Raw genomic sequence first — 54,469 nt, forward strand, 5'->3', positions numbered from 1 at the left:
AGTGCGGCGGCCGCGGCGGCGGTGGCGCGGATTATCGCGGGCTGGAGGGGGAAGATGCGGGCCATGGGCACCATCATGCTCCGCCTCGCGCATAATGGAAACGTGTCTGAAACGTCCGGAACATCCAGCTCGTCACACTCCCGGCGCCCGCGGGGCCAGCAAGGCCGGCGCGGCCGGGGAGCGCAGAACGCCCGGGAGCGCCGCGGCGGGGAGCGGTCGAACCCCCTGCTGAGCGCCGCCGCCGTGGCCACAGCCCGGGAGGCCCTCGCGGAGATCGCGGAGGGGGAGGTGGGGGAGCACACCGGTGTCGTTGGCGTTGGCCGGAACGTGGCCACCCACCGGTTTGCGGCGGACGTGCCCGGGTACCCGGGGTGGGAGTGGAACGCCGTCGTGGCCTGTGCGACGGGCTCGGACAGCGTCACCGTCAACGAGGTCGCGCTCGTGCCGTCACCGACGGGGGACGCCCTCGAGGCGCCGGACTGGGTGCCTTACTCCGAGCGGCTGCGCCCCGGGGACCTCGGACCGGGCGACCTCATGGAGCCCGCGCCCGATGACGACCGCCTGACGGACGACTCCTTCTCCCGCGGCGCGGTGACGTTCGTGGGGCGCGAAACCAAGCACTACCTCACAACCGGGGGGCTCGACGAGGCGAAGAAGCGGTGGCGCACGGGGGACTACGGCCCGAACAGTGAGTTCGCGGAGAAGGCGGCCATGCACTGCCGCAGCTGCGCCTTCTGGGTCCCAATGGGGGAGCCGGTCGGTGACAACTTCGGCGTGTGCGTCAACGAGTTTTCCGCCGACGGACACGTTGTCGCAGCAAGCTATGGCTGCGGCGCACACTCGGACACGGTCATCGACGGGGATTCGGCACCGGACGCCGCGGGGCTGTACGACGACGAGCGGCCGGTGTTTTAACCGCGCTCCCTCACAGCGCCACCGCGGCGGCACGGCGTGCCTCGTTGACCTCCCGGTGGGTGGGCAACCCGGCCCGGTCGAGGGCGAGCCGGCCACGCGCGGTGGTGCCGTACTCGCGCCAGCCCGCGACCAGCCGAGCACCGTGAACCGGGTCGACCACCCAGGTCTCCGCCCCCATCAGCGCCGCCACCCGGAATCCCCGGGGGTGCTCAACCACCTCGGCCCCGCTGCGGGAAAGGATGGCCAGCACACCGTCCATCGCGATGGAGGGTGTGGTGGCGGGGTGGGTGGACACGCCCACGCGGGCGCTCCCGTCGGCCGCGACGGTCAGCAGGGGCGCGGCGATGGCCTGGGGGACGCGGGAGTGGGCGTCGACAAGCAGGCCCTCATGGGCCGGCAGCGAGGCGAGGGTGAACCTCTGCCACCCGAGGTCCGGTCCGAAACAGCCGGGTGCCGTGCGCTCGTCGCGGACGGGGGAGGAGTCGACGGTGATCTCGTCGGGCGCAGGGGGGAGCGGGCGCAGTGTCAACGCGACGCCCCCGCGGGTGACCTCCACGACGGCGCGCCGGGTACCGGAGACCATGGAGAGCCGCACGCGCAGGCGGTTGAGTTCCGTGGCGGGGACACCGAGGCCGCGGAGGGCGGCTGCGTAGGCGGCGGCGTCGACCACCGCGCCCTCCGCGACTGCGAAGGTGAAGACGTGCACGAAAAATACTCCTCAGGTTTTGTTTTTTGCCTCGCTCGGTGACAGTCTAAGACGGAAAAAATGCCATACGCTCGACCGTTAAAGGGGACCCACACGTGAGCACCAGCGGATCCACAGCGCTGCCCGAAAGCACAAGGCCCGCCCGGCGGCCCGGCGGCGCGCTCGACCGATACTTCCACATCACGGAGCGCCACTCCACGGTGGGAACCGAGGTGCGCGGTGGCGTGGTCACCTTCTTTGCGATGGCCTACATCGTGCTTCTGAACCCGCTCATCATCGGCACGAGCGCGGACCGCAACGGCGTGGTGCTCGGCATCCCCCAGGTCGCCGCCGCGACCGCGCTGGCCGCCGGTCTGATGTCCATTCTCTTCGGCGTGGTGGCGAAGTACCCCTTCGGCATCGCGACGGGCCTGGGGATCAACACCATGGTGGCGGTGACCCTCGTGGGGCAGCAGGGTCTGACCTGGCCGGAGGCGATGGGCCTGGTCGTCCTCGACGGCATCGTCATCTGCGTGCTGGCCCTCTCCGGGTTCCGCACGGCCGTCTTCCGCGCGATCCCCGACTCGATGAAGGCCGCGATGTCGGTGGGCATCGGCATGTTCATCGCGCTCATCGGCCTCGTCGACGCCGGATTCGTCCGCCGCATCCCCGATGCCGCCATGACCACGGTGCCCGTGCAGCTGGGCATCGACGGATCGATCGCCTCCTGGCCCACCTTCGTCTTCGTCATCGGCTTGGTCATCTGCGGGTTCGCGGTGACGCGCAACATCCCCGGGGGCCTGTTCATCGGTATCGTGCTCACCACGGTCATCTCGGTCATCGTGGAGCACGTCGTGGGCGCGGGCTCGTCCGTGAACAACCCGGCCGGCTGGTCCCTCGCGGTGCCCGGGCTGCCGGATTCCCTCGGCGGGCTCCCGGACCTCTCCATTGTCGGCGACGTCGATCTCTTCGGTGCATTCGTCCACGTCGGTGTGGTCGCCGCCTCGCTGCTCGTGTTCACCCTCGTCCTGGCCAACTTCTTCGACGCCATGGGCACCATGACGGCCCTGGGCCGCCAGGCGGGCCTCGCCGACGAGAAGGGCGAGCTGCCCAACCTCAAGCGCGCCCTCGTCGTCGAGGGCTTCGGCGCGGTGCTCGGCGGCGGCGCCTCCTCGTCCTCCAACACGGTCTTCGTCGACTCCTCCGCGGGCATCGCCGACGGCGCGCGCACCGGTCTGGCAAACGTGGTCACCGGTGTGCTCTTCCTCCTCGCGATGTTCTTCACCCCCCTCTACGAGACTGTCCCGATCGAGGCCGCCGCTCCCGTGCTCGTGGTGGTGGGCGCGCTCATGATGATGCAGGTGGGCACCATCGACTGGTCCCGCTTCCACATCGCGCTGCCGGCCTTCCTCACCATCGTGACCATGCCGTTCACCTACTCCATCGCGGACGGCATCGGCGTGGGCTTCATCGCCTTCACGCTCATGGCGCTCTTCGCCGGCAGGGCGCGGGAGATCCACTGGATCATGTGGCTCATCTCCGCCCTCTTCGTGGTCTTCTTCGCCCACGGCCCGATCATGGCGGCGCTGGGCTGATGCGCACGCTTATCGACGACCCCGCCGATGCCCGCCTCGACGACATCCGCGACCTGAAGCACTCCGACGCCAAGAAGGACCTCGTCTTTGCCGAGGGGCCCCTTGTATGCGGCAGGCTCGTGGAGTCCCGCTTCCCGGTGCGCAGCGTCATCGGTTTCGGCGGGCGGCTCGACTCCTTCCTCGACGATTTCGGCGACCAGCTGCCCGCGGACGTCCCGGTCTACGAGGTCACCCGCGCGATCCTCGGTGAGGTGGCCGGCTACGACATGCACCGGGGCCTGCTGGCTGTGGGGGAGCGCCCCCAGCCCCTGAGCGTGGACGACGTCATTGCGGGCGCCCGCACGGTGGTCGTGCTGGAGGGCGTGGGGGACCACGAGAACATCGGCTCGATCTTCCGCAACGCAGCAGGCATGGGCGTCGACGGCGTCCTCTTCGGCGCGGGCACCGCCGACCCGCTGTACCGGCGCAGCGTGCGCGTGTCCATGGGCCACGCCCTGCGCCTGCCCTTCGCCCACCTGGAGGGAACCGGGACGACGTGGCAGCGCTCCCTGCAGCAGCTGCGCGACGAGGGGTGGTGGATCGTGGCGATGACCCCGTCGGACGATGCCGTCCACATCGCCGAGGCCCTGGCGGGCCGGGAGAAGGTGGCCCTGCTCGTCGGCGCCGAGGGCCCGGGGCTTACCGAGCACGCCATGCGCGCCACCGACGTGCGGGCGAAGATCCCCATGGCTGAGGGGACGGATTCCCTCAACGTGGCAACGTCCGCCGCGATCGCCTTCTACGAGCGGATGCGTTAGGCGCGCGCCTAATGGTCCGCGTGGCGGATGCGCTCGACCAGGCGCTCGCGCAGATGCGCCGCGCCGCGCCGCAGGCTGCGCCCGACGCGCCGGGCCGCCGCGAGGGAGGCGTCGGCAAGCTGCGCGAACTCGTCGCCGCCCTCGTCGGGGACCGCCACCTCGTAGTCGTCGTAGTCCTTGTCCTTCTCCGCGAAGCGCGTGGCCACCTCGGTGACGCTCTTCACCGGCGCCTTGGCCTTCTCTATCTTCGGCTCGGGGCGGCCGTCGACGGCGTAGCCCACGACATGGATGTCCGGACCCTCAGGGGAGACGGGTACGCCGATCCAGCTCTCCTCGGCGGCGCGGGCGAGGTCCTTGGGTACGAAGGGTAGCGAGATACCGCCCACCTGCTCCGCCTTTTCACCCGCCCAGTAGGGCATCTCGAAGGGGTCGGGCAACCCGACATCCTCGAGGACGGCGTCACGGGTGGAGGCGAAGGCGCGGCGCACCGTGTCGCCCGAGTAGTGGGCGAAGCCGGCGAAGTCACTGTCCGTGCCGGCGGCGAAGATGTAGGTGTCGGCCGAGGGGAGGCAGGCGCGCAGCTGCGGGACGGCCTCGGAGAGCACGCTGACGTCCTCGACGAAGGTCTGCACCACCGCGACACCCGGGTACCCCGCGATGTAGAACTCGTCGCGGCCCGGGGTGGAGGAGCGGTTCAGGGGGAACTCACCGATCGGTGTGATGGGCCACGCCGGGTTGAGCTGGGCGAGGAGTTTGCGGCCGAAACCCCGGTCGGCGCGAGGTTCGTTGGCCAGCACCTTGGCGGGCTCCGCGGTGTTCACAAACCAGAGGGTGACTACAGCCGGGTAGTTCATCACGGGGCCTTCCTGCCAGTCCGATTGATAAGGAAAATCCTACTTGCGCGGACGCTTGGTGTTGGTGCGCACGCCGAGCAGAACATCCTCCCAGTGCGGGGTAACGGCGCGCCGGGTGCGCTTCTGGGGCTGACTTTCAGCGTCCGGGTGCTGGAGGAAGTCGCCCTCGGCGTACTCCTCGGCCTGCTCCGCGCCCGCTTCGGGGACGGCCTCCGCCCCCGGCTCGTCACCGCGCCCGCGCCCCGGGCGGGTGTTGACGGCCGTGAGGGAGCGCACGGGCTGGACGAAGTCGGGGTCGGTCAGGTCCGCGGCGACCGCGTTGCGCGCCTCGGTGGTGGCAGGCGCCCCCATGGTGCGCCTGAAGGACCACAGGGCCTCGTTCTCCGAGAGGCCGGCCTGCCAGGTGACGTGGACGACCCAGTCGTCACCGGGTTCGCGGGTGGCGTCCCAGGTGGCGTCGGAGACCGAGTGGCCACGCGCCGCGAACGCGGTGGCGAGGATCTCGAATAGGGTCAGCTTCGCGGTACCGTCCTCGCGCACGGGGTGGGACTGCTTAGCCGCGTCGGCGACCTGGATGCGCTCCAGCAGGACGGGGTGGGCGTAGGCCTCGAGGCGGCTGACGGCAACGCCCATCTCATCGGCGAGCTCTTCGGCGGTGGCGCCTGCGCGGATACGTGCCTGGATTTCCTTCGGGCGCATGGACAGCGGGGTGGAAAACAGGGGGTCGGGCTCGGGGAGGGGGCGCTCCCGGGCCATCGCCCGGAACGTGGGTGTGTCATCCCCCGGGCGGGCCGGCGGTTCCGGCTCCGCATGCTCCTCCACAACCTCGGCCTCGACGATCTCGACATCGAGCGGCTCCTGGTCGACGTGGTCGGGCGCAAAGCCGAGGTCCTCCGTCGCCCCGGTTGTTTCGGGGCCGGTGAACCCGCCGTAGGCGGAGAGGGATGTGACGGTGGACCCGCTCTGCCCGGCGGGCTCCGCCGACCCGGTGCCGCCGACGTGGACCTCTGCGCGCGCAAGCTGGTAGCGGACGCCATCCACGTCACGCAGGACGTAAAACGTGGGCGTCGATTCCTCCTCGATGAGGTGCAGCTCGCGCATCGGGTCTCCTTCGGCCATCGGGGTGCTGCGGGGCAGCGTGAACATCCCTCAGCTTAACTGACGTGCAGGCCCTATTGGGTGCGCCCGACGCCCGCGTCCAGCAGGAAGTCGATGGCTCCGGTGAGCTTCTCCACGTCCGCGGTCTCGATCGCGGGGAACATGCCGATGCGCAGCTGGTTGCGGCCCAGCTTGCGGTACGGCTCGGTGTCCAGCACCCCGTTCTCGCGCAGAGCCTTGGCCAGCGCGGCGGCGTCAACGGACTCGTCGAAGTCGATCGTGCCCACCACGAGCGAACGCGTCGCCTCGTCCTTGACATATGGGGCGGCCAGCTCGTGGGAGTCCGCCCACGAGTACAGGGCGCGCGACGAGGCGGTGGTGCGCTCGACCATGCCCGCAAGGCCACCATTGTCGTTCATCCACGACACCTGGTCCGCGAGCATGAGCAGCGTGGCGACGGCCGGGGTGTTGTACGTCTGGTTCTTCCGCGAGTTCTCCACTGCCGTCTGCAGGTCGAGGAAGGCGGGGATGAACCGGCCCGAACCGGAAACCTTCCCGATGCGCTCGAGGGCGGCCGGGCTCATCGCCGCGAGCCACAGGCCGCCGTCGGAGGCGAAGCACTTCTGCGGGGAGAAGTAGTAGATGTCGGCCTGCGACATGTCCACCGGCAACCCGCCGGCGCCGGAGGTGGCGTCGATGAGCACGAGGGAGGAGTCGTTGGGGCGGGTCACGGGCACCATCGCGCCTGTCGACGTCTCGTTGTGCGCCCAGGCGACCACATCCGCGTCGGTGCCGGACAGTGCCGCCGGGTCGGGGGCGGTGCCGGGCTCGGAGTCGACGATCTCCGGCTCCGCGAGCCAGGGCGCCGTCTTCGCGGCCTTAGCAAACTTGGAGGAGAACTCCCCGTAGGTCAGGTGGGCCGACTTGTTCTCGATGACGCCGAAGGTGGCGGCGTCCCAGAAGGCCGTGGCGCCGCCGAGGGACAGAACGATCTCGTAACCGTCGGGAAGCTGGAAAAGCTGGGAAAGGCCGTCGCGGACCTCCCCGACCACGTTCTTCACCGCCGGCTGGCGGTGCGAGGTGCCGATGATGGTCTCCGCGCCGCGGACGACGGCGTCAATCTGGGCGGGGCGGACCTTGGACGGGCCGCACCCGAAGCGGCCGTCGTCGGGGAGAAGGCTGGCGGGAATGACGGGGAACGCGCTCATGGGGATCCTTCTGTAGGAAGTTGCGAACTTTGCATAATATTATGCTCCGAGCATAACACTAGAGGGTATGTGTGGTGGGGGCGAAAGAGGGGGAACGATGTCGTGCCTATCACAACCTTTGCTACGATAACTTCCCGTAGATCCTCCTTTGACGTTTAGTGGCCGCGATGTCAGCCGTGACGTCGGTAAGTACAGCTGCGTTTGATGGGGGAGCAACCCTATTTCGTGGAAAGGTTAAAAGTGGCTTCTGAAAACAATGACAAAGCCGTGCTTCACTACCCGGGTGGTGAGTACGAGATGGATCTCATGCGCGCCACCGAAGGCAACGACGGTGTCGTGCTGGGCAATTTCCTCGGCCAGACCGGGCTGGTGACCTTCGACCCCGGTTACGTCTCCACCGGCTCCACCGAGTCGAAGATCACCTACATCGACGGTGACGAGGGCATTCTGCGTTACCGCGGTTACGACATCGCGGACCTGGCGAAGAACGCCACCTTCAACGAGGTCTCCTACCTCCTTATCCGCGGCGAGCTGCCGACGAGCGAGCAGCTGGACTCCTTCAACGAGGAGATCCGCCACCACACGCTGCTGGACGAGGACTTCAAGGCTGCCTTCAACGTCTTCCCGCGCAACGCGCACCCGATGGCCGTCCTGGCCTCCTCGGTGAACATCCTTTCCGCCTACTACCAGGACCAGCTCAACCCGCTGGACGAGGAGCAGCTGGACAAGGCCACCGTGCGCCTCATGGCCAAGGTCCCGATGCTCGCGGCCTACGCCTACCGTGCGTCCCAGGGCAAGCCCTACATGTACCCGGACAACTCGCTCAACCCGCGCGAGAACTTCCTCCGCATGATGTTCGGCTACCCCACCGAGCCCTACGAGGTCGACCCGATCCTGGTCAAGGCACTCGACAAGCTCCTCATCCTGCACGCGGACCACGAGCAGAACTGCTCCACCTCCACCGTGCGCATGATCGGCTCCGCCCAGGCGAACATGTTCGTCTCCATCGCCGGCGGCATCAACGCCCTGGCGGGCCCGCTGCACGGCGGCGCCAACCAGGCCGTCCTGGAGATGCTCGAGGACATCAAGAACAACCACGACGGCGACGCCACCGACTTCATGAACCGCGTGAAGAACAAGGAAAAGGGTGTCCGCCTCATGGGCTTCGGCCACCGCGTGTACAAGAACTACGACCCGCGCGCGGCCATCGTCAAGGAGACCGCCCACGAGGTGCTCGACCACCTCGGCGGCGACGAGCTGCTGGACCTCGCCATGCAGCTCGAGGAGATCGCCCTCAAGGACGACTACTTCATCTCCCGCAAGCTGTACCCGAACGTGGACTTCTACACCGGCCTGATCTACCGCGCCATGGGCTTCCCGACGGACTTCTTCACCGTCCTGTTCGCCATCGGCCGCCTGCCGGGCTGGATCGCCCACTACCGCGAGCAGCTCGAGATGAACACCAAGATCAACCGCCCGCGCCAGATCTACACCGGTGCGCCGCAGCGCGAATACGTGCCGCGCGACCAGCGCTAGGAGGACCGCTCCGCTGAGACGCCCGCCTCGCCGGGTGCCTTAGCTCAGCGCACACCGCCATTTCAGCGCCAATACCGCCGAGAATTGCGTTTCCCTTATAATTGGGTGAGCATTCTCGGCGGTTATTCGTTAATCAAGGAGTATTTCACCATGGAAAAGCCCACCATTGAGGTTCCGCAGGAGCCGGCCCCGGTAGACCTCGTCATCGAGGACCTCGTCTTCGGAGAGGGGGAGGAGGCCGTCGCGGGCGGATACGTCAAGGTGCACTACCTGGGCGTGGACTACGAGACGGGTGAGGAGTTCGATTCTTCCTGGGACCGCGGCGAGGCAGCCGAGTTCCCGCTGGCCGGTCTCATCGAGGGCTGGCAGGAGGGCATCCCCGGCATGAAGGTCGGCGGCCGCCGCGAGCTGACCATCCCGCCGGAAAAGGCGTACGGCCCCGCGGGTGGGGGACACCCGCTCGCCGGCCGCACCCTCATCTTCGTGATCGACCTGCTCGACGCCAACTAGTGGCACAATGAGGGGCATGCGAATTCCGGTTACCACGCTTAACGACGGCTACGATCTGCCCCTCCTGGGCCTCGGCACCTACAAGCTCGCGGGCGACGAGGTGGACACCATCGTCCGCACCGCCATCGAGCTGGGGTACCGCCACATCGACACCGCCTCCTTCTACGACAACGAGGAGCAGGTGGGCAAGGCGATCAACGCCGCGATTGCCGCGGGCGACGTCACCCGCGAGGAGCTGTTTGTCACCACCAAGCTGTGGAACGACGACCAGCACCGCGCCGCGGATGCCTACCAGGAATCGCTCAAGCGCCTGAACCTCGACTTCATGGACCTCTACCTGGTCCACTGGCCGTGGCCGCAGAAGGGCATCTACGCCCAGGCCTTCGAGCAGCTGGTGAAGCTGCAGGGGATGGGTCAGCTGCAGTCGGTGGGGGTGGCGAACTTCTACGAGGAGGTCCTCGACGACATCATCGGGAAAACCGGTGTCGTACCCGCCCTCAACCAGGTCGAGCTCCATGTCGGCTTCACCCAGCCGGAGCTGCGCAGCTACCACCGGGAGAAGGGCATCGTCACCGAGGCGTGGGCACCCCTTGCCCGCGGGGAGAACTTCGATGCACCCGAAATCGTCGCCGTCGCGGACAAGCACGGCAAGACGCCGGCCCAGGTTGTTCTCGCGTACCTCCTGCAGATGGGTTGCTCGGTGATCCCCAAGACGGCGAACCCGCAGCGGCTCGTTGAGAACATCGGGGCGGTGGAGGTCAACCTCGACACAGATGACATCGCGGCGCTCGACGGGGTCGGTGGAGGTCGCACGTCCGGTGATCCGCGGGAGTTCCCCGGGGACGTGAAGTAGGGCGTCGTCAAGCCCCAAGTTCTGAAGGGTCCGTTCACGCAGTGGGCGGGCCTTCTTTCGCGTCCAGCCATGTTTCTGGAGGGGTGGGGGTAAAAACGCGTGCGGGTGTTCCCGCTGGTGGGAGCGTTGACGGGGGTATCGCCATACCTTTCGAAAATATAGGTTCGCAAACGTAACTTAAAGCGCTGTGGATTAGGTTACATTCTTTTTGTCTAGTTGCGGATCGCACACGTGGTGGCCGTAACTGCAGCTCAAGCGACATACAAAAGAAAGGATGAGGCCGTGTCCCAAGGATCGACCCCAATCCCAACCCGCCGGGAACCCACCCCGGCTGAGTTCGTGGCGATGCAGAAGAGCCCCGAGTTCCAGGAACTGCGCAAGGCCTACCGCGGGTTCACCTTCCCCGCGTCCGTGGCCTTCTTCGTCTGGTACGTCCTGTACGTCATCGTTGCGACGTTCTTCCCGGAAGCCATGGCCACGCCGCTGCTCGGCCTGAATGTGGGTATCTGGCTGGGCATTCTCCAGTTCGTCACCACGTTCCTCATCACGTGGGTGTACGTGAATTACGCCAACAAGAACATCGAGCCGCGAGCGGCGCACATCCGCGAAGAGATGGAGGGCTAGAGCCATGACGACCGTATTCCTCGCCGAGGGGGCGGACGCCCAGGGTGTGGGCAACCCCATCCTCAACATCGCGATCTTCGCCGTCTTCATTATCGTCACGCTGTTCATCGTCACCCGGGCCGGGAAGACGACGGGGGAGTCCGCCGACTTCTACACCGGCGGCGCCTCCTTCAGTGGCACCCAGAACGGCCTCGCCATCGCCGGCGACTATCTCTCGGCGGCCTCCTTCCTGGGCATCGTCGGCTCCATCGCCCTGACGGGTTACGACGGGTTCCTCTACTCCATCGGCTTCTTCGTGGCCTGGCTGGTGGCCCTGCTCCTCGTGGCGGAGCCTCTGCGCAACGTGGGCCGCTTCACCATGGCGGACGTACTCTCGTTCCGCCTGCGCCAGAAGCCGGTCCGCGTGGCCGCCGCCTTCGGCACCCTCTTCGTCTCGCTGTTCTACCTCATCGCGCAGATGGCCGGCGCCGGCTCCCTCGTGTCCGTGCTGCTGAACCTGCACTCCTTCGCCGCGCAGTCCATCTGCGTCGTCATCGTCGGCATCGTGATGATCGCCTACGTTCTCATCGGCGGGATGAAGGGCACCACCTACGTGCAGATGATCAAAGCTGTGCTGCTCATCAGCGGCGTGGTGATCATGACGGTGCTCGTCTTCGTGACGGTCAAGGGCGGCTTCGGCACTCTCTTCGACGGCGCGGTGAACATGCACGGCGCCTCCAAGTACATCCAGAAGCAGGGGTACGACGCCGCGGACATCATGAAGCCCGGTATGAAGTACGGCAAGAACCTGACCACGCAGATCGACTTCCTGTCGCTCGGCCTGTCCCTGGTGCTCGGTACCGCGGGCTTGCCGCACGTGCTCATGCGCTTCTACACCGTGCCCACCGCCAAGGAGGCCCGTAAATCGGTGACCTGGGCCATCGTGCTCATCGGCTCCTTCTACCTGCTCACGCTCGTGCTCGGCTACGGTGCCGCGGCACTCGTCGGCCCCGACCGCATCCTCGCGGCGCCCGGTGGCGCAAACGCCGCGGCACCGCTGCTCGCTTTCGAGCTCGGCGGGTCGGTGTTCATGGCGCTGATCTCCGCGGTCGCCTTCGCCACGGTCCTCGCGGTGGTGGCGGGCCTGGCCATCACGGCCTCCGCCTCCATCGCGCACGACATCTACAACGCCGTGCTTCGCGACGGCCAGGCAACCGAGGCCGAACAGGTCCGCGTCTCCCGCATCACCGTGGTGGTCATCGGCATCGTCGCCATCGTGCTCGGCATCCTGGCCATGAAGCAGAACGTCGCCTTCCTGGTCTCCCTGGCCTTCGCCATCGCGGCGTCCGCCAACCTGCCGACCATCCTGTACTCCCTGTACTGGAAGCGCTTCAACACCACCGGTGCCGTGGCATCGATGTACACGGGCCTGGTTGCGGCCCTGGTGCTCATCTTCTTCTCCCCGGCGGTCTCCGGTGCGCCGTCCGCGATGTTCCCGAACGCCGACTGGTCCATCTTCCCGCTCAGCAGCCCGGGCATCATCTCCATCCCGCTCGCCTTCCTCGCCGGCATCGTCGGCACGATGATCGGAAAGCCGGACAACCTGGACGACCTCCAGGCAGAGATGGAGGTCCGCTCGCTCACCGGTGTCGGTGTGGAGGCGCCCGTCGACCACTAACCGGCCGTGCTGTTGAACGGCACGAGAAAAGGGGCTGCGCTTCGGCGCGGCCCCTTTTTTGGTGTCCCCGGATCGGCGCCCGGAGACTTATCGGCCCGGCAACCGGGAGGACGCCTGGCTGGACAGCTGGCCCGCCTGCTCGACCATTTCCGGGGTGACCTGGATCTGGGTGCCGGGGATGGTGATGGGGGAGGTGCCGGGCTGCTGTGTCCCCGGCTGCGGTGTCCCCGGCTGCTGCGTGCCGGTCTGCGCGGGAGCCTGGCCCGGGGTCCACTGGCCCCAGTCGGCGGCGAGCACCTCATTGATGTCGCACTCGATGCCGTCGATGCGTGCCTGGCGCTTCGACACCTGGTGGAGCTGGGCACGGGGATGAACTTTTCCGCCCGAACCCCAGTCGTGCATCCAGAAGAAGCTGCCGATGCCGTCGTCGACGCACCACTGGATCACGTTGTAGTTGCCGTACACGCCCGTCTGGTAGCCAGTGGCCGCCAGTGCCGCGCCGAAGGCGCGCAGATACGGGCGGATCTGGCCCTCGTACTGGGCGCGCGAAGGGTTGTCGTCCACGGCGACGTAGATGGGGCGTCCGGTTGGTCCGCCCGCGGCCTTGTGCAGGGCGATCGCCTGCGGGGCGTGGGTCGCCGCCCCCGCGGCGCCGGCGAGCCAGTCGGCGGTCGCGTCCTTTCCGAACTGGTAGACCGAGGCCGTGGCCAGCCCGCTGGCCTTGAAGTCCTGGGCCTCGGCGAGGCTGACGGGCTTGCCGTGCATCCAGTCCGCACCCGGGCGGCGCTGGGAGACGTAGCGCACGGCACCCAAGTGGCCGGCGGCCTTCACGGAGCGGGCGGAGGGAACGCCCGCGGAGTAGTCGAGAACGGTGCCCAAAACCGCGTTCTGGGCCGCGGCGCGTGGCGCGGTGGAGACGGCGAGGGCCCCGGCGGCGGAGGCCGCGGCGGCGGAGGCGAGGAAGCGGCGGCGGTTGAACGCGCGGCCGATGGACGGGCGGGGCATGGGTACCTCCCGGGTTGACGGGACACTGAAATCCCACGGGCAACAAAGGTCTACCTGCGTAACATACCACCGTGGTTGTGGGCCGGCAGGTGGCGTCGCAAAGCGGCATGGCCCTAATCTCTCTGGCATGACCGTTCTCACCCACACCCCGCAGGACCTCGCCGACGCCCTCGGCAAACCGGACACCCTCGCCCTCGTGCCGACGATGGGCGCGCTCCACGAGGGCCACCTTTCCCTCGTGCGCGAGGCGCGTGAACTGGGCGGGCCCGTCGTGGTGAGCATCTTTGTCAACCCGCTGCAGTTCGCGCCGGGCGAGGACCTGGAGGCGTACCCCAGGACGCTGGAGGAGGACGTCGAAAAGCTGGAGGGGGAGGGGGTCGACGCGGTCTTCGCCCCGAGCGTGGCCACAATGTACCCGGCCGGGCCCCGCACCACCGTGCAGCCCGGCGAGCTCGGGAAGGTGCTCGAGGGCGCCTCGCGGCCGACCCACTTCGCGGGCGTGCTGACGGTGGTGAGCAAGCTCTTCGCGCTCACCGGCGCGACCGACGCGTTCTTCGGGGAGAAGGACTACCAGCAGCTCGTGCTCATCCGGCAGATGGTGGAGGACCTGAATGTGCCCGTGCGCGTGCACGGCTGCCCCATCGTCCGCGAGGGCACCGGGCTAGCGCTCTCCTCGCGCAACCGCTACCTCTCGGACACCGAGCACGCCACGGCCCTCACGCTCTCGCGGGCGCTGGCGACCGGCAGCTACGAGGGGGCGCGGTCGCTTCTCGACGCCAACCCGGGCGTCGACCTCGACTACCTGACCCTGCGGACGCCCGACCTGCAGGAGGTGCCGGAAGGCTACCGGGGGCCGGCACGCCTGCTGGTGGCGGCGCGGGTGGGGACCACCCGGCTGATCGACAACGTGGCAGTGACGGTGGGCTAGCGCCGGGTCAGAAGGAGTGCCCGGGGGTGGGGAAGCTGCCCTCGTGCACCGCCTGCTTGTAGGCCGCGGCCGCCTGCCCGAGCTCGGTGCCCGCCGCCCCGAACTGGCGGACGAACTTCGGCCGGCGCGCTCCTGCGGGGAAGTCCGCCATGTCGTGCCACACCAGAACCTGGGCGTCGGTGCCCGCCCCCGCGCCAATTCCCACGGTGGGGACTGGGCAGGAGGCGGTGAGCTGGGTGGCGAGCTCGGCGGGGACCATCTCGAACACGACCATGTCCGCGCCCGCCTCGACGACCGCATCCACATCGCGCGTGAGCTGCTCGGCGCCGGCGTCGCGGCCCTGCACCTTGAACCCGCCGAGATTGTCCACCGACTGCGGCGTGAAGCCCACGTGGGCGCACACGGCCAGGCCGGCGTTCTTCAGCGCCCGGATGCGCGGGGCGATGCGGGTGCCGCCCTCCAGCTTGACCATGTGGGCCCCGGTGCGGCGGATGAGCTCCGTGGCGCTGCGGACGCACTGCTCGTCGCCGGCCTCGTAGGTGCCGAAGGGGAGGTCCATGATGACCAGAGCGTTCCCGGCCCCGCGGACGACGGCGGCGCCGAGGTAGGCCATCTCGTCCAGGGAGACCTGGTTGGTGTTTTCGTAACCGAACACGACGTTGGCGGCGGAATCGCCCACAAGCATGCACTCGATCCCGGCGTCCGCGAGGACCCGGGCGGTGGAGTAGTCGTAGGCGGTGAGCATTGCCCACTTGTCGCCGGTCGCCTTCTTCTGCTTCAGGTCGGAGACGCGGACCTTCTTGGTGGGGGCGAGGTAGGTGGTCATGGGGGAGAGTGTAGGCGGGGAGTCGGTGGGTTGGTGGCCGCACAGAGCCACATGAGCGCCCGTAAAAGAGCGCCAGTCTGGTGGATTTTGCGGGTGGCTGGGTTTTCACCGGACTGGTACTCATTTATAGGCGCTCATTTGGGTGGCGGGGTGCGGAAAACTCGGCCCGGCGCGGAAAGCCCAACAACCGCGGCCGGAAAAGGCAATGAAAAAGTGCCCCAGAGAGGAATCGAACCTCCGACACCGGCTTTAGGAGAGCCGTGCTCTATCCACTGAGCTACTAGGGCAACACGAACAGGGTACCCTACCGGGCAAGCTCCTCATACTTCGCCTTGACCTGCGCGAAGGGCGGGTTCGTGTCATGGGTGCCGTCCTCGTAGCGCACGGTGGGCACGATGCGGTTGCCGCCGTTGACGGACTCGACCCATGCCGCGGCCTCCTCGTTGCCACGCGCCTCGACGTCAACGACCTCGAACGTCATGTCCGTCTTCTTCAGCGCGGAGAGCAGAGAGCGGCAGTAGGGGCACCAGCTGGTGGCGTAGATGACCATTATTTCCTTTCGAAGCGTTGGAATTGGTAGCGCAGGCCGCTTGTCGACGTCATCAAGCCCGATTCCCCCACGAGCGCGAAGCTGTCATCAATGCGCGGGGCGAGGACGGCCCTGGAACCGAGCTCGGCGGCGAGATGGACGTCGATAAGCGTGAGCTCGATGATGTCGACCTCGTCGAGGGTGGCTTCGTAGAGTTGCGCCCCGCCGATGATCCAGGCGTCGGTCTCGAAGTCGGGCAGGTCGGGGGAGACGAACGCGCCGTCGGACCAGCGGCCCGGTTCGCGCGAGGAGATGACGTGGTTGGCGCGGCCCGGCAGCGGGCGGACGGGCAGGGACTCCCAGGTGCGGCGGCCCATGATGACGGGGTGGCCGAGGGTGACCTGCTTGAAGTGCCTCAGGTCCTCGGGAAGGTGCCAGGGCAGGCCCTCGCCGTCGCCGATGATGCCGTCGGCGGACTGTGCCCAGATCGCGCCGATCATACGGAGACCTGCGCCTTGATCGTCGGGTGCGGGTCATAGCCCTCGACGGCGATGTCGTCGAAGGTGTAGTCGAAGAGCGAGGCCGCCTTGTTCAGCACCAGCCGCGGGTAGGGACGCGGCTCGCGGGAGAGCTGTTCGCGCACCTGCTCGATGTGGTTGTTGTAGATGTGGCAGTCGCCGCCCGTCCAGATCAGCTCGCCCACGCCGAGGCCCGCCTGCTGGGCGAACATGTGGGTGAGCAGGGAGTAGGAGGCGATGTTGAACGGCACGCCGAGGAACATGTCGGCGGAGCGCTGGTAGACCTGCATCGAGAGCTTTCCCTCGGCCACGTAGAGCTGGAAGAGCAGGTGGCAGGGCATGAGCGCCATCTTGTTCAGCTCGGAGACGTTCCAGGCGGAGACGAGGTTGCGGCGCGAGTCCGGGTTGGAGCGCAGGGTGTCCAGGGTGGCCTGGATCTGGTCGATGTGCCGCCCGTCCGGGGTGGGCCAGGAGCGCCACTGCACGCCGTAGACGGGTCCGAGCTCGCCGTCCTTGTCCGCCCACTCGTTCCAGATGCGCACGCCGTTATCCTGCAGCCAGCGGACGTTGGAATCGCCGCGGAGGAACCAGAGCAGCTCGCCCACGACACCCTTGAGGTAGACGCGCTTGGTGGTCAGGAGGGGGAAGGAATCGGAGAGGTCGTAGCGCAGCTGGCGACCGAAGACGCTCAGGGTGCCGGTGCCGGTGCGGTCACCCTTGGGGGTGCCGTTGGTGAGGACGTCGCGGAGCAGGTCCTCGTAGGGGGTGGGCACAGTCATGCAGGCAGGAAGCCTTTCGTGAGATCCGTTGTTACTTGTCCGCGGCGCCGTCGAAGGTGCCGTGCTCGTCGCGGAAGGCGGCGCAGGCGGCGAGGATGTCGTCGGCGAGCTCCGGGCGGCAGATGAGCAGGTCGGGGATGTAGGTGTCCTCGTTGTTGTAGCGCAGCTCGGAGCCGTCGAGGCGCGAACAGTGCAGCCCCGCGGCGAGGGAGACACCGACGGGTGCGGCCTGGTCCCACTCGTACTGGCCGCCGGCGTGGACGTAGGCATCGTAGTCACCGAGGAGGACGTGCATCGCCTTCGCGCCCGCGGAACCCACCCCGACTGCCTCGAAGCCGAGGCTATCCGCCACGGCGTGGGCGACGGCGGGCGGACGGTTGCGCGACAGCGCCACCTTGCGCGCGTAGGGGCCGGTGACGTGGCGCACGTCGGAGGACTTGAACACCACGCCCAGGTCCGGCAGGCCCACGGCGGCGTGGGTGGGCACCCCGTTTTCCACCAGGGCGACGTGGACGGCCCAGTCCTGGCGGCCGGTGGCGAACTCCTTGGTCCCGTCGAGCGGGTCGACGATCCAGACGCGCTCCTTGCCCAGGCGTTCGGGGTTGTCGGCGGCCTCCTCGGACAGGAAACCGTCGTTGGGGCGGTGCTGGCCGAGCACCCGGGCGATCCAGTTCTGCGCGAGGTCGTCACCCGCCTCGCCCAGCTCGCGGCCGCGGAGCAGGCCTACCCCGCGGATCCCCTTGAGGATTTCCCCCGTGCCCTGCGCAATGAGGTTGGTCAGGCGGGAGTCTGAGTAGGAAGCCGTCATGGGTACGACCCTACCGTAGAGTTGCACCCATGCCCGAGCAGATCCTGGACCGTTTCCACCCCCAGGTGGCGTCGTGGTTCCGCGAGGTCTTCGCCGCGCCCACGCCGGTGCAGGAGCAGGCCTGGGCGTCCATCTCGGCGGGGGAGAACTCGCTGGTTGTCGCGCCGACCGGCTCAGGAAAGACGCTCGCGGCCTTCCTCTGGTCGCTCAACAGCCTCGTCGAGAGGGCGGGGCAACAGGCGCTGCCCATCGACGGCTCCCAGGCCTCCACCCACGGCGGCGTGCGCGTCCTCTACATCTCGCCGCTCAAGGCGCTGGGCGTCGACGTGGAGAACAACTTGCGCGCGCCCCTGAGCGGCATCGCGCGCGTCGCCCAGCGGATGGGCCGCGACATGCCCGACATCTCCGTCGGCGTGCGCTCGGGGGACACCCCGCAGGCGGAGCGCAACCGCCAGGTGCGCAAGCCGCCGGACATCCTCATCACCACGCCCGAGTCGCTCTACCTCATGCTGACGTCGAAGGCCGCGGGCGTCCTGAAGACCGTGGACACGGTCATCGTGGACGAGATCCACGCCCTCGCCGGGACGAAGCGCGGGGTACACCTCACCCTGTCCCTGGAGCGGCTTGCCATGGTCGCCGGCGCGTTCCAGCGCATCGGCCTTTCGGCCACGGTGCGGCCGCTGAGCGCGGTGGCCAACTTCCTCGGACCGCGCACAAGCATCATCAACCCGCCGGGGCAGAAGCGGTGGGAGCTCGACGTGGTGGTTCCCGTGGAGGACATGAGCGACCTGCCCGTCCCGGAGGACGCCTCCACCATCGGGGAGGCGGTGGTCGACGACGTGCTGGACACCGACGGCTTCGACGCGCCCCCGGGTGCCTCCGCCTCAATCTGGCCCCACATCGAGCGCGCCGTCTACGAGGAGGTGATGGCACACCGCTCCACCATCGTCTTCGTCAACTCGCGGCGCTCCGCCGAGCGCCTCACCAGCCAGATCAACGAGCTCTGGGCGAAGGAACACGACCCGGAGGCGTTGAGCCCCGCTACACGACGCCCGCCCGCCCAACTGATGAAGTCAGTCGACACCGCGGGCCACGCCGCCTCCATCATCGCCCGCGCCCACCACGGCAGCGTGTCCAAGGAGGAGCGCCTGCAGACGGAGACCATGCTCAAGGAGGGCTCGCTCAAGGCCGTCGTGTCCACCTCCTCCCTGGAGCTGGGCATCGACATGGGCGCGGTTGACCTGGTCATCCAGGTGGAATCGCCGCCCTCGGTGGCCTCCGGCCTGCAGCGCGTCGGGCGCGCCGGGCACACCGTCGGGGCCGTCTCCGAGGGAACCTTCTACCCCAAGCACCGCTCCGACCTGGTGCAGACGGCCGTGACCGTGCCGCGCATGCGCGCCGGGCTGATCGAGGAGCTGCACACGCCCCTGTCGCCCCTGGACGTGCTCACGCAGCAGACCATTGCCGCGGTGGCGGTGGAGGACCTCGACGTGGACGAGTGGTACGACACCGTGCGCCGTGCCTGGCCGTACCGCGACCTGGCCCGCGAGGTGTACGACGCGGTGATCGACCTCGTTGTCGGCGTGTACCCGTCGACGGACTTCGCGGAGCTGCGCCCCAGGGCCATTCTCGAGGGCACCACGCTGCGCGCCCGTCCCGGCGCCCAGCGGGTGGCCGTGACCAGCGGCGGGACGATCCCGGACCGCGGCATGTTCGGTGTCTTCCTCGTCGGCAGCGGTGCGGAGGGCGGGGTGCCGCGCCGCGTCGGGGAGCTCGACGAGGAGATGGTCTACGAATCCCGGGTGGGTGACGTGTTCACCCTCGGGGCATCGAGCTGGCGCATCGAGAACATAACGCGCGACCAGGTGCAGGTCACCCCGGCACCGGGACACACCGGCAGGCTGCCGTTCTGGACGGGCGACGGGCTGGGCAGGCCGTACGAGCTCGGCAAGGCGCTGGGGGAGTTTCGTCGGGAAGCAAAGGGCGGGGAGAACATTGACCCCTCGCTCGACGAGTTCGCACGGGGAAACCTCGTGCGCTACCTCCAGGAGCAGGAGGAGGCGACCGGCGTCCTGCCGGACGAGAAGACGCTCGTGCTGGAACGCTTCACCGATGAGCTGGGGGACTGGCGGGTGGTGTTGCACACGCCCTTCGGCAAGGGGGTCAACGCCGCGTGGGCGCTGGCCACCGGCTGGCGCGTCGCGCAGGAGACCGGGATGGACGCCCAGGCGGTGGCGGGCGACGACGGCATCGTGCTGCGCCTGCCACAGGGGGAGAAGGAGCCCGACGCCTCACTGTTCCTCTTCGACACCGATGAGATCGCGGACATCGTGACGGAGCAGGTGGGCAACTCCGCCCTGTTCGCGGCGCGTTTCCGGGAGTGCGCGGCGCGAGCGCTCCTGCTTCCGCGGCGCCACCCCGGCAAGCGCGCGCCCCTGTGGCAGCAGCGCCAGCGTGCCGAGCAGCTCCTCGACGTCGCGCGCAACTACCCGTCCTTCCCGATCATCCTGGAGACGGTGCGCGAGTGCCTCCAGGACGTCTACGACCTGCCCGCCCTGCAGTCCGTCATGCGGGACCTGAGCACCAGGCGCGTGCGCGTCGCCGAGGTGACCACGGAGCAGCCCAGCCCCTTCGCCTCCTCGCTGCTGTTCAACTACACGGGGGCGTTCATGTACGAGGGCGACACCCCGCTGGCGGAGAAACGCGCCGCGGCCCTGTCGCTCGACCCGTCGCTGCTGGCCAAGCTGCTGGGCACCGTCGAGCTGCGCGACCTGCTCGACCCACAGATCATTGCGGAGGTCGACGCCTCCCTGCGCCGCCTCGGCCGGGCCGAGACCTCCGAGCAGTTCGCGGACACCCTGCGCATGGTTGGCCCGGTGCCCGTCGACGACCTGCCCGCCTACACCCCCGTGCCGCTGGGTCCGCTGGAGTCCTCCCTGGGCCCCCGCGTGATGCGGGTGCGCATCGGCGGGCGCGAACACATCGCCCAGGCCCTCGACGCGCCGCTGCTTCGCGACGCCCTCGGGGTGCCCGTCCCTCCCGGCGTCGCCGCCCAGGTGGCCACCATCACCGACGCGATGGCCCAGCTTGTGGGCCGGTGGGTGCGCACGCGCGGGCCGTTCACCCTGCGCGACCTCGCCGACGCCTTCGGCCTCGCGGTGGGCGCGGCGTACTCTGCGCTGCAGCCGCTGGTCGACTCCGGCAAGGTTATCGAGGGCCGCTACCGCCAGGGTGTCGAGGAGCAGGAGTACGTGGCCTCCGAGGTGCTGCGGATCATCCGCTCGCGCTCGCTCGCGGCAGCCCGCGCGCAGACCCGCCCCGTCTCCCAGTCCGCCTACGGCCGCTTTCTTCCCGCGTGGCTGAACGTCGCCCCCGTCGGGGTTGTCCCGGCGCTGCGCGGCGCCGACGGGGTGTACGCCGTGCTCGAGCAGCTCGCCGGGGTGCGCCTGCCCGCCTCCGCGTGGGAGTCCTGGGTGCTGCCCTCCCGGGTGGGCGACTACCGCCCCGTCATGCTCGACGAGCTCACGGCCGCCGGGGAGGTGGCCATCGTCGGCGCCGGGAAGGCGGGCGCCCGCGACCCGTGGATCATGCTCCTTCCGCAGGACTATGCCGCCCAGCTCATGCCGCAGGTGGAGGAGCCGCTGCTCTCCCTGACGCAGTCGCAGGTGATGGAGAAGGTCCGCACCGGCGGCGGGTTCCTCTTCACCGATCTGTTTTCCGGAACCACCACCGCCGAGGAGCTGCGCGAATCCGTGTGGGACCTGGTCGAATCGGGGCTTGTCTCGCCCGACTCCTTCGCCCCCATCCGCGCCCGCCTCGCCGGGGGGAAGACCGCGCACCGCGCCAAGCGGCGCCCCTCGCGCTCCCGGGTGCGTTCCGGACGGACGTCGTTCGCCTCACTCACCCCGCCCGACATGGTGGGGCGATGGGCCGCCTCACCGCTCGCCGACACCGACGCCACCCGCCGCTCCGTCGCCCTGGGCGAGGCCTGGCTGGACCGCTACGGGGTGGTCACCCGCGGCGCCGTCACCGCCGAGGACGTGCTCGGCGGGTTCGCCCTGGCGTACAAGGTGCTCAGCGGCTTCGAGGAGTCCGGCAAGGCGATGCGCGGTTACCTCATCGAGGGCCTGGGCGCCGCGCAGTTCTCCACGCCCGCGACCATCGACCGCCTCCGCGGCCACCAGGACTCGGATGATGTTGTCGGCTGGCCATCGGGCACGCGCGAGCCCCACGTCCACGTCCTTGCCGCGACCGACCCCGCCAACCCCTACGGCGCGGCGCTGCCCTGGCCGGACCAGGGACCGACGCGCAGCGCGGGGGCCGTCGTCGTGCTTGTCGACGGCCTCCTCGCCGCCCACGTCACCCGCGGCGGAAAGACCATGACCACGTTCTTCGACCACTTCCCGGAAGGCACCGGCGACCCGCTCGGCCTGGTCGTTTCCGCCCTCACCGATGCCGTGCGCCTCGGACGGATGCGCCCGCTGAACGTGGAGAAGCTCAACGGGGAGGCGGCGTTTTCGCTGCGCGACTACGGCGCGTCGGTGACGCACAAGGGGGCGAAGATCGGCGGCTCGGCGGCGGCGCCGCCGAAGAGGCGCGGGCGCTCCGTGGCCGAGGCGCTGGGGGAGCTGCCGGGGGACCTGCCGGGGGAGTTGAGCTTCGACGATTAGGGGCGCCGCCCTCTGCCGGCGGGGAGTAGCCTGTAGCGCATGCCAGAGGGGGATTCCGTCTATCAGCTCGCCAAGCGCCTGAAGTTCATGGAGGGCCGGGCCGTCACCCGGTGCGAGCTACGGGTCCCCCGTTACGCCACCGTGGATTTCACCGGCCTGACCTGCGAGAGGGTGTGGCCCTACGGCAAGCACCTGTTCATGCGGTTCGGAAACGACATCCTGCACACCCACCTGAAAATGGAGGGGACGTGGTCGATCCACCGCGCCGGAACCCGGTGGCGCAAGCCGGCCCACACTGCCCGCGTTGTGCTGCGGCTCGCGGACCCGCCGGGTGACATCGAGCTGGTCGGCCACCAGCTCGGCCTGGTGGAGGCCTTTCCGGCGCGCGAGTACGGGGAGCGGACGGGCTACCTCGGCCCGGACATGCTCGCGGAGGAGTTCGACCACGACGAGGTGGTGCGGCGGATCCTGCGCACGCCGCGCCTCGAAATCGGGCGGGCGCTGCTGGACCAGCGCAACGCCGCGGGCATCGGCAATGAGTACCGGGCGGAGGTCGGGTTTCTCGCCGGGACGCACCCTGGGGAGCTGGTGGGCCGGGTGGACGTCGACAAGCATGTGCGCATCGCGCGGCGGCTGATGTGGGCGAACAAGGACTCGCCGGTGCGGGTGACCACGGGGGTCAAACGGGCGGGCGAGACGAGCTACGTGTTCGGTCGCAACAACAAGCCGTGCAGGCGATGCACCACGCTGATCCGCAAGGGTTTCCTCGGCGGAGCGGGGGACCTGGAGCGGGTTATCTGGTGGTGCCCCCGATGCCAGCCCGCTCCCGCAGCGATCGGCGGATGAGGAGGGCTGAACCGGTGGCGAGGCCCGCGAGCACGATGAGGTAGACCACGTTCGCGTACGCGCCGATGTAGGTGCCCACGAGGTGCCAGTTCTCGCCGAGGAAGTACCCGAGTGCGAGGAGGGCCGCGTTCCACGCGGCGGAGCCGAGGGCGGTCCACAGACCGAAGGCGAGCGGGTTCATCCGATCCAGACCCGCGGGGATCGAGATGAGCGAGCGGATGCCCGGGATGAGGCGGCCGAAGAGAACGGAGACCCGCCCGTAGCGGCGGAAGAAACCCAGCGCGGAGTCGACGTCGGAGACGCGCACGAGCCACATTCGCCCGGCAATGCGGCGCAGCCTATCGACGCCCAGCCACGCGCCGGCAAAGTACAGGGCGTACGCACCGGCAACGGAGCCGGCGACCGACCAGAGGAACACCTCGACGAGGTTCAGCGAGCCCTGGGCGACGGTGAAGCCGGCGAGCGGGAGGACGAATTCAGAGGGAATCGGTGGGAAGAGGTTCTCCAGAAGAATGGCGATGCCGACGCCGGGGGCGCCGAGCACCTCCATCAGGTGGACAACCCAGTCGATGACTGCCTGCATGCGGGGCCTTTCTCAGTGCGGGATCGCGGGCGGGTGCACCACCCGAGGTCAGCCCCACATTGTGCCCTATTCCACCTCGGTGGACCAGGTGTGCACCGGCGCGCCCGTCTCCTGGTTCTTCAGGTACTGGCGCACCACCCGGGAGAGGGCCTCCATCCGCTCCGGGGTGCCGGGGCGGGTGCCCGGGCCGGCCTCCGTGAGGGCGGCGAGCTGCCACACCGCGCCGTTCTGGCGGCGCGTGGCGCGGCCCTCGATGATGCCCATGTACTCCTCGATGCTCTCCGGGGCCACGTCGAGCATGGCGAGACCCTCGCGGGCCTGGGGCAGCAGGTGGGAGGTGATCAGGTCGGCGACCTCGATCATGCCCAGGGTGGGCCACTTCATGCGGGCGGTGAGGCCGTCGCGGGCACCCGCCTGGAAGTTCCTCTCCGCCTGCTCGAAGCTCAGGCGCGACCAGACCGGGCGGGTCTGCTCACCGAGGAACTTCACCATGCCGTAGTAGAAGGCGGCGTCGGCGATGATGTCCTTCACCGTCGGGCCGGCGGGCAGCAGGCGGTTCTCCACGCGGATGTGGGAAAGCTTGCCGTTGGGGTCGTAGATGGGCCGGTTCCAGCGCCACACGGTGCCGTTGTGCAGGTTGAGGTAGTGCAGGCCCGGGCTGTTGCCCTGCATCATGGGCTTGCCGGCCTCCACGCGGCCCTCCGGAATGAGCGGGGAGAAGTAGCGGACGTTCTCCTCGAAGAGGTCGAACACGGAGGTGATCCAGCGCTCGCCGAACCACACCCGCGGGCGCACACCCTGGTGGATGAGCTCCTTGGTGCGGGTGTCGATGGCCTGCTCGAAGACCGGGATGCGCGACTCGTGCCACAGGCGGTGGCCCATGAACAGGGGCGAGTTGGCCCCGATCGCGGCCTGCACGCCGGCGATGGCCTGCGAGGCGTTCCAGGCGTCGGCGAAGCGGTCGGGGGCGACCTGCAGGTGCAGCTGCATCGAGGTGCAGGTGGATTCGGTGGAGATGTCCTCGAAGTCATGGCTGAAGCTCTCCACGCGGCTGAGCTCCTGGTGCAGCAGCTCGCCCCGGGATTCCATGACGGAGTTGTTCAGTCCGTGGTAGCGGTACTCGTTGGTGATCCAGCGCGGGTCCTCGAGGAACTCCGTGGTCACGGTGGGCAGGGTGCCGATCATCGCGACGTGGGTGCCCACCGCCTCGGCAGCCTCCTTGACCGTCTTCAGGCGGGCGGTGAGGTTTTCCTCGAGCTCCGCCAGCCCGTTCGCCTCGATGCTGTGCGGCGGCAGGTTGAGCTCGACGTTGTAGGAGCCGATCTCGGACTGGTAGTCGTCGCTAAGCCGCTCGAGCACCTCCTGGTTGCGGCGGGCGGGCTGCATGGCGTCGTCGACGAGATTGAGCTCGAGCTCGAGGCCGATGGTGCCCTGGCTGACGAACTCCGCGTCCTGCAGGTGGCGGTCGAAGACCTCCAGCTCGTCCTCGAGGCGCTTGCGGTAGATCGAGCGCTGCCGCGGCGTGTACGTGTCGGTGGAGATTGAGTCGCCCATTGTTACTTCATGCTCCTGTACCAGGTGATCAGCGCGTCGGTGGAGGTGTCACCGGTGTCGGGGGTCTCGGCGCCGGAGACCGCGGCCGCGAGCTGGTTCGCCTGCTGCTTGCCCAGCTCCACGCCCCACTGATCGAAGGCGTTGATGTCCCAGATGACGGATTCGGTGAACACGATGTGCTCGTAGAGCGCGATGAGCGCGCCCAGGGTGTGCGGGGAGAGCTCTTTCGCGAGGATGGTGGTGGTCGGCCGGTTGCCCGGCATCACCTTGTGCGGGGCGAGCTGCGGGTCGACGCCCTCGCCCTTGATCTCCTCGACATCCTTGCCGAAGGCGAGGACCTTCGTCTGCGCGAAGAGGTTGCCCATCAGAAGGTCGTGCATCGAACCGGTGCCGTCGGCGGTGGGCAGGTCCTCGCGCGGCTCGGCGAAGCCGATGAAGTCCGCCGGCACCATCGTCGTGCCCTGGTGAAGCAGCTGGTAGAAGGCGTGCTGGCCGTTGGTTCCCGGCTCTCCCCAGAAGATCTCACCGGTGTCGTAGAAGACCCGGGTGCCGTCGCGGGTCACCGACTTGCCGTTCGACTCCATGGTGAGCTGCTGGAGGTAGGCGGGGAAGCGGGAGAGGTCCTCGGAGTAGGGAAGCACGGCGTGCGTCTGCGCACCGTGGAAGTTGCGGTACCAGATGTTGAGCAGGCCCATGAGGGCCGGGACGTTGGAACGCAGGTCGGCGGTGCGGAAGTGCTCGTCGACGGCGTGGAAACCCTCGAGGAAGCGCATGAAGTCCATCGGACCGATGACCGCCATAAGGGACAGCCCGATGGCCGAGTCGACGGAGTAGCGCCCTCCGACCCAGTCCCAGAAGGGGAACATGTTCGAGGTGTCGATGCCGAACTCCGCGACCTTCTCCGCGTTGGTGGAGACAGCCACGAAGTGCTTTGCGACGGCCCCCTCGTCGCCCCCGAACTTCTCCAGCAGCCACCGTTTCGCCGCGTGCGCGTTGGCCAGCGTCTCCTGGGTGGTGAAGGTCTTGGAGGCGACGATGAAGAGGGTCTCCTCCGCGTTGGCCCGGTCGAGGACGCTGACCATGTCCGCCGGATCGACGTTGGAGACGAACTCGGCGGTGATCCCGGCCGTGGCGTAGGAACGCAGCGCCTTCGTGGCCATGGCGGGGCCGAGGTCGGAGCCGCCGATGCCGATGTTGACCACCTTCTTGATCGTGTGGCCGGTGTGGCCGCGCCACTCGCCGGAGCGCAGGGCGGCGGCGAAATCACGCATCCGCCCCAGCACCTCGTGGACGTCCGCGGCGACATCCTGGCCGTCGACGCTTAGGTTCTCCTCGGCCGGCATGCGCAGAGCGGTGTGGAGGACGGAACGGTCCTCGGTGGTGTTGATGCGCGCCCCCGAGAACATCTCCCCGATGCGATCGGCGAGGCCGGCCTGCTCGGCCAGGGCCACGAGGGCGCCGAGCACCTCGTCGTCGACGAGGTTCTTGGACAGGTCGACGTGCAAACCGGCGGCATCGAAGGTCAGCTTCTCCGCGCGGGCGGGGTCCGAGGCAAAAAGGTTGCGCAGCGTCATCCCGCCCTTCTGCGCGTGCAGGTTGGTCAGGTCTGCCCAGGCGGGGGTGGACGTGATGGTGGTCATTGATCCTCCTAGACGGGAAGGGTGTCAGATACCTTCCACGCTAGTGCAAAGCTGGGCCCCGCACGCCCGCGCGGATGTATAGGGTGAAGGAATGAGCATCGTGAAGATCAACGCCATTTCCGTGCCCGAGGGTGGTGGGGAGGAGCTCGAGCGCCGCTTCTCCGCCCGCAAGCACGCCATCGACTCCCAGGCGGGGTTCGAGGGTTTCCAGCTGCTGCGCCCGACAAAGGGGGAGGACCGCTACTTCGTGGTCACCCGCTGGGCCGACGAGGACTCATACCGGGCCTGGTGGGCTGGCGAGGGGCGCGCCGCCCACGTGCACGGGGGCAGTGCGGGTGCGCCGCAGCGCCCGCCGGTCTCGCAGAAGGCCGAGCTGCTCGAGTTCGATGTCGTGCTCGACTCGCTCGAGAAGTAGCCCGCTCCAGCAGGCCCCGGGAGCAGGTCTCAGCCGAGCTTGCCGCGCCCCAGGCGGAGGAGGATCGTGGCCAGGGCCGGGCCCTCCTCGCCGAGCTCGTCGCGGAACTGGTTGATGATGGCCACCTCCCGCGTGTGCACCAGCTTCGTGCCGCCGGAACCGACGCGCGTCTTCCCGATCGCCTGCGAGACCTCGGAGCGGCGCTTGACCGCCTCCAGGATGACCCTGTCGAGGCGGTCGATTTCCTTGCGGTACTGCTGAATCTCCGCGTCCGACAGGGGATCGTCGGTGCCGCTGGGCATGCGGATCTCGAATTCGCTCATGACGGCCGATTATGCCACCAGGGGCGTGTCCGGACGGGATTGTAGGGTGGTAGCCATCATGAATTCAGATCTCGTTTTGGGCCTTAACCCGCAGCAAGAGGCAGCCGTGAAGCATACCGGCGGCCCACTGCTCATCGTCGCCGGAGCGGGATCCGGCAAGACCGCGGTGCTCACCCGGAGGATCGCGTACCTCATGCAGAACCGCGGCGTCGCACCCTGGCAGATACTGGCGATCACCTTCACCAACAAGGCGGCCGCGGAGATGCGCGAGCGCGTCTCCCGCCTCGTCGGCCCGGAGGCCGAGCGCATGTGGGTGGCCACCTTCCACTCCGTGTGCGTACGCATCCTGCGCCAGCAGGCCCAGCTCGTGCCCGGGCTGAACACCAACTTCACCATCTACGACAGCGACGATTCGCGCCGCCTGCTCGGCATGATCGCGAAGGACCTCAACCTCGACCTGAAGAAGTTCTCGGCCCGCACCCTCGCCAACGCCATCTCCAACCTGAAGAACGAGCTCGTCGGCCCCGAGCGCGCGCTTGACGACGCCACACGAACCCGCAATCCCTTCGAGACAACCGTGGCCCAGGTTTACGCCGAGTACCAGCGGCGCCTGCGGCAGTCGAACTCCCTCGATTTCGACGACCTCATCGGAGAGGTCGTACGCATCTTCTCTGAGCACCCGCAGGTCACCGACTACTACCGCCGTCGGTTCCGCCACGTCCTCGTGGACGAGTACCAGGACACCAACCACGCGCAGTACATGCTCGTGCGCACTCTCGTCGGGGACGGCCCGGACGCGCCCGAGCTGGCCGTGGTGGGCGACTCCGACCAGTCCATCTACGCGTTCCGGGGGGCGACGATCCGCAACATCGAGGAGTTCGAGCGGGACTACCCCGATGCCACAACGATCATGCTGGAGCAGAACTACCGCTCCACGCAGACGATCCTCAGCGCGGCCAACGCGGTCATCGCCCAGAACGAGGGCCGACGGCCGAAGAACCTCTGGACGGACCAGGGGGAGGGCGACAAGATCATCGGCTACGTCGCCGACAACGAGCACGACGAGGCCCGCTTCATCGCTTCCGAGATCGACGAGCTGGCCGACAACGGCGTCGCCTACTCGGACATTGCCGTGATGTACCGCACCAACAACGCGTCGCGCGCCCTGGAGGACATCTTCATCCGCTCGGGCATCCCGTACAAGGTGGTCGGCGGCACGCGCTTCTACGAGCGGCGCGAGATCCGCGACGTGGTGGCCTACCTGAAGGTGCTGGGGAACCCCGATGACACGGTCTCTCTTCGGCGCATCATCAACGTGCCCAAGCGAGCCATCGGAGACAAGGCGCAGGCCGTCATCGCCCTCCACGCGGACAACCTCGACGAGAGCTTCGGCGCGGCGCTCGGGGCGGCCGCCCGCGGCGAGGTCGGGATGCTCAACACCCGGGCCAAAAACGCCGTCGCGGGGTTCGTCTCCATGATGGACACGCTGCGCGGTGAGCAGGCGGAGATGCGCAACGAAGTCACCGGGATGCCGGATCTGGGTCAGCTGGTCACCCGCATCCTCGAGGTGACCGGCTACCGGGCGGAGCTGGAGGCGTCCAACGATCCGCAGGACGGAGCCCGGTTGGACAACCTCAACGAGCTGGTCTCCGTGGCCCGCGAGTTCTCCTCCGAGGCGGCACTGCAGATGGCGTACATGAGCCAGGAGGAGATCGACGACTTCCTCTCTGAGGGTGAGCCCATGCCGGGGAGCCTCGAGGCGTTCCTGGAGAAGGTCTCCCTGGTCGCCGACGCCGACCAGATTCCCGACAACGAGCAGGGTGTGGTGACGCTGATGACCCTCCACACGGCGAAGGGGCTGGAGTTCCCCTACGTGTTCGTCACCGGCTGGGAGGACGGTCAATTCCCCCACCTGCGCGCCCTGGGTGACCCGGAGGAGCTGGCGGAGGAGCGGCGCCTCGCGTACGTGGGCATCACCCGCGCGAAACGCAAGCTCTACCTCACCCGGGCCATGCTCCGCTCCTCATGGGGCAACCCGGTGACTAACCCGGCGAGCCGGTTCCTCACGGAGGTCCCGGACGAGCTCGTCGACTGGCGCCGCCTCGAACCGGAGCGGGGGTTCACCTCCTCGGCGTGGGGGGCACCCGCTCCGGTGCGGTCGCCGCGCCCGCGCAAGGCGGCCGGCAGCGGGGCGAAGGTGAACAAGAACCTGAAGCTTGCAGCGGGGGACAGGGTGAACCACGCGAAATACGGCCTCGGCACCGTCCAGTCCGTGGAGGGATCAGGGGTGCGCGAGACCGTGACGATCGATTTCGGTTCGTCGGGAACGGTCCGCCTCATGCTCATCGGCGGCGTGCCGATGGAAAAGCTCTAGGAACCGCCCCTGCGGCGCCGCGGGCTTAGAGAACGAGGCCCTGCTGGCGCAACCAGGACTGCGGGTCCGCGTGGTTGACGCCGTCCGGCTTGATCTCGAAGTGCAGGTGCGGCCCGGTGGACTGCCCTTCGCTGCCGATGGAGGCGATCTGCTGCCCGGCCGTGACGCGCTGCCCCACGGCGACGTCGTAGTGGCGCATGTGGCCGTAGACGGACACCTCGCCGCCGTCGTGCTTGATCACGACCCAGTTGCCGAAGCCCTGCGCGGGGCCAGCGTTGATCACGGTGCCGTCCATCACCGCGTAAATCGGTGTCCCGGCGTCGTTGGCGATGTCGATGCCCTCATGGACGCGGCCCCAGCGCTCCCCGAAGCTGGAGCTGACGTGGCCCGCCGCCGGCATGACCACCGTGCGGCCGTCGCTCGTGCGACCCTTCTGCATGGTGACGATTGTGCCCGGCTCGGCGGTCGGGGGGACCCCCAGCTCCTTTTCCAGGCTGCGGGGGTCGTAGACGACCTTGTAATCGCCGGCGTTGACGGTGAGCCCCGTGGTGGTGATCTGCGCCGCGGCCTTGGTCAGGGCCGCGACAATGTCCTGCTCGCTGGTGACGGGTGCGCCGCCGACGTTGACGGTCAGCGCGGAAGCGGGGACTGCGGCGGCGGCGAGGGTGACGGCCGCGGCCACCGCGGCGGTAAGCAGGGGGTGTTTCATGTGCTGGAGATACCTCTTCGTGTCGCGGACTGGGCGGGGCCCGGAGGGGGCCGTCTACTGGGAAAGAATCTATCGGGCCCGGGGTGGGCGGGCAACGCCGTGACGTGCCGTTTTCCCCTTCGCCCACCGCGAAAATCCGCGAAAGGGCAGCTCACCGCAATTGTTTCGCAAGTGAAAAAAGATAAAATTGTTACGGATGTGACGGGGGTACGGGCCACCCCCGGGAACGGCGAAGCCCCGCCGAAGGACTCGGCGGGGCTGTCGTGCGAAGAGGGGTGCGCTGCTAAAGCGTGATGCCGTGGGCTGCGAGCCACGGGATCGGATCGACCGGCGTGGTGCCGTCCGGGTGGATCTCGAAGTGCAGGTGCGGCCCGGTGGAGAAGCCCTCGCTGCCGATTCCGGCGATCTCCTGGCCGGCGGTGACCTGCTGGCCAACGGTCACGGCGATGGTGGACATGTGGCCGTAGACGGAGACGGAACCGTCCTCGTGGCGGATGCGCACCCACTTGCCGTAACCCTGGGCGGGGCCGGCGTCGATGACGGTGCCACCCTCGACGGCACGGATCGGGGTGCCGATGGCGTTGGCGATGTCCACGCCGTTGTGCATGGCGCCCCAGCGGCCGCCGAAGCCGGAGGTGAAGACGCCGTCCGCGGGCTTGACGCTCAGCGGCGCGCGGGCGGCCTCGTCGAGCTTGGCCACGACGTCCGAGTGCTGCACCGCCTTGTTCAGCTGGTCGGTGAGGTTATCCACGGGCTTGTACTCGGAGATGGTGAGGATCTGCGGCGCGGCCTCCATCGGAGCGGCGGTGCCGTTGGGGGAGTCGACGACGTCGGAGTCGGCGGCGAGACGGTAGTCCGCGCCCGGCTCGACGGTCTTGTCGCCGCTCAGAACGGCAGCGGCGGCACCGGACACGCCGGCGGTGGAGACCGCACCGGTGGCAACCGCGACGAGGGCGATACGGCCCTTCTTCGGGGACTGCTTGCGGTGCTTTCCGCCCTTGCGTGCCTGGGAAGTCGAAATGATCATCTACGCCTCTTCGGATCGGGGGGAGCGGGTTACAACTCTTCGCGGATTGTAACCTTCCTGTTATCTACGAAGGGTTACTGTAACGAATCGGTTTCACCTAGGCAAGCCGTATCGCGAAGTTAAATAGTCGTTCTTCCAGTGAAAAGCGTTACACGCCCCGCCGCCGCCGAACCCCCGGAGTGTCTTTCGTCGGCGGGGTGCGGGGTGGGTGGCAGAGTTGGGGGCGATGAGCAACAAGTCCAGCCCGCGATCCGCCCGTACAAAGACGCGTCCCGTCCGGGGCCGAGTGGCCGCTTCCGAGCAGAGGAAAAAGACGCCGCCCGCCCCCGAGACCTGGGGTGACCGCCTGCGCCACTACCTGCCGTTCGTGGCGGTGCCGCAGCTCGTGGTCGTGCTCGCGATCATCGTTGTGTGCCTGACATCGGTGCTCGTCACCGGCGCGCGCCTTTCGTACCTGCCCGGTGCGATCGGGGCGACCTGGCTTGCGGTTCACGGCGCGGCGCTGCGCTACGACGGTGTGACCCTTGGTGCGATGCCGATCCTGCCCGTCGTCGGGGTTGTGGCGCTCACGGCATCGCGCGTGCGCGCGGCGGTGCGCAGGCGTGTCAGTGTCGCGGACCTCGTTGCACTGACGGTTCTCATCGTCGCGGCCACGCTCACGCTGGCTGCGGTGTCCCTGTTCATGGTCGGCGACGCCTCGCGCGTGTATCGCATTGACCTGCCCCCCGTGCTGCCCGCGCTGCTCTACCCGGTCGTGGTCCAGCTCGCCGGCCTCGCCGTCGGGATGGGCCCGGTCCTCTGGCGCGCCCTCGCGCGCCGGTACGGCGCGCCGGCCGAGCTGGTGGACTCCGCCCTCCTGGCGTGGCGCCTCGTGGGGCGCCTTCTCGCCGCCGCGGCGGTTGTTTACCTCGTCCTCCTGGCCTTCGGCCACGCCCGCATCGGCGAGCTGCTCGGCTCGTATCCCGTGCTGACGGGGAGCGGGGGCACGGTGCTGGGACTGCTCAGCCTGGCGTACCTGCCGAACGCGGTCGTCGCCACCCTCGGGGTGCTCCTCGGTGGCAGCTTCGGCTACGCGGACGGGTCCGCCTCGCTGTTCGCCGTCGACAACGTCCCGTTCCCGCCCCTGCCCCTCTTCGGCGCGGTCCCGGGCGCCGCCGCGGCGTGGGCGCCCGCGCTCATGCTCGTGCCCGCGGCCGTCGTCCTCCACACGCTCGTGCGCACCCGCATCTCGCTTTTCGACGCCCTCACATCCGCGGCCTGGTCCGCCCTCTTCGCCTTCCTGCTCGCCCTGTTCGCCGGGGGGACCGCCGGCGCCTACGGCTACGTCGGTGTCAACCCGTTCGCGCTGGCGGCGCTGGCCTTCGTCTGGGTGGGGCTGCCGGGGACGCTGACGGTGGCCGTCGCAAAGCTGCGCGCGGGCAGGCGGGAGTCAGCGCCGGCGGGACCGGAGGAGGAACCCGGGCCCACCCACGTGGCGGCGGACACGGGTACCGACACCGGGGCAGAGGCCCAGGATGAGGTCGAGGCGGAGGTTGTGGAAGACGAGGACGAGCCGGAAGCAAGCGAGGAGACCGCCGAAACTGGCGGGGACATCCCCGAAACCGGCGAGGAGACCACCGAAGCTCCCGCGACCACGGAAGAACCCGGGGCTGAATCCGGCAGCACAAAGTGGGTGCCACCCGAGACCGGGGAGTAATCCCAGGCTAGACTCGGTTAGGTGACTGACCGCACCACCGTATCCGTTGTCGTGCTCGTGTCGGGCTCGGGCACCCTCCTGCAGTCCATCCTGGATAACCAGGGTGAAAAGTACCGGGTCGAGCTCGTCGTCGCCGACAAGGAATGCCCCGCCCTCGAACGGGCGGGCAGGGCCGGCGTCCCCGCGCGCACCGTCGCCCTCGAGGGGGACCGCGGGGCCTGGAACGAGCGCCTCCGCGATGTTGTCGACGGCGCCGGGCCCGACATCGTCGTCTCGGCCGGGTTCATGCGCATTCTCGGGCGGCAGTTCCTCGACCGCTTCGAGGGTCAGCTGATCAACACGCATCCCGCACTGCTGCCGTCCTTCCCGGGCGCGCACGCCGTGCGGGATGCGTTGGCTTACGGGGTCAAAGTCACCGGCACCACCGTCCACTACATCGACGAGGGTGTGGACACGGGCGGGATCATCGCCCAGAAGGCCGTGGAGGTGCTCGACGGGGAAACCGAGGAGCACCTCCACGAACGCATCAAACAGGAAGAGCGGGCGCTCATCGTCGATGTGCTGCGCCGCGCGACCATCACCGACGGAAAGGTCACGTTCCCATGACGGAAAACCGCATCCCGATCAAGCGCGCACTCATCAGCGTCTACGACAAGACGGGTCTCGAGGACCTGGCCCGCGCGCTCGGCGACGCCGGCGTGGAGATCGTCTCCACCGGCTCCACCGCGCAGCGCATCAAGGACGCCGGAGTCCCGGTGACCGAGGTCGCCGAGCTGACCGGATTCCCGGAGGTGCTCCAGGGCCGGGTGAAGACTCTCCACCCGCGCGTGCACGCCGGCATCCTCGCCGACCTGCGCAAGGACGAGCACGCACAGCAGCTCAGCGAACTCGAGATCGAGCCCTTCCAGCTCGTGGTGGTCAACCTCTACCCCTTCGAGGAGACCGTCGCTTCCGGCGCCGACTTCGACGAATGCGTCGAGCAGATCGACATCGGTGGCCCGTCCATGGTGCGCGCGGCGGCGAAGAACCACCCGTCGGTGGCCATCGTGACCTCGCCGGAGCAGTACGGCGACCTCGCCCGCTCCGTGCGCGAGGGCGGCTTCACCGCCGACGAGCGCCGCGTGCTCGCCGCCCGCGCGTTCTCCCACACCGCCGACTACGACTCCGCTGTGGCGGACTGGATGGAGGAGCAGCTCGAGGGCGAGGAGGCCGGCGCGCTGCGCTACGGCGAGAACCCGCACCAGGCCGCCCGCCTGGTCAACGAGGGCTGGGGCCTGGCGAACGCCACCCAGCACGGCGGCAAGGAAATGAGCTACAACAACTACCAGGATGCCGACGCGGCATGGCGCGCGGCGTGGGACCACGAGCGGCCCTGCGTGGCCATCATCAAGCACGCCAACCCCTGCGGTGTCGCCGTGGCTGACGACTCCATCGCCGAGGCGCACAAGAAGGCACACGCCTGCGACCCGGTCTCCGCCTACGGCGGCGTGATCGCGAGCAACCGCGAGGTCACCCTCGAGATGGCGCAGCAGGTCAAGCCGATCTTCACCGAGGTCATCATCGCGCCCTCCTACGAGCCCGAGGCCCTGGAGCTGCTGAAGGAGAAGAAGAACCTGCGCATTCTGGAGGTCGAGCCCGAGGAGACGGACGAGGAGATCCGCCAGATCTCCGGCGGTTTCCTCATCCAGGAGCGCGACACCTACCAGGCGGAGGGCGACCGCGCCGAGAACTGGACGCTCGCCGCCGGCGAGGCCGCCTCCGCTGAGGTGCTCGCCGAGCTCGAATTCGCGTGGCACTCCGTGCGCTGCGTCAAATCCAACGCCATCCTCATCGCCGCCGACGGTGCTTCCGTGGGCATCGGCATGGGGCAGGTCAATCGCGTCGACAGCGCCAAGCTGGCCGTCGAGCGCGCCAACACCCTTGACGAGGGCCGCAACCGCACCAACGGCGCGGTCGCCGCCTCCGATGCCTTCTTCCCCTTCGCGGACGGGTTCCAGGTGCTTGCCGACGCCGGCGTGACGGCCGTCGTGCAGCCCGGAGGGTCCATCCGTGATGACGAGGTCATCGCCGCCGCGAACGAGGCCGGCGTGACCATGTATTTCACCGGCACCCGCCACTTCGCCCACTAGACCCTTCCCAGAGACGGAGACCGAACCCATGTACGACGACCCGCGACCCTCCTCGAATTCCGGGCTGACGACAGGCCTTCTGGCCGGGATCATCATCCTCCTGCTCGCGCTGGTGGGCATCGCCGCGTACCTTCTCGGCTCCGGGGGGTTGAAGGGCGGCGGGGGATCCGATTCCCCGGCCACCGTGGTGCAGACGCTGACGTCCACGCGTTCCGACGCCCCGGCGAACAACCCCGCGCCCGCCGCCCCCGCCGCCCCGGCCGCCTCGAACTGCAACTACAGCAGCTACTCCGCGGCCAGCTCGGTCACCACCGACTCGTTCGCCGCCAACGTGTACTCGGCGTTCAAGTCCGAGTGCCTGCGGGCCAACAGCCCGGCGGTCAACGTGGTGGCCACGAGCCCGGTCACGGGACGCTCGTACTCGATGAGCTGCGGCGGGTCCACCACTGTGTACTGCCGCGGCGGGGACAACGCCGTCGTCGCGATCTGGTGAGCGTGACGTTGCGCTGCGCGTGCGCCCTCGCCGCCGCGGGGCTTGCGCTGGGCTCCTGCACCATCGACACGGGACGGGGGAGCGACGCGGGAAGCGAAGTGGTCACCTCCACGAGCGTCGTCGTGGTGGATCCCCCGGTAGCCGTGGGCGGGCCGGAGCCGGCCGCAAGCCCGCCCCCGCCCGCCCCTGCCGCGACGGGGAATTCCCTGCAGTCGGTCGTGGATTCGGTCGCCGCCGCCTACGGCGGGTCCGTCGGAATCGCGGTGGCTGGACCGGACGGGGTGAGGGCATACGGCGACGACGGTGCCTACCCGGCGTGGTCGACAATCAAGGTGCCCGTTGCCGTGGCCGCGTACCGCACCGTTCCGCAGGCGGCCGCGGCCCTCGCGGGGCCTGCGGTGACGCAGTCCGACAACGCTGCCGCCCAGGGCATGTGGGACGCCCTGCCGGCCGGCGCGGCGGATGCCGTCCTGGCCGAGGCGGGCGTGGGTGCCCAAGTGAACACCGCCGTGATCCGCCCGGAGTTCTCCACGTTCGGGCAGACGCTCCTCACGGCGAGCCAGGAGGCCACGCTGGCGGCGCAGCTCCCGTGCCTCGCCGGCGCCGGCCCAGTGCTGGAGCTCATGGGTCAGGTCGCGCCCGATCAGCGCTACGGCCTCGGGCAGTTCGACGGTGCACGCTTCAAGGGCGGATGGGGGCCCAGCCCGGCCGGGGGCTACCAGGTGCGCCAGCTCGGTCTCGTCCCGCTGCCCGCGGGTGGGAACGCCGCGCTCGCGCTCACGGTCATCCCGGCCTCGGGGGACTACGCCACCGGCCAGGCCATGGCCACCGCCCTTGCGGAGGGCATCAGGCCCCTGCTGGGTACCCTGCCGGCGTCGTCCTGCTAGCCGGACTGCGCCTTCCCACCCGACGGCGGCTTCTCAGCTGCCGGCGGCTTCTTGCTGGATGCCGCAGGCGGGGACACGGAGGAGACCAGGTCGAGGGTCCGCATGCCCCGGTTCTCCGGCAGGTCCGCGTGGAGGACATCGAGGACGGCATCGGCGATCATGACCGACGGGGCGGGGAGTGCGTCGTCGACAAGCGGGTAGGGGGCCTTGCCGGTGTTGTCGCGCATCTCGATCGCGGCGAGCGTCATGTGGAAGGGCAGCTCGATGCGGGGGTCGTCGTCGCCGACGATCTCGGCCGCCAGGCCCCGGAAGATGTCCTCGAGGGCACCGCGGGCCTCGTGGTAGTCGTGGAACTCCTCCGACAACGCCACCGGCAGCTGGTAAAGGCGACCGATGTTCCAGTTCGAGGAAAGGAGGATGCGGGTCTCGGCCGCGACGAGCGCCCACAGCTTGAGGGCGGGTGACTCGTCCGACTTGGCCAGGTCCTCCGCGAGGTCGAGGGAGGGCTGCACGGTGCCCATGAGAAGCGTGAGGAAGATCTCCGCCTTGGAGGGGAAGTGGTAGTACAAGGATGCCTGCCGGATGCCGACCGCATCGGCGATCTGGTGCGTCGATGTCGTGGCGAAGCCCTGGATGGTGAAGAGCTCGGAGGATGCGTCGAGGATCTCGTCCCGCGCCGTCTTTCCCTTGCGGCGGGGGCTGTTCTTCCGGGGTCGTCCGACCGTTCCGGTCATCGGTGTCCCTGCCTTTCTCAATTTCAACCTGCTAACCAAAAGGTACACGACGTGGTGTGTTGGGGGACGAAAACACCCGCCCCAGCGAGTGGGACGGGTGTGTCGAAAGACTCTTACGCTGCTATCGTCAACCGGGTCTTAGCGGCTGGTGAACGGCAGAAGAGCCATCTCGCGCGCGTTCTTCACGGCGGTGGCCACCTGGCGCTGCTGCTGCGGCGTCAGGCCGGTCACGCGGCGCGAGCGGATCTTGTGGCGGTCGGAGATGAAGAGACGCAGGGTCTCCAGATCCTTGTAGTCGACCTGCTCGATGCCCTTGGCCTTGAGCGGGTTCTTCTTCGGGCGGCGGGACTGCTCCATGCGCGCCTTGCGGGGGTTAGTGTTGCGCTTCATAGTTTCAGGCTCCTCCTTACCACGAAGACTTGCGGATGCCCGGAAGCTCACCGCGGTGAGCCATCTCGCGCATGCGGACACGGGACAGACCGAACTTGCGGAGGTAACCGCGCGGGCGGCCGTCGTGCGAGTCGCGGTTGCGGACGCGGGACGGGGATGCATCACGGGGCTGGCGGTTCAGTTCGAACTGCGCCTCGAGGCGATCCTCTTCGGGGGTCTCCGGGTTACGGATGATTGCCTTGAGCTCAGCGCGACGCTCCGCGTAGCGAGCGACGATCTCCTTACGCTTCTCGTTCTTGGCGATCTTAGACTTCTTAGCCATAAATTATCGCTCCTCGCGGAATTCGACGTGCTTGCGCACGATCGGGTCGTACTTCTTCAGGGAGATACGATCCGGGTTGTTGCGCTTGTTCTTGCGGGTTACGTAGGTGTAACCGGTGCCCTCGGTGCTCTTCAGCTTGATGATGGGGCGGATATCGTTGCGTGCCATTAGACCTTCTCACCTCGCGCGCGGATAGCGGCGACGACAGACTCGATGCCGTCGCGGTCGATGATCTTGAGACCCTTGGTGGAAACCGTCAGGGTGATGGTACGGCCCTCGGAGGGCAGGTAGAACCGCTTCTTCTGCACGTTGGGGTTCCAACGGCGCGAGTGGCGGCGGTGCGAGTGCGAGACCGTCTTGCCGAACGACGGCTGACGTCCCGTGACCTGGCAATGTGCCGACATGGGTTAGCTTCTTTCTCTTCTGCCGCCCACGCTAATGATTGCCGGTAAGGGTGACACCGCACTCGGTTTGCCGCCGTGGCCGGTGTGAGGTGTGGCCAGCGGTTTTCGGGCGCCGAGGGTGTCGAAAGCAATCGGTTGACGCAGGCGTATACGTGTACTTCGACAACAGCGAGAGTCAACAATACAGGTTCACCCGGCCAACGCCTAATCGCCTTTCGGCACGTGGTTGCCTGTGACCGGTGTGAATTCCCGTGCTCAGAGGGCGCTGGTGGCGGCGAGGACGGCCACCGGGGCGAGCACCGCCCCGTACGCCGCGAACCGGCCCCAGGACACCCGGACTCCGGCGCGCTCGAGCTGATCGTGCCACAGCAGGGTGGCGAGGGATGCCCACGGGGTGACCAGCGGGCCAAAATTCACCCCGACAAGCAGCGCCAGGTGGCGCGCCGCGCCCCCCGTCGCTGCGGGCTCGAGCGCGAGGTAGGCGGGGAGGTTGTTGATCGCGTTCGCCGCGACCGCCCCAGCCGCGGCCAGGGCGAGGTGACCTGACCCGGCCAGGTACCCGACGATGCCGTCGGTTATCCCTGCGGCCCCGAGGAGTGCCGCGGCCGCCGACATGGCGGCGGCGAGGCCGAGGGAGGACCAGGGGACGAGGGAAAGGCCAACGGCGCCTCGCTTCTCGACGCCCACCGCCACCGCCATGGCCGAAGCCGCCGCCGTACTGGTGGCCCAGTAGGGGGCGGGGGATACCAGGGCGACGACCGTCGCGGCCAGGATGAGCAGTGCCCTCCCGGCGATCGGTCCGGTGTCTCCGGCGGGGGAGGGCTGCCGGGTCCGGGAGGAGGGGTGGATGAGGCGGACGACGTAGGAAGCGGCGACGGCTACGACGATGCCCGCCGCGGCGGGGGCCCAGGCCCGCGAGGCGTAACCCGGGGACGAACCGAAGGCTCCGCCGCCGAGGGCGAGCAGGTTGGTCAGGTTGGACACGGGAAGGGGGAGGGAGGCGAGGTTGGAGATCCACACCACCGCCAGGGCCAGGGCCGGAACGCTCAGGCCCCTCCGACGCGCGACGGCCACGGCGAGCGGGGTGAGCATGATCGCCGTCGTGTCCAGCGAGAGAAAGATGGTGGAGACAACGCAGAGTCCGAGGAACCCCGCCCAGAGGAGCTCGGTGGATCGGGCGCGCCTTTCCAGCCAGCCGGTCATCGCCTCGAACGCGCCCGCCTCCGCGGCAAGGTTGACAGTGGCGGACATGCCCGCGGCGAAACCCAGGACGGGCGCGAGCCGACGGGCCACCTCCCCGGCTTCCGGCGCGTCAACGGCAGCCAGGGCGGCGAAGAGCGCGGCGGCGGCGAGGGGCCAGGCGAGGGCGCGGGCGGGGCGGGAGCGGGGCATGGGAACACGGTAGGCGGCCGGGGCGCGGGGTTGTGGGAGGGGCGCCGGGCGGGGCGTCGAAAAGCGGTTCCCGCAGGATTAGGTGGACAGTGCCCTGACCTGTAGAATGTGGCAGGTTGCCCGGCGGTTGCCGGGCGAAGGACCATTGTCGCACCCAACTCAGGCACGATCTGCGGCGCTTCGCGGAACCGGCCTGAAGTATCAATCCTGAGGGAGACGAAGCACTAATGAAGAATGATATCCACCCGGACTACCACCCGGTGATCATTCAGGACGGTAACACCGGACACAAGTTCCTGACCCGTTCGACCATGACCTCCGACCGCACCGAGCAGTGGGAAGACGGCAACGAGTACCCGCTCGTTGTTGTCGACGTGACCTCCGAGTCCCACCCGTTCTGGACCGGTGCCCAGCGTCTCATGGATACCGCCGGCCGCGTTGAGAAGTTCAACAAGCGTTTCGGTGCCATGGCACGCCGCAAGAAGAAGTCCGCAAACTAACAGGTCGAAGGAGGATAGAAAAACATGGCAACCCCCAAGTTCCGTAAGTCCCGCGCCAACACCCACTCCCGCCGTTCGCAGTGGAAGGCTGACAACCCGCAGCTCCAGACCGTCAAGATCAACGGCCAGGAGGTGCGTATCCCGCGCCGCCTGGTCAAGGCCGCGCAGGCGGGCCTCATCGACGTCGAGCAGTTCTAGGAACCCCGTTCCAAGAACTCTGCGTCGAACTCTACGTCGCCCGAACCGGACAACCCGCGTGGTTGCCCGGTTTTTGCGTTGTCGGGGGCGGGTGATAACGGCTGCTCACCACGCACAGGGAACGTCCAGCGATTGCTACGCTTGACCCTCCCCGTCCACCAGTGCCCCAACAGTTGAGGGGTGAACAATCTTCCCCCATGAGCAACCGCATCCCGCCGCACGACCCGAACCGTGCGCCCGCCAACCAGTTCGGGGACACCACCGCGCAATTCCCGAACCAGGGCATCAAACAGGATTACAGCCAGGGCACCGACCCGGGTTTCAATCAGGGCCTCAACCCGGGCGCGAACCTGGGTTTCAACCAGGGTCCTAGCTCGGAGAACCCCTCCGTCTACCCGGTGCAGACAGCTCCCGAGCGCCAGAGGCGCTCCGCCGTCATGCCCGCGGTGGCGGCCGCCGTGGTCACCTCCCTCATTGCTGGGGCGGGCGCCGGGTACGTCGCCGGCTCCGCGGGTAAGTCGGGAGGTCAGCAGGACGCCTACAACGCCCTGGAGAACCCGAGCGCGAACAACACGGACCCGGCCCCCGAGGGCTCCGTCGAGGCCGTCGCCGCCGCTGTGCTGCCCGCAGTGGTCTCGCTCGAGGTGGAGACCCGCACCGGAATGGCGGAGGGCTCCGGGTCGATCATCTCCTCCGACGGGTACGTGCTGACCAACCACCACGTCATCGCCGAGGCGGCCAACGGTGGAGCGAAGATCACCGCGACGCTCAACGACGGCTCACGCCACCCCGCCCGGTTCATCGCCTCCGACGTGAACACCGACGTGGGCGTGGTGAAGATCGAGAACGAATCCAACCTGCCCGTGATCAACTTCGGCGACTCCAGCGGCCTGAAGGTCGGTCAGGGCGTCGTCGCCGTGGGGTCCCCGCTCGGGTTGTCGGCCACGGTGACCAGTGGCATCATATCCGCGCTCAACCGACCCGTGCGCGCCTCGCAGGGCGGCAACGACAGCTCGCTCATGGACGGCATTCAGACCGACGCCGCCATCAACCCCGGCAACTCCGGCGGGCCCCTCGTGGACATGCACGGCAACCTGATCGGCATGAACTCGGTCATCGCCTCCCTGTCCGCCGGCGGCGCGGGCGGGCAGGGGGAGAGCGGTTCCATCGGTGTCGGCTTCGCCATCCCCTCGAACTTTGCCAAGCGGGTGGCCCAGCAGCTCATCGACACGGGCAAGGCGACTCAGCCGATGCTCGGCGTACGGGTGGACATCCGCTCCGAGGGCGACGGCGCGATCGTCGCGGCGGTCGAGCCGGGCAGTCCCGCCGAGAAGGCCGGAATCAAGGCCGGCGACGTGATCACCCGCCTGGGGGATCGGCCGATCGACTCCGCCGACGCCCTCATCGCGGCCACCCGGTCCCGCGACTTCGGCGAGACCGTTCCACTCCAGGTCCGCTCGGGCAACAGCGAGCAGTCCAAATCGGTGGATGTGACGCTCAGTTCCGAGTAAGTTCAAAACGGAATTGGCCCCGCAGATCGCCCCGGATCCTCCGGCCCGCGGCGTGCGGCCCGCCACCGGGAACGCGAAAACCACAAGGAGAACGACATGACGGATGGGCTGGACACCCTGGACCCGCTCGACCTGAGCGAGCCCGACGAGGCAATCCTCCTCGCCGCCGAGCTCGAGGACCAGCCGATCCTCCCCCGCGCGCTCGTCGTGCTGGTCTCGGACCACCTCTTCGAGGCGGAGGATGATGACACCGACCGTCTCGTCTGCGAGCTGCTCAGCGAGTACGGCTACAAGGTCGACGGCGTGGTCCGGGTGAAGTCGAAGAAGTCGGACATCCGCAAGGCCATCGAGACCGGTGTCATCGGGGGTGTGGACCTCGTGCTCACCCTCGGTGGGACGGGTGTCGGGCCGCGCGACAAGACCCCGGAGGCGACGCGGGCGGTCATCGACAAGCTGGTTCCCGGCGTGGGTCAGGCGATTCGCTCCTCCGGCCAGGCGTGCGGCGCGGTCGACGCATGCACCTCCCGCGGCATCTGCGGCGTCTCCGGATCCACGGTCGTGGTCAACCTGGCTCCCTCGCGGCAGGCTGTGCGCGACGGTGTCTCCACCTTCGCCCCGCTTGTCGCGCACCTCATTGGCGAGCTCAACCGCTACAGCCTGGCATGAACGAAGCTAAGGGGCGGGTGCCCGGGCCGCGGCCGCGCCGTCGGGCCAGGCGTGTGGCGGAGGTGGATTACGACCGCACCGCTGACGCCCCCGGCAGCGCAAACGCCCCGTCCGGGAGGTGGCGGGGCGGGGACGCGGAGCGGGCGGTGATCCTCGATGAGGGAGAGGCTGCGCCGCTGGACCCGCTCGAGTACTTGGAAAACGAAAGGCCCCCGCATTACGGGGGCGACTAGCGTTTGCGAATCCCCGGCTGTGCCGGGCGGGTGCGGACTAAATCCGGTCCGAGCCGGACGGCGGGGTGGTGCCCGCTTCTCCGGTGGTCTGAGGTGCGGAGTGGGCTCCCGTCTGAGCGGAACCCTGGCCCGCCAGCAGGTCGCGGATCTCGGTGAGGAGCTCGGTGTCGGTCGGTGCCGGCTCATCCTCGTCGATGCCGCGGCGACGCTTCTGGATCTCGTCGAGCTTGTTCATCGGGGCGACGATGAAGAAGTAGACGACGGCGGCGATCAGCAGGAAGTTGATGATTGCCGTAAGCAGGGCACCGAAGTCCAGGGCGGTGTCGTCGCGGCCCGGGATGATGGGAAGCCTGAGGCCGCCGACCTCGGACCCGCCAAAGATGTTGAGCAGCGGTTTGATGATCGCGGTGGAAAACGCCGTGACGATCGCGGTGAACGCGGAACCGATGACAACACCGACGGCGAGGTCGATGACGTTGCCGCGAAGGATGAAGTCTTTGAAGCCTTTAAGCATGAGTCTCCTGAAGGTGGCGGACCCATGACCGGGTGCCGCGGATGGTTGAAAAAATGGTCCGACGAGGGCACGTGGACCCCAGGGAACTATAACCGTTGACATGTGAACAAGTAAAGAGTCAGGTGCCCGGGCGCGGTCCCTCCAGAACCACCGTCAGCGGTGCGCTGAGCGAGGCCGCGGCGACGGCGGCGGCCTGTGAATCCCGCAGGAGGAGGAGCACCGTCGCTTCACTGACCTGCTCGGCGCCCCTGTTCCCTCCCGCGCCGGCCGCGCCCGCCACCACCACCCGTCCGCCCTCCGCGACCGTGACGGGCAGGGCCGATTCCTTCGCCACGGTGATCACCCTCACGCGCGCCCCGTGGTGGAGCATGGGGATGATGTCGGGCTCCGCCAGGACGACGGGAACCATGGTGTGGGCCTCCCCGCGCGCGTCCGGGGGAACGAGGCTGCCCGCCAGGTCCGGCCCCACCAGGCGCGTCGACGTGGCCACCTCGCCCGCTGAGGCGCCGGCCGCGAGGATCTTCCCCTCCGTATCCTCAACCGAGGTGAGGGCGTTGGAGGGCACCGCACCGGGGGGCATGCGCCGCATCTCGGTGTCGCCCGGGCCGAGCACGGCGCCCGCCGCGACATCGCGGGCGAAGACGGCGACTTCCGGGTCCCCGGTTCGCGAGACGACGGCGCTGCCGATCCCCGCCGCAAGAAGCACAAGCGCCAGTGCGCGCCGCAGGAGCGTGCTGCGCCGGTGCCCGGGCGTGCGCAGAATCTCGACGAACCTCATACCCCCTTTAGACGGTGCGGGGCGGCGTCAGGTTCCGATCACACCCGCTGAACCCCTCCGGGAGTGACAACCCAATCGACCGGGACATCGTGGTCGTCGTGCGGGACCGCGTCGAGGACATCGTCGTCGTAGACCAGCGCCGCCACCGGCACCCCCTCCAGAACCGCCAGCGCCCGGTCGTAGTATCCCGCGCCCTTGCCCAACCGCATTCCCCGCTTGTCGACGGCCAGCGCCGGCGCCAGCACCACGTCGCACGAGCGCAGCACCCGGGACGTGAACCGGGCCCCTCCGGGCTCCGCGATGCCCAGCGCCCCGGCGACGGACCCGGTCTCGGAGTGCGCGCCCCACGCCAGCACACCGCCCGGCAGGGAGATGGGGAGGAAGACGGTGCGGCAGGCTCCCGACAACGCGGGGAGGAGGCCGGGGCCTCCCGGCTCGGAGGGCAGGGGGGAGTAGGCCGCGACGTTCCCCGCTGCACCCGCCCCGCAGCCCCGCCCGCGCCCGAGCTCGTCCAGGAGGGAGAGCACGTTCCGGGTCAGCGCCGCATCGAGGTCGGCCTTGGCGCCGGGGAGGGTGCGCAGGTGGCGTCGATAAGCGATGCGTTGCTCACGCACCCGCTGCTTGGCGTTCATGTCCACCATTCTCACACAGGAGTCAAAGCACCTCCGGGGCGGGTGCGCCGGGTAAGCTCGGCAATTATGCAGAATTCCCACCAGAGCCCGCTACGGGGTGTCAAAACTGTCGTTGTTCCGGCCGCGGGAATGGGTACCAGGTTCCTCCCGGCGACGAAGACGGTGCCCAAGGAGCTGCTCCCGGTCGTGGACACCCCCGGCATCGAGCTCATCGCCGAGGAGGCGGCCCAGCTAGGGGCGCAGCAGCTGGTGATCGTCACCGCTCCTGAGAAGCAGGAGATCATGCGGCACTTCGGCACCTTCGACGAGCTGCGCGAGACACTCGCCGCGCGCGGTAAGACGGAGCAGGTGAAGAAGGTCTCGCGGGCGGCGGGGCTCATCGAGGCGGTGTCGGTGGAGCAGGAAAAACCCCTCGGCCTCGGCCACGCGGTGGGGTGCGCCGAGAGCGCGCTGGACGCCGACGAGGATGTGGTCGCGGTCATGCTTCCCGACGACCTCGTTCTGCCGGCCGGGGTGATGGAGAAAATGGTTCAGGTGCGCGAGGAGCTCGGCGGTTCCGTGCTCTGCGCGTACAACGTCGACCCGGATGAAGTGTTCAATTACGGCGTCTTCGACATCGAGGAGATCGATGACGCTTCCGACGCCGCCTTCGAGGGCTTCCAGGTCAAGCGTGTGCGCGGGATGGTGGAGAAACCGGAGCCGGAGGAGGCGCCCTCGACGCTCGTCGCGACGGGGCGCTACCTGCTCGACCGCGGCATTTTCGACGCGCTCCGGCGGATCACCCCGGGCAAGGGCGGGGAACTGCAGCTCACCGATGCCATCGAGCTCATGATTCAGGAGGGCCACCCGGTGCACGTGGTGGTGCACGAGGGCAAGCGCCACGACCTGGGCAACCCCGGCGGTTACATCCCCGCCAACGTGGACTTCGGTCTGCGCCACCCGAAGTACGGACCCGCGCTGTACCACTCGCTGACGAAGATCCTCCGCGAATTCGAGGCGGAGGCGCCCGGAAACCCGGGAAAGACCTCGGCCACGGGCTAACATCGTCCCCCAGACCGCAACGACATTCCGCGGAGATTCCGCAGAGAAAACCCGGCGATGATCCGGTGAAAGGGGTTGTGACCACCGATGCGCAGCGTTGAGGACCAATTGGCGATGGTGATCGATGCGGCGCCGACCCCGGAGCCGATCCGCGTGAGCATCGCCGACGCCCTCGGCCTGATGTGCGCCGAGGAGGTCACCGCCACCCGCTCGCTGCCCGGGTTCCCGCAGGCCGCCGTGGACGGATACGCCGTGCGCTCCGTGGACGTCGGCGGAGGGGTTCCACTGGGGTCTCGCCCACCGGAGGAGGGGCGCCCGCCGGTCGATGCGTCGTTGCCCGTGGTGGGCGAGGTGGCCGCCGGTTCCCAGAAGCCGCTGCGCCTGCAGCCGCGCCAGGCTGTGCGCGTTGCCACCGGCGCGCCGCTGCCCACGTTGGCCGACGCGGTCCTGCCCCTCGAGTGGACGGACCGCGGACGCAGGCGCGTGACCGCCCAGCGCGCCGTGCGCACCGGCGACTTCGTGCGCAAGGAGGGCGATGACATCCAGCCCGGGGATGTCGCGGTGCGCGCCGGTGCTGTGCTCGGACCCGCCCAGGTGGGTCTGCTGGCCGCCGCGGGGCGGGACAAGGTGCTGGTGTACCCGCGCCCGCGCGTCGCGGTGATGTCCTACGGCCTCGAGCTGGTGGACATCGGGCGCGACCCCGGGCTCGGGCAGGTCTTCGACGTCAACTCGTACGCGTTGGCGGGAGCCACGCGGGAAGCCGGTGCCGACGTGCAGCGTGTGGGCATCGTCAACGCCGAACCGCGCAAGCTCCGCGACATCATCTCCACCCAGGTCGCACGCAGCGAGATGGTGATCATCACCGGCGCGGTCGGCGGCAGCGGCGCAACGGCTGTGCAGGAGGTGCTGTCCGACCTCGGGGAGATCGACACCACCCGCGTGGCCATGCACCCCGGGTCCGTCCAGGGCTTCGGCCTGCTCGGCGACGAGCGCGTGCCCGCGTTCCTGCTGCCCTCCAACCCTGTGGGTGCGCTCGTCATCTTCGAGACCCTCATCCGGCCCGCCATCCGCCAGTCCCTCGGAAAGCAGGCGCCGACCCGGCGCACGGTCCAGGCGCGCTCACTCGGGCCGATTCAGTCCATCCCCGGCCGCCGCGGTTTCGTGCGCGCCCGTCTCATGCGCGACGCCGAAACGGGTGATTACCTGGTGCAGAGCCTGGGGGGTCCGGCGGGCGGGCCCGCGCACCTCCTGGCCGGCTTCGCGGACGCCAACGCGATGATTGAGGTCCCCGAGGAAGTCACCGACATCCGCCCCGGTGATGTCGTCGACGTGGTCTTCCTCCAGCAACTGTCCTGATGTTCAGCTTCTTCCGCTCCCTGTCCGCCGGGACGGGCACGGGTGAGCCGGACCCCTACCACCCGGGGTGGCCCGAGGCCACGCCGGCGGTGGCGCTTCCCGACGGCACCCACCTGCGCCTCCGACCCCTGCGGGGCGCCGACGGGAAACAGTGGAGCGAGATGCGTGTGCTCGACGAGGCGTGGCTCAAGCCCGTCGAGCCCACCGTGGCGGGGACGTGGCGCGGTGCGCACAACTCGGCCGCATGGCGGAACAACTGGGGCAACCTGCGGCGCATGGCTGCCGAGGGAACCGTCGTCCCCCTCGTGATCGAGGTTGACGGCCGCTTCGCGGGCCAGGTGACCCTGGGCAACATCCAGCATGGGGTGGTCAGCGAGTGCTGGATCGGGTACTGGGTCCACTCCGCCTACATGGGCCGGGGCGTCGCGACGGCCGCGTGCGCCCTGGGGACGGACCACGCCTTCGGCCGGATCGGGCTGCACCGGGTGACGGCGACCTTCCTGCCGGAAAACCCCGCCTCCGGCCGGGTGCTGGCGGCAAACGGGTACCGCGTGGAGGGGTACATGCGCCGCAACCTGCACATTGACGGGGACTGGCGCGACCACCACTTCGTGGCCCTGAATGCGGAGGACTTCCCGACCACCGCGGTGGAGCGGCTGGCGGCCTCGGGGCGCATCGTCGCCTAAGGTGCCAGGACCGGGACACGGGGCCGGGGCATGCGGACGGGGCATTCGGGGGTTCCCGGACACGGCGTGCCTGCCTGGTGGCACGCCTGTCGGGCGATAGCCTTGGGGTCTGATTCCACCCCCGCAGCACCGCAGACTCCGTAGAAAGGTGGCGAGCCCATGGGCAGCCTCAGCCTGATCATCGTCTTGATCATCGTCGTGTGGGTCATCGTCCTGGCGCCGATGGTGATGGGCAACAACAAGCCCATCCGCCGGTCAGGCGAGGGATATGACGAGACACGCGTGCTCCATGCCGGTGGAACGGCGCCGGTCAGCGGCCGCCGCCGGCCCAGGCTCACCCCGGCCGACGTGCACCGCTTCGGCGATGACGGCGACTACGAGGTCGTCGAGGCCGTCGACGCCTCCGCTGCCGAGGACGACTCCGTTCTCGCGGAGGATGCCGGTGGCTCCACCGCGGTCTCCCTGCGCGGCTTCTTCACCCGCCGGGATGCCCGGGCGTCGGAGAAGGGCACCAGCGATGACCACGGCTCCACGATTGACGGCGAGGTTGTCGAGCCCGAGTCCGAGGCGGGGACCGGGGCCGACGAGGCCACAACCGCCGACGGGCACGCGCCGGAGGAGGCCTCCGGGTCCACGGCCTACTCCGTGCTCACCGCGGAGCGTGACGGGGAGGGTGCTGACGCGGGTGCAGCCGACGGCGCGTCCGAGCCCTACACCCTTGACGAGACGTACGTCTCTCCCAGTGACTACGGCTACCGCGACCTCGACGAGGGGCGTGGCGTCACTGTACTCAGGGAAGAGGATTCGGTGGATGCCGTGCATGCCGTGGATGCCTCGTCAACGCCCGCGGGGGAGGGAAACGAGCCCGCCCTTTCGGGCAGCACCGCCGCCGTCGCAGATGGCGGAGCGGTGACCGCGGCCGACACCGAGCTCACGGACGAGGAGATCGAATTCGCCCGCTCCCGCAGCCACCGCGGAGGCTGGGACCCCGAGCGGGAGAAGGCATCCAAGGCGGACCGCTTTCAGCGGCGCCAGCGCACGCTGCTGGGGCTGATCGTCGCCGACGTGGTCACCTTCGTCGCGGCGTTCGTCGCCGGTGGTTGGGTCTGGGTCCTCCCGGTGGCCGCTATCGTGCTCACGGCCTGGTTCATGGCGGCCCTGCGCCGTGTCGTGCAGAAGGAACGCGCACTGCAGGCGCACCGTGTGCGCCAGCTGCGCCGGGCCCGCATGGGCGTCATCTCCCAGGAGAGTGGCGCCGCCGCGACCCGGTTCCGCCGCCGCCCGGGCGCTGTGATCGTCGAGATGGACGACGAAAGCCCCGACTTTGAGCAGCTTCCGGTCTACCGCGGCGAACCGGTGGTCGAGGAGCCGCGCCGGGGCCGCGAATTCCGTCCCGTGCCGCGGCGCGACGACTTTCGAGCCACCGCGCGTGCGAGCTAAAAATGCGCGTTGAACTGCGCGTTTCTCCTTTTTCCGGGACCGGAGTAAGGTCATCCGTGCGGAAAACGCAGAGGGGCTATAGCTCAGTTGGTAGAGCGTCGCGTTCGCAATGCGAAGGTCTGGGGTTCGATTCCCCATAGCTCCACAGGCGGCGGGTCCCGGTCATTACGACTGGGACCCGCTTTTTTGGTGTCTACGTCCGGGAGGTCCGCCCGCGCGGTCCGCGTGGGCATCGGGCCGGGGACGGATGGGACGCGGCGGCTTACCAGTGGCCGCGGGCTGCTAGCGGGCGAAGGCGAATCGAACCCAGTTGCCGAACTCGCACGCGAGGTGAACCTGGTGCCAGCCGATCAGGTAGGAGGGAGTGAAACGGGGGAACTCGACGAGGAGGCGCGCGTGTAAGCCGCCGGCTTCGTCCCGCAACTGATGGCGGACCCCGCCAATGGCCCGGCCGTGGGTGTCCCGCGCCACCCCGGCGAGTTCGAGTGGGAACGCCGCGTTCCTCGCGGAGGCGAGGCCCGAGGTGTCCGTGTAATCGACGAAGAATCGCGTGGCGAAGGGGCTGCCGCCGGTGGTCTCGATGACCTCCTGGCTCCCGTCGGGGGCTGTGTCGATGAGGAAGTGGTCCGGGTTGGCCGCCACCATGCTCAGTGCGTAGTCGTCCCGGTGGATGTCCGTGAACCAGTCAACGAAACCCGCGGAGCTACCGCCGGTGACGTGGAGGTCGCAAATGCTCTGGCGGCTGCGGCCCCGCGAGGTGACCGAACCGGCGCATGCGATCACATCCGAGGCAAAGAGATCGCGCGACAGACGGTGCCGGATCTCCACCGGGTCGAGATCGAGCTTGGCGCGGGCGAAATCGAACCGCCTCCCGTCTCCCTCCCCGGCGGGCACCGGAAGGCCGATCTTCTTCGCGGCGCGTTCGAAGCGGGCGTTCTCCCAGCCCTGGACGGTGCCGGGCGGCGTGGTGCGGCCGTTGATGACGGTGCGGATGGTTATGTCGCTCATAGATGGTGTCCTTCCTCGGTGGGTCCGGGTAGCGCGCCCACGAAGGCCGGGGCTTTCCCGGGTGTCGAAAAGCTCGAGCCCTTCGGTGCCCCAATGGGCTGCGTATCAGGGGTGTGCTGCGCCCCCACGGCGAGCAGGGCAGCGGCCGCGAGCATCACGGCGGGCACAGTGTACTTTCTCACCCCAGCGAGTGTAGGCGCGGTGTACATTGTCCCCGTGCCGGCCTCCCCCTCACCACCCGTTTCCGCCGCGGCGCTGCGCCGCGCGGTGATGGTGGTTGCGTTACTGAACCTCCTGTACTTCTTCGTGGAGTTCTCCACCGCCGCGGCCATCGGTTCGGCCTCGCTGTTCGCGGACTCCGCGGACTTCCTGGAGGACACCGCCATCAACCTGCTCGTTTTCTTCGCGGTGGCCCTGCCCGCCCCGCGGCGCCGCGCCATGGGAGGGGTGCTGGCGGTGCTCATTTTGGTCCCCGCGGTGGCGGCGCTGGCGACGGTCGTCCTCAAGGTCCTCCGGCCCGTCGCGCCCTCGCCGGAGGGCCTCACCCTGACGGCGCTGGGGGCACTGGCGGTGAATGTGGCGTGCGCCGTGATCCTGCTCCGGGTGCGCGGCACCGGCACGTCCCTGGCCACGGGAGCGTGGCTCGCCGCGCGCAACGACGCCCTCGCGGACCTGCTCATCATCGCCGCCGGCCTGGCGAGCCTCGCGTGGCCCACCGCGTGGTTCGACATCGCGGCGGGTTTGCTCATCGCCCTTGTGAACTTCTCCGCATTCCGGGAAGTGTGGGAGGAGTCCCGGGAGGAGCACGGCTCGGTGGGGGAGGCCTTTGCGGAAATGGACCGCGATTAGCGCCGGATTAGCGCCGGATTAGCGCCAGCTACGCCGTCGGCGTTGCGACGTCCTGACCGACGCGGAAGTGGAGCAGTGCCACCCGGTCCTCAGCGAGGGCACCGTAGGCGCGCTCCACGGCCCCCGCGACCGCGTCGTTGCTTTCCACCGTTTCCGCCCACGCCCCCATCGAGCTGGCCCAGGCGGCGAAGTCCGGGTTAACCAGCTGGGTGCCCTCCACGCGGCCCGGGTACTTCTTCTCCTGGAACTCGCGGATGGTGCCGTACTGCTCGTTGTCCAGGAGGATGACCAGCATGGGTGTGCCGTAACGCACCGCGGTGATCAGCTCCTGGCCGTTCATCATCAGCTCACCGTCGCCCGTGAAGGCCACCACCGTCCGCTCGGGGTGGGCGAGCTTGGCGGCCAGGGCGGCGGCGACGCTGTAGCCCATGGCTCCGAGACGGGTGGCCAGCATGGACGGGTAAGTGCGGGTGGGGAAGTAACGCTGCGGCCAGGCGCAGTGGCTGCCCGCGCCGAAGGTGCACAGCGCGTCCTCGGGCAGGGCGGACGTGAGGCATTCCATGACGTGGTAGAAATCCACTGCTCCCGCGGGAAGGGCCGGGAAGCGGTCGCCCTCCGCCGGGATCGTGGAGTAGCGCTCGTGGTTGGCCCGGGCCGTGTCGAACCACTCGCCGGTGTCGGGGGTCGGCCCGAGGTCGAGCCCGGGGAGCGCCTGGGCGAAGGCCGCCGGGTCCGCCAGAACGTGGTGGGAGACGTGTCCGGAGTGTCCCTTGAGCTCCGCGTCAGCGTTGACGACGATGTTGCGGCAGGACGTGCCCTGGCGGAGGGTGAAGTTGTCGGTCGGCTTGTCGCTCAGCTTCGCACCGATGCAGAGGACCAGGTCGGCATCCTGCAGCAGCCGCGCGGCGTATTCGCTGCGGGCGGTGCCGAGCCAGCCGGCGTTGGCGGGGGAGTCGAAGCGGATTCTGTCCGAGGCGCGCATGTCCCCGAGCACGGGGATCTGGTGGCGCTCCGCGAACTCCTGGATGGCGTCGCACGCCTCCTGCGTCCACCCCTGACCGCCCTCCACGATGACCGGCCGGCTGGATGTCTCGAGGGCGCGGGCGACGGTGTCGAGGTCGGTGGGGGAGACGGCGCCGTGCGCCTCCGCCAGGGGCAGGGCGAGGTCCCCGGTGAAGATCTTTTCCGTGACATCCTCCGGCAGGCCCACCACCACGGGGCCGCGCCGGCCGGACTCGGCGAGGTGGAAGGCGTCGGTGACAACCCGGCTCGCGCGCGAGGGGTCGTCCAGGATGAACACGCCCTTGGTGATGTCGCTGAACCACGCGGTGGCGTCAAACTCCTGGAAGGAGTCCCGGTAACGGTCCTGGGTGGGAACGAGGCCGATGAACAGCACGAGAGGGGTCTCGTCCTGCCAGGCGGTGTAGACGCCGATCTTCGCGTTGGCCGCACCGGGGCCGCGGGTGACCATCGCCACGCCCGCGCGGCCCGTGGCCTTCCCGTGGGCCTCCGCCGCGAAGGTCGCACCGCCCTCGTGGCGGCACACGACCGCGGTGATGTCGGTGTCGTACAACCCGTCCAGCACGGCGAGGAAGCTCTCGCCCGGTACGGTGTAGACGCGCGGAACACCGAGGGTTTCAAGGGTGCGGGCTATGGCTGCGCCAACGTGCATGAGGGGATGGACCTCCGGGGTAGGGGTTGTGACGTGTCACACGGAACCCAACCCAGCATGCTCCTTTGCGCATGGGTTCGCCACACCATCCGACGCACGGGCGCGGGCGGGAACCCTCAGGCGGGCCACACCCCGGACGCCCCGCGCCTCCACGTGCCCACGAGGTTCGTGTCCAGGACACCTGTGGACTCCATCAGCGCGTACATGGTTACGGGCCCGACGAAAGTGAAGCCGCGCTTCTTCAGGTCCTTCGCCAGCGCCACCGACTCCGGGGAGCTCACCGGGACCTCGTCCATCGTCAGCGGGGCGGGGGTTGACACGGGTTGGTGGGACCAGACGAGTTCGCCCAGGTGCGTGCCCTCCCCGCGCAGCGCGAGCGTGGCCCGGGCGTTGGTCAGCACCGCGCGCAGTTTGCGGGGGTTGCGGATCAGGGTGGCGTCGTCGAGCAGGTGCTCAACGCCCTCCATGCGCGCGACGGCATCCGGGTCGAAACCGTGGAAGGCGGCGCGCAGCGCGTCGCGGCGCTGCAGGATGAGCCGCCAGGACAGGCCGACCTGGAAACCCTCGAGGCAGACCCGTTCGAACATGCCCTGCTCGTCACGCACGGGCATGCCCCACTCTGTGTCGTAGTACTCGCGGAGCAGGGGATCGCGCGCCGCCCAGGGCGGGCGGGCGCGGCCGTCATCGCCCACGACGGGGCCGTTTTCATCGCACATATCTTCTTAGACTGGTGTTCCGGCTGTTTCATTCCATCTGTACTCTTACGGTCATGAACAGGCCAGCGGTTCGCGATTTCGCGCTTCTTCTACTGCGCATTGTCACCGGAGCCGTCTTCGTCGCACGCGGCTATTGCAGCTGGTTCCAGGTCGGCATGGCCCGCACCGCCGACGACCTCGCCGCGGCGGGAGTGCCGCAGCCTAAGCCGTCCGCCTACCTCTCCGGGACGGTGGAGCTCATCGGTGGCTCGCTGCTCATCATCGGCCTGTTGACCACGCTCGTGGCCACCATCCTCGCGCTCCTCGCGCTCGCCGCCGGTTACTTCGTGCACCTGAGCCAGGGGTTCTTCGTGGAA

The 54,469-nt window shown here is 68.8% G+C and carries 57 protein-coding genes and 2 tRNA genes (1 of these 59 cut by a window edge); 30 read left to right on the forward strand and 29 right to left on the reverse strand.

Annotation, left to right across the window (positions count from 1 at the left end; translation table 11 throughout):
* The first annotated feature begins 243 nt into the window (after window positions 1-243).
* The gene (locus tag B3611_RS02275; RefSeq protein ID WP_291313511.1) at window positions 244-915 is read left to right on the forward strand and encodes a DUF3027 domain-containing protein; all 672 of its coding nucleotides are present in this window, start codon (window positions 244-246) and stop codon (window positions 913-915) included.
* 10 nt (window positions 916-925) lie between these two features.
* On the opposite strand, the gene B3611_RS02280 is transcribed toward B3611_RS02275, so the two are convergent.
* Entirely contained in the window at window positions 926-1,621 is a 696-nt protein-coding gene (locus B3611_RS02280; protein WP_291313458.1) for a hypothetical protein, read from the reverse strand.
* Between the two features lie 95 nt (window positions 1,622-1,716).
* Between B3611_RS02280 and B3611_RS02285 the strand changes: the two genes are divergently transcribed.
* Both B3611_RS02285 and B3611_RS02290 read left to right on the forward strand, forming a co-directional pair.
* Window positions 1,717-3,195, forward strand: coding sequence for an NCS2 family permease (locus tag B3611_RS02285; RefSeq protein WP_414646286.1), 1,479 nt, complete (start codon window positions 1,717-1,719; stop codon window positions 3,193-3,195).
* Window positions 3,195-3,992, forward strand: a complete 798-nt coding sequence (locus tag B3611_RS02290; RefSeq protein ID WP_291313459.1) for a TrmH family RNA methyltransferase — start codon at window positions 3,195-3,197, stop codon at window positions 3,990-3,992. Before B3611_RS02285 ends, B3611_RS02290 begins: the two co-directional genes overlap by 1 nt.
* An 8-nt stretch (window positions 3,993-4,000) precedes the next feature.
* On the opposite strand, the gene B3611_RS02295 is transcribed toward B3611_RS02290, so the two are convergent.
* From B3611_RS02295 to serC, 3 genes are all read right to left on the reverse strand, one after another.
* Window positions 4,001-4,846: a HAMP domain-containing protein gene (locus B3611_RS02295; protein ID WP_291313513.1), complete on the reverse strand. Its 846-nt coding sequence runs from the start codon at window positions 4,844-4,846 to the stop codon at window positions 4,001-4,003.
* Window positions 4,847-4,885: 39 nt separating this feature from the next.
* A complete protein-coding gene (gene sepH / locus B3611_RS02300; RefSeq protein ID WP_291313460.1) occupies window positions 4,886-5,947 on the reverse strand; it encodes a septation protein SepH in 1,062 nt (353 codons plus the stop codon).
* Window positions 5,948-6,018: 71 nt separating this feature from the next.
* A complete protein-coding gene (gene serC, locus B3611_RS02305) occupies window positions 6,019-7,152 on the reverse strand; it encodes a phosphoserine transaminase (RefSeq protein ID WP_291313461.1) in 1,134 nt (377 codons plus the stop codon).
* 240 nt (window positions 7,153-7,392) lie between these two features.
* Between serC and B3611_RS02310 the strand changes: the two genes are divergently transcribed.
* The 5 genes from B3611_RS02310 to B3611_RS02330 all read left to right on the forward strand — a co-directional run bounded on the left by B3611_RS02310 (window position 7,393) and on the right by B3611_RS02330 (window position 12,332).
* Entirely contained in the window at window positions 7,393-8,688 is a 1,296-nt protein-coding gene (locus tag B3611_RS02310) for a citrate synthase (RefSeq protein ID WP_291313462.1), read from the forward strand.
* 150 nt (window positions 8,689-8,838) lie between these two features.
* The gene (locus tag B3611_RS02315) at window positions 8,839-9,198 is read left to right on the forward strand and encodes an FKBP-type peptidyl-prolyl cis-trans isomerase (RefSeq protein ID WP_291313463.1); all 360 of its coding nucleotides are present in this window, start codon (window positions 8,839-8,841) and stop codon (window positions 9,196-9,198) included.
* A gap of 16 nt (window positions 9,199-9,214) precedes the next feature.
* Window positions 9,215-10,051, forward strand: a complete 837-nt coding sequence (locus tag B3611_RS02320; RefSeq protein WP_291313464.1) for an aldo/keto reductase — start codon at window positions 9,215-9,217, stop codon at window positions 10,049-10,051.
* Window positions 10,052-10,396: 345 nt separating this feature from the next.
* Window positions 10,397-10,675 (forward strand): DUF485 domain-containing protein, encoded by a 279-nt coding sequence (locus B3611_RS02325; protein ID WP_291313514.1) that lies wholly within the window; start codon window positions 10,397-10,399, stop codon window positions 10,673-10,675.
* A 4-nt stretch (window positions 10,676-10,679) separates the two neighbouring features.
* Window positions 10,680-12,332 carry a solute symporter family protein gene (locus B3611_RS02330; RefSeq protein ID WP_291313465.1) on the forward strand — a complete coding sequence of 551 codons (1,653 nt, stop codon included), beginning with the start codon at window positions 10,680-10,682 and terminating at the stop codon, window positions 12,330-12,332.
* Between the two features lie 87 nt (window positions 12,333-12,419).
* On the opposite strand, the gene B3611_RS02335 is transcribed toward B3611_RS02330, so the two are convergent.
* Window positions 12,420-13,337: a DUF1906 domain-containing protein gene (locus B3611_RS02335; RefSeq protein ID WP_291313466.1), complete on the reverse strand. Its 918-nt coding sequence runs from the start codon at window positions 13,335-13,337 to the stop codon at window positions 12,420-12,422.
* Between the two features lie 127 nt (window positions 13,338-13,464).
* Here B3611_RS02335 and panC point away from each other — a divergent pair, with 127 nt between their 5' ends.
* The gene (gene panC / locus B3611_RS02340; RefSeq protein WP_291313467.1) at window positions 13,465-14,265 is read left to right on the forward strand and encodes a pantoate--beta-alanine ligase; all 801 of its coding nucleotides are present in this window, start codon (window positions 13,465-13,467) and stop codon (window positions 14,263-14,265) included.
* A 7-nt stretch (window positions 14,266-14,272) separates the two neighbouring features.
* Here panC and panB read toward each other — a convergent pair whose 3' ends face one another.
* The 6 genes from panB to B3611_RS02370 all read right to left on the reverse strand — a co-directional run bounded on the left by panB (window position 14,273) and on the right by B3611_RS02370 (window position 17,725).
* Window positions 14,273-15,091 carry a 3-methyl-2-oxobutanoate hydroxymethyltransferase gene (gene panB, locus B3611_RS02345; protein ID WP_291313468.1) on the reverse strand — a complete coding sequence of 273 codons (819 nt, stop codon included), beginning with the start codon at window positions 15,089-15,091 and terminating at the stop codon, window positions 14,273-14,275.
* A gap of 214 nt (window positions 15,092-15,305) precedes the next feature.
* Window positions 15,306-15,378: transfer RNA gene (locus tag B3611_RS02350), tRNA-Arg, on the reverse strand.
* A 17-nt stretch (window positions 15,379-15,395) separates the two neighbouring features.
* Window positions 15,396-15,641: a mycoredoxin gene (locus B3611_RS02355; protein ID WP_291313469.1), complete on the reverse strand. Its 246-nt coding sequence runs from the start codon at window positions 15,639-15,641 to the stop codon at window positions 15,396-15,398.
* Window positions 15,641-16,120, reverse strand: a complete 480-nt coding sequence (locus B3611_RS02360) for a dihydrofolate reductase (RefSeq protein ID WP_291313470.1) — start codon at window positions 16,118-16,120, stop codon at window positions 15,641-15,643. The genes B3611_RS02355 and B3611_RS02360 overlap by 1 nt, the downstream gene beginning before the upstream one ends.
* Window positions 16,117-16,917 (reverse strand): thymidylate synthase, encoded by an 801-nt coding sequence (locus B3611_RS02365; RefSeq protein ID WP_291313471.1) that lies wholly within the window; start codon window positions 16,915-16,917, stop codon window positions 16,117-16,119. The genes B3611_RS02360 and B3611_RS02365 overlap by 4 nt, the downstream gene beginning before the upstream one ends.
* A 31-nt stretch (window positions 16,918-16,948) precedes the next feature.
* Window positions 16,949-17,725: a 3'(2'),5'-bisphosphate nucleotidase CysQ gene (locus tag B3611_RS02370; RefSeq protein WP_291313472.1), complete on the reverse strand. Its 777-nt coding sequence runs from the start codon at window positions 17,723-17,725 to the stop codon at window positions 16,949-16,951.
* A 29-nt stretch (window positions 17,726-17,754) separates the two neighbouring features.
* On the opposite strand from B3611_RS02370, the gene B3611_RS02375 reads away from it, so the two are divergent.
* Complete coding sequence (locus B3611_RS02375; protein WP_291313473.1) at window positions 17,755-22,395, forward strand: ATP-dependent helicase; 4,641 nt, start codon at window positions 17,755-17,757, stop codon at window positions 22,393-22,395.
* 39 nt (window positions 22,396-22,434) lie between these two features.
* Window positions 22,435-23,241, forward strand: a complete 807-nt coding sequence (locus B3611_RS02380; RefSeq protein ID WP_291313474.1) for a DNA-formamidopyrimidine glycosylase family protein — start codon at window positions 22,435-22,437, stop codon at window positions 23,239-23,241.
* Here B3611_RS02380 and B3611_RS02385 read toward each other — a convergent pair.
* From B3611_RS02385 to pgi, 3 genes are all read right to left on the reverse strand, one after another.
* Complete coding sequence (locus B3611_RS02385) at window positions 23,189-23,824, reverse strand: DedA family protein (protein ID WP_291313475.1); 636 nt, start codon at window positions 23,822-23,824, stop codon at window positions 23,189-23,191. The genes B3611_RS02380 and B3611_RS02385 overlap by 53 nt on opposite strands.
* A 66-nt stretch (window positions 23,825-23,890) precedes the next feature.
* The gene (locus B3611_RS02390) at window positions 23,891-25,378 is read right to left on the reverse strand and encodes a glutamate--cysteine ligase (protein ID WP_291313476.1); all 1,488 of its coding nucleotides are present in this window, start codon (window positions 25,376-25,378) and stop codon (window positions 23,891-23,893) included.
* Between the two features lie 2 nt (window positions 25,379-25,380).
* Window positions 25,381-27,018: a glucose-6-phosphate isomerase gene (gene pgi / locus B3611_RS02395; protein ID WP_291313477.1), complete on the reverse strand. Its 1,638-nt coding sequence runs from the start codon at window positions 27,016-27,018 to the stop codon at window positions 25,381-25,383.
* Window positions 27,019-27,109: 91 nt separating this feature from the next.
* Between pgi and B3611_RS02400 the strand changes: the two genes are divergently transcribed.
* Window positions 27,110-27,433, forward strand: a complete 324-nt coding sequence (locus tag B3611_RS02400; protein WP_291313478.1) for an antibiotic biosynthesis monooxygenase family protein — start codon at window positions 27,110-27,112, stop codon at window positions 27,431-27,433.
* A 29-nt stretch (window positions 27,434-27,462) separates the two neighbouring features.
* Here the strand turns inward: B3611_RS02400 and B3611_RS02405 are convergent, their stop codons facing one another.
* Entirely contained in the window at window positions 27,463-27,756 is a 294-nt protein-coding gene (locus B3611_RS02405) for a chorismate mutase (RefSeq protein ID WP_291313479.1), read from the reverse strand.
* Window positions 27,757-27,814: 58 nt separating this feature from the next.
* Here B3611_RS02405 and pcrA point away from each other — a divergent pair, with 58 nt between their 5' ends.
* Window positions 27,815-30,130, forward strand: coding sequence for a DNA helicase PcrA (gene pcrA / locus B3611_RS02410; protein WP_291313480.1), 2,316 nt, complete (start codon window positions 27,815-27,817; stop codon window positions 30,128-30,130).
* A gap of 25 nt (window positions 30,131-30,155) precedes the next feature.
* Here pcrA and B3611_RS02415 read toward each other — a convergent pair whose 3' ends face one another.
* Window positions 30,156-30,839, reverse strand: a complete 684-nt coding sequence (locus B3611_RS02415; RefSeq protein ID WP_291313481.1) for a M23 family metallopeptidase — start codon at window positions 30,837-30,839, stop codon at window positions 30,156-30,158.
* Between the two features lie 283 nt (window positions 30,840-31,122).
* The gene (locus tag B3611_RS02420) at window positions 31,123-31,866 is read right to left on the reverse strand and encodes a M23 family metallopeptidase (protein ID WP_291313482.1); all 744 of its coding nucleotides are present in this window, start codon (window positions 31,864-31,866) and stop codon (window positions 31,123-31,125) included.
* 226 nt (window positions 31,867-32,092) lie between these two features.
* Here B3611_RS02420 and B3611_RS02425 point away from each other — a divergent pair, with 226 nt between their 5' ends.
* The 5 genes from B3611_RS02425 to B3611_RS02445 are packed head-to-tail and all read left to right on the forward strand — an operon-like array spanning window position 32,093 to window position 37,071.
* Window positions 32,093-33,562: a DUF6350 family protein gene (locus tag B3611_RS02425; RefSeq protein ID WP_291313483.1), complete on the forward strand. Its 1,470-nt coding sequence runs from the start codon at window positions 32,093-32,095 to the stop codon at window positions 33,560-33,562.
* A gap of 21 nt (window positions 33,563-33,583) precedes the next feature.
* Window positions 33,584-34,168, forward strand: a complete 585-nt coding sequence (gene purN / locus B3611_RS02430) for a phosphoribosylglycinamide formyltransferase (protein WP_291313484.1) — start codon at window positions 33,584-33,586, stop codon at window positions 34,166-34,168.
* On the forward strand, window positions 34,165-35,691 hold the full coding sequence (gene purH, locus B3611_RS02435; protein WP_291313485.1) for a bifunctional phosphoribosylaminoimidazolecarboxamide formyltransferase/IMP cyclohydrolase: 1,527 nt from the start codon (window positions 34,165-34,167) through the stop codon (window positions 35,689-35,691). The genes purN and purH overlap by 4 nt, the downstream gene beginning before the upstream one ends.
* A gap of 28 nt (window positions 35,692-35,719) precedes the next feature.
* Window positions 35,720-36,184, forward strand: a complete 465-nt coding sequence (locus B3611_RS02440) for a hypothetical protein (RefSeq protein ID WP_291313486.1) — start codon at window positions 35,720-35,722, stop codon at window positions 36,182-36,184.
* 2 nt (window positions 36,185-36,186) lie between these two features.
* Window positions 36,187-37,071, forward strand: coding sequence for a hypothetical protein (locus B3611_RS02445; protein WP_291313487.1), 885 nt, complete (start codon window positions 36,187-36,189; stop codon window positions 37,069-37,071).
* Here the strand turns inward: B3611_RS02445 and B3611_RS02450 are convergent.
* The 6 genes from B3611_RS02450 to B3611_RS02475 form a co-directional block, all read right to left on the reverse strand.
* Window positions 37,068-37,805 carry a TetR/AcrR family transcriptional regulator gene (locus tag B3611_RS02450; protein ID WP_291313488.1) on the reverse strand — a complete coding sequence of 246 codons (738 nt, stop codon included), beginning with the start codon at window positions 37,803-37,805 and terminating at the stop codon, window positions 37,068-37,070. The genes B3611_RS02445 and B3611_RS02450 overlap by 4 nt on opposite strands.
* A gap of 138 nt (window positions 37,806-37,943) precedes the next feature.
* Complete coding sequence (rpsR, locus tag B3611_RS02455) at window positions 37,944-38,195, reverse strand: 30S ribosomal protein S18 (protein ID WP_291313489.1); 252 nt, start codon at window positions 38,193-38,195, stop codon at window positions 37,944-37,946.
* A 16-nt stretch (window positions 38,196-38,211) separates the two neighbouring features.
* Complete coding sequence (gene rpsN / locus B3611_RS02460) at window positions 38,212-38,517, reverse strand: 30S ribosomal protein S14 (RefSeq protein ID WP_291313490.1); 306 nt, start codon at window positions 38,515-38,517, stop codon at window positions 38,212-38,214.
* A 3-nt stretch (window positions 38,518-38,520) separates the two neighbouring features.
* Window positions 38,521-38,685, reverse strand: a complete 165-nt coding sequence (rpmG, locus tag B3611_RS02465; RefSeq protein WP_019194228.1) for a 50S ribosomal protein L33 — start codon at window positions 38,683-38,685, stop codon at window positions 38,521-38,523.
* On the reverse strand, window positions 38,685-38,921 hold the full coding sequence (rpmB, locus tag B3611_RS02470; RefSeq protein ID WP_291313491.1) for a 50S ribosomal protein L28: 237 nt from the start codon (window positions 38,919-38,921) through the stop codon (window positions 38,685-38,687). The genes rpmG and rpmB overlap by 1 nt, the downstream gene beginning before the upstream one ends.
* 255 nt (window positions 38,922-39,176) lie before the next feature.
* Entirely contained in the window at window positions 39,177-40,313 is a 1,137-nt protein-coding gene (locus tag B3611_RS02475; protein ID WP_291313492.1) for an SLC13 family permease, read from the reverse strand.
* A gap of 227 nt (window positions 40,314-40,540) precedes the next feature.
* Between B3611_RS02475 and B3611_RS02480 the strand changes: the two genes are divergently transcribed.
* The 5 genes from B3611_RS02480 (at window position 40,541) to B3611_RS02500 (ending at window position 43,421) form a co-directional block, all read left to right on the forward strand.
* Entirely contained in the window at window positions 40,541-40,813 is a 273-nt protein-coding gene (locus B3611_RS02480; RefSeq protein ID WP_291313493.1) for a type B 50S ribosomal protein L31, read from the forward strand.
* A 24-nt stretch (window positions 40,814-40,837) separates the two neighbouring features.
* On the forward strand, window positions 40,838-41,011 hold the full coding sequence (gene rpmF / locus B3611_RS02485; protein WP_291313494.1) for a 50S ribosomal protein L32: 174 nt from the start codon (window positions 40,838-40,840) through the stop codon (window positions 41,009-41,011).
* A gap of 197 nt (window positions 41,012-41,208) precedes the next feature.
* Entirely contained in the window at window positions 41,209-42,522 is a 1,314-nt protein-coding gene (locus B3611_RS02490; RefSeq protein WP_414646287.1) for a S1C family serine protease, read from the forward strand.
* Between the two features lie 96 nt (window positions 42,523-42,618).
* Window positions 42,619-43,188: a MogA/MoaB family molybdenum cofactor biosynthesis protein gene (locus B3611_RS02495; protein ID WP_291313495.1), complete on the forward strand. Its 570-nt coding sequence runs from the start codon at window positions 42,619-42,621 to the stop codon at window positions 43,186-43,188.
* Complete coding sequence (locus tag B3611_RS02500; RefSeq protein ID WP_291313496.1) at window positions 43,185-43,421, forward strand: hypothetical protein; 237 nt, start codon at window positions 43,185-43,187, stop codon at window positions 43,419-43,421. Before B3611_RS02495 ends, B3611_RS02500 begins: the two co-directional genes overlap by 4 nt.
* A gap of 37 nt (window positions 43,422-43,458) precedes the next feature.
* Here the strand turns inward: B3611_RS02500 and mscL are convergent, their stop codons facing one another.
* The 3 genes from mscL to B3611_RS02515 form a co-directional block, all read right to left on the reverse strand.
* A complete protein-coding gene (gene mscL, locus B3611_RS02505; protein WP_291313497.1) occupies window positions 43,459-43,935 on the reverse strand; it encodes a large-conductance mechanosensitive channel protein MscL in 477 nt (158 codons plus the stop codon).
* A gap of 118 nt (window positions 43,936-44,053) precedes the next feature.
* Window positions 44,054-44,713 (reverse strand): SAF domain-containing protein, encoded by a 660-nt coding sequence (locus tag B3611_RS02510; RefSeq protein WP_291313498.1) that lies wholly within the window; start codon window positions 44,711-44,713, stop codon window positions 44,054-44,056.
* Between the two features lie 38 nt (window positions 44,714-44,751).
* A complete protein-coding gene (locus B3611_RS02515; RefSeq protein WP_291313499.1) occupies window positions 44,752-45,345 on the reverse strand; it encodes a 5-formyltetrahydrofolate cyclo-ligase in 594 nt (197 codons plus the stop codon).
* Window positions 45,346-45,411: 66 nt separating this feature from the next.
* Between B3611_RS02515 and B3611_RS02520 the strand changes: the two genes are divergently transcribed.
* From B3611_RS02520 to B3611_RS02540, 5 genes are all read left to right on the forward strand, one after another.
* A complete protein-coding gene (locus B3611_RS02520; RefSeq protein WP_291313500.1) occupies window positions 45,412-46,386 on the forward strand; it encodes a UTP--glucose-1-phosphate uridylyltransferase in 975 nt (324 codons plus the stop codon).
* 87 nt (window positions 46,387-46,473) lie between these two features.
* Entirely contained in the window at window positions 46,474-47,742 is a 1,269-nt protein-coding gene (gene glp, locus B3611_RS02525) for a gephyrin-like molybdotransferase Glp (RefSeq protein WP_291313501.1), read from the forward strand.
* A complete protein-coding gene (locus B3611_RS02530) occupies window positions 47,742-48,428 on the forward strand; it encodes a GNAT family N-acetyltransferase (RefSeq protein WP_291313502.1) in 687 nt (228 codons plus the stop codon). Before glp ends, B3611_RS02530 begins: the two co-directional genes overlap by 1 nt.
* A 159-nt stretch (window positions 48,429-48,587) precedes the next feature.
* The gene (gene glpR, locus B3611_RS02535; protein ID WP_291313503.1) at window positions 48,588-49,868 is read left to right on the forward strand and encodes a gephyrin-like molybdotransferase receptor GlpR; all 1,281 of its coding nucleotides are present in this window, start codon (window positions 48,588-48,590) and stop codon (window positions 49,866-49,868) included.
* Between the two features lie 72 nt (window positions 49,869-49,940).
* Window positions 49,941-50,013, forward strand: a tRNA-Ala gene (locus B3611_RS02540).
* Between the two features lie 137 nt (window positions 50,014-50,150).
* On the opposite strand, the gene B3611_RS02545 is transcribed toward B3611_RS02540, so the two are convergent.
* Window positions 50,151-50,876: a hypothetical protein gene (locus B3611_RS02545; protein ID WP_291313504.1), complete on the reverse strand. Its 726-nt coding sequence runs from the start codon at window positions 50,874-50,876 to the stop codon at window positions 50,151-50,153.
* 216 nt (window positions 50,877-51,092) lie between these two features.
* On the opposite strand from B3611_RS02545, the gene B3611_RS02550 reads away from it, so the two are divergent.
* A complete protein-coding gene (locus tag B3611_RS02550; RefSeq protein ID WP_291313505.1) occupies window positions 51,093-51,725 on the forward strand; it encodes a cation transporter in 633 nt (210 codons plus the stop codon).
* 28 nt (window positions 51,726-51,753) lie between these two features.
* Here the strand turns inward: B3611_RS02550 and B3611_RS02555 are convergent, their stop codons facing one another.
* Together B3611_RS02555 and B3611_RS02560 are read right to left on the reverse strand one after the other, a co-directional pair.
* Window positions 51,754-53,397, reverse strand: a complete 1,644-nt coding sequence (locus B3611_RS02555; protein WP_291313506.1) for a thiamine pyrophosphate-dependent enzyme — start codon at window positions 53,395-53,397, stop codon at window positions 51,754-51,756.
* A gap of 116 nt (window positions 53,398-53,513) precedes the next feature.
* Window positions 53,514-54,113, reverse strand: a complete 600-nt coding sequence (locus tag B3611_RS02560; RefSeq protein ID WP_291313507.1) for a DNA-3-methyladenine glycosylase I — start codon at window positions 54,111-54,113, stop codon at window positions 53,514-53,516.
* 53 nt (window positions 54,114-54,166) lie between these two features.
* Between B3611_RS02560 and B3611_RS02565 the strand changes: the two genes are divergently transcribed.
* Window positions 54,167-54,469: the 5' portion of a DoxX family protein gene (locus B3611_RS02565; RefSeq protein ID WP_291313508.1), read on the forward strand. Its footprint extends 105 nt past the window's final position; only the first 303 of its 408 coding nucleotides appear in the window; its start codon is at window positions 54,167-54,169; its stop codon lies beyond the right edge, outside the window.

Source organism: Corynebacterium sp. UBA2622, from assembly GCF_002339505.1.
In the GTDB taxonomy this organism is placed as follows: domain Bacteria; phylum Actinomycetota; class Actinomycetes; order Mycobacteriales; family Mycobacteriaceae; genus Corynebacterium.

What these genes read in the sequence shown, in the direction of transcription:
- B3611_RS02355 (WP_291313469.1), bottom strand. Translation starts at nt 15,641, where the DNA reads ATGGTCATCTACGCCACCAGCTGGTGCCCCTACTGCCGCTCTCTGCTC.
- B3611_RS02425 (WP_291313483.1), top strand. Translation starts at nt 32,093, where the DNA reads ATGAGCAACAAGTCCAGCCCGCGATCCGCCCGTACAAAGACGCGTCCC.
- B3611_RS02440 (WP_291313486.1), top strand. Translation starts at nt 35,720, where the DNA reads ATGTACGACGACCCGCGACCCTCCTCGAATTCCGGGCTGACGACAGGC.
- pcrA (WP_291313480.1), top strand. Translation starts at nt 27,815, where the DNA reads ATGAATTCAGATCTCGTTTTGGGCCTTAACCCGCAGCAAGAGGCAGCC.
- B3611_RS02415 (WP_291313481.1), bottom strand. Translation starts at nt 30,839, where the DNA reads ATGAAACACCCCCTGCTTACCGCCGCGGTGGCCGCGGCCGTCACCCTC.
- B3611_RS02320 (WP_291313464.1), top strand. Translation starts at nt 9,215, where the DNA reads ATGCGAATTCCGGTTACCACGCTTAACGACGGCTACGATCTGCCCCTC.
- B3611_RS02405 (WP_291313479.1), bottom strand. Translation starts at nt 27,756, where the DNA reads ATGAGCGAATTCGAGATCCGCATGCCCAGCGGCACCGACGATCCCCTG.
- purH (WP_291313485.1), top strand. Translation starts at nt 34,165, where the DNA reads ATGACGGAAAACCGCATCCCGATCAAGCGCGCACTCATCAGCGTCTAC.
- B3611_RS02315 (WP_291313463.1), top strand. Translation starts at nt 8,839, where the DNA reads ATGGAAAAGCCCACCATTGAGGTTCCGCAGGAGCCGGCCCCGGTAGAC.
- panB (WP_291313468.1), bottom strand. Translation starts at nt 15,091, where the DNA reads ATGACCACCTACCTCGCCCCCACCAAGAAGGTCCGCGTCTCCGACCTG.
- mscL (WP_291313497.1), bottom strand. Translation starts at nt 43,935, where the DNA reads ATGCTTAAAGGCTTCAAAGACTTCATCCTTCGCGGCAACGTCATCGAC.
- B3611_RS02360 (WP_291313470.1), bottom strand. Translation starts at nt 16,120, where the DNA reads ATGATCGGCGCGATCTGGGCACAGTCCGCCGACGGCATCATCGGCGAC.
- B3611_RS02390 (WP_291313476.1), bottom strand. Translation starts at nt 25,378, where the DNA reads ATGGGCGACTCAATCTCCACCGACACGTACACGCCGCGGCAGCGCTCG.
- B3611_RS02365 (WP_291313471.1), bottom strand. Translation starts at nt 16,917, where the DNA reads ATGACTGTGCCCACCCCCTACGAGGACCTGCTCCGCGACGTCCTCACC.
- B3611_RS02370 (WP_291313472.1), bottom strand. Translation starts at nt 17,725, where the DNA reads ATGACGGCTTCCTACTCAGACTCCCGCCTGACCAACCTCATTGCGCAG.
- B3611_RS02290 (WP_291313459.1), top strand. Translation starts at nt 3,195, where the DNA reads ATGCGCACGCTTATCGACGACCCCGCCGATGCCCGCCTCGACGACATC.
- B3611_RS02380 (WP_291313474.1), top strand. Translation starts at nt 22,435, where the DNA reads ATGCCAGAGGGGGATTCCGTCTATCAGCTCGCCAAGCGCCTGAAGTTC.
- glpR (WP_291313503.1), top strand. Translation starts at nt 48,588, where the DNA reads ATGGGCAGCCTCAGCCTGATCATCGTCTTGATCATCGTCGTGTGGGTC.
- B3611_RS02555 (WP_291313506.1), bottom strand. Translation starts at nt 53,397, where the DNA reads ATGCACGTTGGCGCAGCCATAGCCCGCACCCTTGAAACCCTCGGTGTT.
- B3611_RS02495 (WP_291313495.1), top strand. Translation starts at nt 42,619, where the DNA reads ATGACGGATGGGCTGGACACCCTGGACCCGCTCGACCTGAGCGAGCCC.
- panC (WP_291313467.1), top strand. Translation starts at nt 13,465, where the DNA reads ATGACCGTTCTCACCCACACCCCGCAGGACCTCGCCGACGCCCTCGGC.
- B3611_RS02420 (WP_291313482.1), bottom strand. Translation starts at nt 31,866, where the DNA reads ATGATCATTTCGACTTCCCAGGCACGCAAGGGCGGAAAGCACCGCAAG.
- B3611_RS02500 (WP_291313496.1), top strand. Translation starts at nt 43,185, where the DNA reads ATGAACGAAGCTAAGGGGCGGGTGCCCGGGCCGCGGCCGCGCCGTCGG.
- B3611_RS02330 (WP_291313465.1), top strand. Translation starts at nt 10,680, where the DNA reads ATGACGACCGTATTCCTCGCCGAGGGGGCGGACGCCCAGGGTGTGGGC.
- rpmB (WP_291313491.1), bottom strand. Translation starts at nt 38,921, where the DNA reads ATGTCGGCACATTGCCAGGTCACGGGACGTCAGCCGTCGTTCGGCAAG.
- rpmF (WP_291313494.1), top strand. Translation starts at nt 40,838, where the DNA reads ATGGCAACCCCCAAGTTCCGTAAGTCCCGCGCCAACACCCACTCCCGC.
- B3611_RS02475 (WP_291313492.1), bottom strand. Translation starts at nt 40,313, where the DNA reads ATGCCCCGCTCCCGCCCCGCCCGCGCCCTCGCCTGGCCCCTCGCCGCC.
- B3611_RS02335 (WP_291313466.1), bottom strand. Translation starts at nt 13,337, where the DNA reads ATGCCCCGCCCGTCCATCGGCCGCGCGTTCAACCGCCGCCGCTTCCTC.
- glp (WP_291313501.1), top strand. Translation starts at nt 46,474, where the DNA reads ATGCGCAGCGTTGAGGACCAATTGGCGATGGTGATCGATGCGGCGCCG.
- serC (WP_291313461.1), bottom strand. Translation starts at nt 7,152, where the DNA reads ATGAGCGCGTTCCCCGTCATTCCCGCCAGCCTTCTCCCCGACGACGGC.
- B3611_RS02520 (WP_291313500.1), top strand. Translation starts at nt 45,412, where the DNA reads ATGCAGAATTCCCACCAGAGCCCGCTACGGGGTGTCAAAACTGTCGTT.
- B3611_RS02385 (WP_291313475.1), bottom strand. Translation starts at nt 23,824, where the DNA reads ATGCAGGCAGTCATCGACTGGGTTGTCCACCTGATGGAGGTGCTCGGC.
- B3611_RS02560 (WP_291313507.1), bottom strand. Translation starts at nt 54,113, where the DNA reads ATGTGCGATGAAAACGGCCCCGTCGTGGGCGATGACGGCCGCGCCCGC.
- pgi (WP_291313477.1), bottom strand. Translation starts at nt 27,018, where the DNA reads ATGACCACCATCACGTCCACCCCCGCCTGGGCAGACCTGACCAACCTG.
- B3611_RS02545 (WP_291313504.1), bottom strand. Translation starts at nt 50,876, where the DNA reads ATGAGCGACATAACCATCCGCACCGTCATCAACGGCCGCACCACGCCG.
- rpsN (WP_291313490.1), bottom strand. Translation starts at nt 38,517, where the DNA reads ATGGCTAAGAAGTCTAAGATCGCCAAGAACGAGAAGCGTAAGGAGATC.
- rpsR (WP_291313489.1), bottom strand. Translation starts at nt 38,195, where the DNA reads ATGAAGCGCAACACTAACCCCCGCAAGGCGCGCATGGAGCAGTCCCGC.
- B3611_RS02375 (WP_291313473.1), top strand. Translation starts at nt 17,755, where the DNA reads ATGCCCGAGCAGATCCTGGACCGTTTCCACCCCCAGGTGGCGTCGTGG.
- B3611_RS02510 (WP_291313498.1), bottom strand. Translation starts at nt 44,713, where the DNA reads ATGAGGTTCGTCGAGATTCTGCGCACGCCCGGGCACCGGCGCAGCACG.
- B3611_RS02530 (WP_291313502.1), top strand. Translation starts at nt 47,742, where the DNA reads ATGTTCAGCTTCTTCCGCTCCCTGTCCGCCGGGACGGGCACGGGTGAG.
- B3611_RS02480 (WP_291313493.1), top strand. Translation starts at nt 40,541, where the DNA reads ATGAAGAATGATATCCACCCGGACTACCACCCGGTGATCATTCAGGAC.
- rpmG (WP_019194228.1), bottom strand. Translation starts at nt 38,685, where the DNA reads ATGGCACGCAACGATATCCGCCCCATCATCAAGCTGAAGAGCACCGAG.
- B3611_RS02490 (WP_414646287.1), top strand. Translation starts at nt 41,209, where the DNA reads ATGAGCAACCGCATCCCGCCGCACGACCCGAACCGTGCGCCCGCCAAC.
- B3611_RS02450 (WP_291313488.1), bottom strand. Translation starts at nt 37,805, where the DNA reads ATGACCGGAACGGTCGGACGACCCCGGAAGAACAGCCCCCGCCGCAAG.
- B3611_RS02325 (WP_291313514.1), top strand. Translation starts at nt 10,397, where the DNA reads ATGCAGAAGAGCCCCGAGTTCCAGGAACTGCGCAAGGCCTACCGCGGG.
- B3611_RS02400 (WP_291313478.1), top strand. Translation starts at nt 27,110, where the DNA reads ATGAGCATCGTGAAGATCAACGCCATTTCCGTGCCCGAGGGTGGTGGG.
- sepH (WP_291313460.1), bottom strand. Translation starts at nt 5,947, where the DNA reads ATGCGCGAGCTGCACCTCATCGAGGAGGAATCGACGCCCACGTTTTAC.
- B3611_RS02515 (WP_291313499.1), bottom strand. Translation starts at nt 45,345, where the DNA reads ATGAACGCCAAGCAGCGGGTGCGTGAGCAACGCATCGCTTATCGACGC.
- B3611_RS02295 (WP_291313513.1), bottom strand. Translation starts at nt 4,846, where the DNA reads ATGAACTACCCGGCTGTAGTCACCCTCTGGTTTGTGAACACCGCGGAG.